37 protein-coding genes (1 of these 37 running past the window's edge) are annotated in these 57,671 nt (G+C 65.0%); 19 read left to right on the top strand and 18 right to left on the bottom strand.

Annotated elements, in window-relative coordinates; genetic code table 11:
- The 7 genes from G3446_RS11260 to G3446_RS11230 form a co-directional block, all read left to right on the top strand.
- Nucleotides 1-479 carry the 3' portion of a sensor histidine kinase gene (locus tag G3446_RS11260; RefSeq protein WP_342450099.1) on the top strand. It extends 1,027 nt beyond the left edge of the window, so only the last 479 of its 1,506 coding nucleotides appear in the window; its start codon lies off the left edge, out of view; the stop codon is at nt 477-479.
- Nucleotides 454-915, top strand: coding sequence for a response regulator (locus tag G3446_RS11255; RefSeq protein ID WP_164452927.1), 462 nt, complete (start codon nt 454-456; stop codon nt 913-915). Before G3446_RS11260 ends, G3446_RS11255 begins: the two co-directional genes overlap by 26 nt.
- On the top strand, nt 912-5,624 hold the full coding sequence (locus G3446_RS11250) for a PAS domain S-box protein (protein WP_164452926.1): 4,713 nt from the start codon (nt 912-914) through the stop codon (nt 5,622-5,624). Before G3446_RS11255 ends, G3446_RS11250 begins: the two co-directional genes overlap by 4 nt.
- A gap of 221 nt (nt 5,625-5,845) precedes the next feature.
- Entirely contained in the window at nt 5,846-8,020 is a 2,175-nt protein-coding gene (locus G3446_RS11245; protein WP_164452939.1) for a malate synthase G, read from the top strand.
- 245 nt (nt 8,021-8,265) lie between these two features.
- Nucleotides 8,266-8,607, top strand: a complete 342-nt coding sequence (locus G3446_RS11240; protein WP_164452925.1) for a TusE/DsrC/DsvC family sulfur relay protein — start codon at nt 8,266-8,268, stop codon at nt 8,605-8,607.
- Nucleotides 8,608-8,977: 370 nt separating this feature from the next.
- Nucleotides 8,978-10,285: an aminotransferase class V-fold PLP-dependent enzyme gene (locus G3446_RS11235; protein ID WP_209262355.1), complete on the top strand. Its 1,308-nt coding sequence runs from the start codon at nt 8,978-8,980 to the stop codon at nt 10,283-10,285.
- Between the two features lie 474 nt (nt 10,286-10,759).
- Nucleotides 10,760-11,017: an FmdB family zinc ribbon protein gene (locus tag G3446_RS11230; protein WP_164452923.1), complete on the top strand. Its 258-nt coding sequence runs from the start codon at nt 10,760-10,762 to the stop codon at nt 11,015-11,017.
- Nucleotides 11,018-11,124: 107 nt separating this feature from the next.
- Here G3446_RS11230 and G3446_RS11225 read toward each other — a convergent pair whose 3' ends face one another.
- From G3446_RS11225 to G3446_RS11215, 3 genes are all read right to left on the bottom strand, one after another.
- Nucleotides 11,125-12,198: an AI-2E family transporter gene (locus G3446_RS11225; protein ID WP_164452922.1), complete on the bottom strand. Its 1,074-nt coding sequence runs from the start codon at nt 12,196-12,198 to the stop codon at nt 11,125-11,127.
- A 9-nt stretch (nt 12,199-12,207) separates the two neighbouring features.
- Nucleotides 12,208-12,594 carry a hypothetical protein gene (locus tag G3446_RS11220; protein ID WP_342450098.1) on the bottom strand — a complete coding sequence of 129 codons (387 nt, stop codon included), beginning with the start codon at nt 12,592-12,594 and terminating at the stop codon, nt 12,208-12,210.
- 365 nt (nt 12,595-12,959) lie between these two features.
- Complete coding sequence (locus G3446_RS11215) at nt 12,960-13,871, bottom strand: selenium metabolism-associated LysR family transcriptional regulator (protein WP_164452921.1); 912 nt, start codon at nt 13,869-13,871, stop codon at nt 12,960-12,962.
- A 680-nt stretch (nt 13,872-14,551) separates the two neighbouring features.
- Between G3446_RS11215 and G3446_RS11210 the strand changes: the two genes are divergently transcribed.
- The 3 genes from G3446_RS11210 to G3446_RS11200 all read left to right on the top strand — a co-directional run bounded on the left by G3446_RS11210 (nt 14,552) and on the right by G3446_RS11200 (nt 21,023).
- Nucleotides 14,552-15,844, top strand: coding sequence for an OmpP1/FadL family transporter (locus G3446_RS11210; protein WP_164452920.1), 1,293 nt, complete (start codon nt 14,552-14,554; stop codon nt 15,842-15,844).
- 498 nt (nt 15,845-16,342) lie between these two features.
- Nucleotides 16,343-17,575: an EAL and HDOD domain-containing protein gene (locus tag G3446_RS11205; protein ID WP_164452919.1), complete on the top strand. Its 1,233-nt coding sequence runs from the start codon at nt 16,343-16,345 to the stop codon at nt 17,573-17,575.
- A gap of 655 nt (nt 17,576-18,230) precedes the next feature.
- A complete protein-coding gene (locus G3446_RS11200; protein WP_342450097.1) occupies nt 18,231-21,023 on the top strand; it encodes an EAL domain-containing protein in 2,793 nt (930 codons plus the stop codon).
- Between the two features lie 19 nt (nt 21,024-21,042).
- Here the strand turns inward: G3446_RS11200 and G3446_RS11195 are convergent, their stop codons facing one another.
- Nucleotides 21,043-22,428: a mechanosensitive ion channel family protein gene (locus G3446_RS11195; protein WP_342450096.1), complete on the bottom strand. Its 1,386-nt coding sequence runs from the start codon at nt 22,426-22,428 to the stop codon at nt 21,043-21,045.
- A 223-nt stretch (nt 22,429-22,651) separates the two neighbouring features.
- Nucleotides 22,652-23,080, bottom strand: a complete 429-nt coding sequence (gene fliW / locus G3446_RS11190) for a flagellar assembly protein FliW (protein WP_164452917.1) — start codon at nt 23,078-23,080, stop codon at nt 22,652-22,654.
- A 265-nt stretch (nt 23,081-23,345) separates the two neighbouring features.
- On the opposite strand from fliW, the gene G3446_RS11185 reads away from it, so the two are divergent.
- The gene (locus G3446_RS11185) at nt 23,346-25,100 is read left to right on the top strand and encodes an alpha-amylase family protein (protein WP_164452916.1); all 1,755 of its coding nucleotides are present in this window, start codon (nt 23,346-23,348) and stop codon (nt 25,098-25,100) included.
- 92 nt (nt 25,101-25,192) lie between these two features.
- Complete coding sequence (locus G3446_RS11180) at nt 25,193-25,999, top strand: HAD-IIB family hydrolase (protein ID WP_164452915.1); 807 nt, start codon at nt 25,193-25,195, stop codon at nt 25,997-25,999.
- A gap of 263 nt (nt 26,000-26,262) precedes the next feature.
- On the opposite strand, the gene G3446_RS11175 is transcribed toward G3446_RS11180, so the two are convergent.
- The gene (locus G3446_RS11175; protein WP_167757079.1) at nt 26,263-27,006 is read right to left on the bottom strand and encodes a (Fe-S)-binding protein; all 744 of its coding nucleotides are present in this window, start codon (nt 27,004-27,006) and stop codon (nt 26,263-26,265) included.
- 263 nt (nt 27,007-27,269) lie between these two features.
- On the opposite strand from G3446_RS11175, the gene G3446_RS11170 reads away from it, so the two are divergent.
- Complete coding sequence (locus G3446_RS11170) at nt 27,270-27,686, top strand: DUF302 domain-containing protein (protein WP_164452913.1); 417 nt, start codon at nt 27,270-27,272, stop codon at nt 27,684-27,686.
- Between the two features lie 190 nt (nt 27,687-27,876).
- Nucleotides 27,877-31,050, top strand: a complete 3,174-nt coding sequence (locus G3446_RS11165) for a DEAD/DEAH box helicase (RefSeq protein WP_164452912.1) — start codon at nt 27,877-27,879, stop codon at nt 31,048-31,050.
- Nucleotides 31,051-31,236: 186 nt separating this feature from the next.
- Here G3446_RS11165 and G3446_RS11160 read toward each other — a convergent pair whose 3' ends face one another.
- From G3446_RS11160 to G3446_RS11115, 10 genes are all read right to left on the bottom strand, one after another.
- Entirely contained in the window at nt 31,237-31,851 is a 615-nt protein-coding gene (locus tag G3446_RS11160; protein ID WP_164452911.1) for a TOL_0243 family YfiR-like periplasmic protein, read from the bottom strand.
- Between the two features lie 23 nt (nt 31,852-31,874).
- On the bottom strand, nt 31,875-33,848 hold the full coding sequence (locus G3446_RS11155; RefSeq protein ID WP_164452910.1) for a TonB-dependent receptor plug domain-containing protein: 1,974 nt from the start codon (nt 33,846-33,848) through the stop codon (nt 31,875-31,877).
- Between the two features lie 86 nt (nt 33,849-33,934).
- Nucleotides 33,935-36,244 (bottom strand): ATP-binding protein, encoded by a 2,310-nt coding sequence (locus tag G3446_RS11150; RefSeq protein WP_164452909.1) that lies wholly within the window; start codon nt 36,242-36,244, stop codon nt 33,935-33,937.
- Nucleotides 36,245-36,431: 187 nt separating this feature from the next.
- On the bottom strand, nt 36,432-38,591 hold the full coding sequence (locus G3446_RS11145) for a putative bifunctional diguanylate cyclase/phosphodiesterase (protein WP_164452908.1): 2,160 nt from the start codon (nt 38,589-38,591) through the stop codon (nt 36,432-36,434).
- A 10-nt stretch (nt 38,592-38,601) separates the two neighbouring features.
- Nucleotides 38,602-40,959 carry an ATP-binding protein gene (locus G3446_RS11140; protein WP_164452907.1) on the bottom strand — a complete coding sequence of 786 codons (2,358 nt, stop codon included), beginning with the start codon at nt 40,957-40,959 and terminating at the stop codon, nt 38,602-38,604.
- Between the two features lie 6 nt (nt 40,960-40,965).
- The gene (locus G3446_RS11135) at nt 40,966-41,541 is read right to left on the bottom strand and encodes a YfiR family protein (RefSeq protein WP_164452906.1); all 576 of its coding nucleotides are present in this window, start codon (nt 41,539-41,541) and stop codon (nt 40,966-40,968) included.
- A 2-nt stretch (nt 41,542-41,543) separates the two neighbouring features.
- Nucleotides 41,544-43,613: a TOL_0244 family TonB-dependent receptor gene (locus G3446_RS11130; RefSeq protein ID WP_164452905.1), complete on the bottom strand. Its 2,070-nt coding sequence runs from the start codon at nt 43,611-43,613 to the stop codon at nt 41,544-41,546.
- A 613-nt stretch (nt 43,614-44,226) separates the two neighbouring features.
- Entirely contained in the window at nt 44,227-44,661 is a 435-nt protein-coding gene (locus G3446_RS11125; protein WP_164452904.1) for a response regulator, read from the bottom strand.
- A gap of 3 nt (nt 44,662-44,664) precedes the next feature.
- Nucleotides 44,665-44,913 (bottom strand): ATP-binding protein, encoded by a 249-nt coding sequence (locus tag G3446_RS11120; protein ID WP_164452903.1) that lies wholly within the window; start codon nt 44,911-44,913, stop codon nt 44,665-44,667.
- A gap of 326 nt (nt 44,914-45,239) precedes the next feature.
- Entirely contained in the window at nt 45,240-48,080 is a 2,841-nt protein-coding gene (locus tag G3446_RS11115; RefSeq protein ID WP_164452902.1) for a valine--tRNA ligase, read from the bottom strand.
- A 140-nt stretch (nt 48,081-48,220) separates the two neighbouring features.
- Between G3446_RS11115 and G3446_RS11110 the strand changes: the two genes are divergently transcribed.
- Entirely contained in the window at nt 48,221-48,406 is a 186-nt protein-coding gene (locus tag G3446_RS11110; RefSeq protein WP_164452901.1) for a hypothetical protein, read from the top strand.
- 302 nt (nt 48,407-48,708) lie between these two features.
- Entirely contained in the window at nt 48,709-48,960 is a 252-nt protein-coding gene (locus G3446_RS29135; RefSeq protein ID WP_425338391.1) for a response regulator, read from the top strand.
- Here G3446_RS29135 and G3446_RS11100 read toward each other — a convergent pair.
- Nucleotides 48,882-51,320: a winged helix-turn-helix domain-containing protein gene (locus G3446_RS11100; protein ID WP_164452899.1), complete on the bottom strand. Its 2,439-nt coding sequence runs from the start codon at nt 51,318-51,320 to the stop codon at nt 48,882-48,884. The genes G3446_RS29135 and G3446_RS11100 overlap by 79 nt on opposite strands.
- 216 nt (nt 51,321-51,536) lie before the next feature.
- On the opposite strand from G3446_RS11100, the gene G3446_RS11095 reads away from it, so the two are divergent.
- From G3446_RS11095 to ppdK, 3 genes are all read left to right on the top strand, one after another.
- Nucleotides 51,537-52,463 (top strand): HDOD domain-containing protein, encoded by a 927-nt coding sequence (locus G3446_RS11095; RefSeq protein ID WP_164452898.1) that lies wholly within the window; start codon nt 51,537-51,539, stop codon nt 52,461-52,463.
- The gene (locus tag G3446_RS11090) at nt 52,460-53,548 is read left to right on the top strand and encodes a GGDEF domain-containing protein (protein WP_164452897.1); all 1,089 of its coding nucleotides are present in this window, start codon (nt 52,460-52,462) and stop codon (nt 53,546-53,548) included. Before G3446_RS11095 ends, G3446_RS11090 begins: the two co-directional genes overlap by 4 nt.
- An 813-nt stretch (nt 53,549-54,361) precedes the next feature.
- Nucleotides 54,362-57,133, top strand: a complete 2,772-nt coding sequence (gene ppdK, locus G3446_RS11085) for a pyruvate, phosphate dikinase (RefSeq protein ID WP_164452896.1) — start codon at nt 54,362-54,364, stop codon at nt 57,131-57,133.
- 241 nt (nt 57,134-57,374) lie between these two features.
- Here the strand turns inward: ppdK and G3446_RS29130 are convergent, their stop codons facing one another.
- Nucleotides 57,375-57,449 (bottom strand): BrnA antitoxin family protein, encoded by a 75-nt coding sequence (locus G3446_RS29130; RefSeq protein WP_425338390.1) that lies wholly within the window; start codon nt 57,447-57,449, stop codon nt 57,375-57,377.
- Nucleotides 57,450-57,671: the final 222 nt, after the last annotated feature.

Below are 57,671 nucleotides of genomic sequence, written 5' to 3'. Positions count from 1 at the left end.
GGCTGGTCGATGAGGTTTGGGCGACGCTCTCCGAGGAGCGGTCCGGTCGATCGGTACGCTTCATCTGCGGGGACCTGGGAAGGGCGGCCTGCGACCCCCGGGCGATCCGCCAAGTCTGGCAGAACCTTCTTGCCAACGCCGTCAAGTTCACCTGGGGGCGCGACCCAGCCGTCATCGAGGTCAGCGCCGAGCGGCTCCCCGGCGCTATTCGCTATTGCGTCACGGACAATGGCGCGGGGTTCGACCCCGCCTATAGCAGCAAGCTCTTCGGGCTCTTCTTGCGTCTGCACAGCGTCGACGAGTTCGAGGGGACCGGGGTCGGTCTCGCCATCGTCAAGCGCTTCGTCGAGAAGCATCACGGGCATGTCGAGGCAACTGGAGCGGTCGGCGAGGGCGCCGCCTTCAGCTTCACCCTGCCGACCGTCCCAACCGATCGCTCACAGGAGCAGCAGTATGGTCAGTCAAGACTTCATGGTTGACATCCTCCTGGTCGAGGACAACGCCAACGACGCGGAGCTGGCGATGCGCGCCCTGCGTAAGAACAACCTGGCTAATCGGCTGGAATGGGTCAAGGATGGTGCCGCCGCGCTCGACTTTCTCTTTCACCGCGGCAGCTACGCGCAGTGGCCGAAGCAGCTGCCCCGCGTGGTGCTGCTCGACCTGCGCTTGCCCAAGGTCGACGGCATCGAGGTGCTGACCGCGATTCGGGGCGATCCGACGACACGCGAGCTGCCCGTCGTGGTCCTGACCTCCTCGCGCGAGGAGCAAGACCTGGTCGCGACCTACCAGCTCGGGGTCAACAGCTTCGTCGCCAAGCCCGTTGCCTTCGACGAGTTCGCGCGTACCGTCGCGAGCCTCGGCATGTACTGGGTGCTCGTCAACCGGGTGCCGCCCGAGATTCGGCAGGAGCGATGAGCGAGCCGCTGCGCATCCTGCTTCTGGAAGACAGCCCGGTCGACGCCGAGCTGACCGAGCGCGCCCTGCGCAAGGCCGGATTGCGCTTCGAATCGCGGCGGGTGCTGGGGCGTGATACCTTCCTCGCCGCCCTGGATGCCTTCGCGCCGGATATCGTCCTTGCGGACTACAGGCTACCCCAGTTCGACGGTCGCCAGGCGCTGGACTTGGCGCATGAGCGTCAGCCCCTGCTGCCGTTCATCTTCGTCACGGGCGCGCTGGGTGAGGAGGCCGCCGTCGAGCTGCTTCGCGCGGGGGCCCACGACTACATCCTGAAGGACCGGCTGACTCGCCTGCCGACGGCCATCGGCCAGGCGCTGGCGGTGCGACGGCAGCAAGCGGAGCTGCAGTCGACTCAAGCCGCGCTGCGCGACAGCGAGGCACGCTACCGCGCCCTGGTCGAGAGCACGCTGGATTGGATCTGGGAAGTGGATGCCGAGACGCGCTACACCTACGCCAGCCCGGTCTGTCAGCAGCTCCTCGGCTACAGCCCGGACGAGCTGGTCGGGCGAACGCCCTTCGACCTCATGGCGCCAGACGAGGCCGAGCGCGTAAGCCAGGCCTTCCGTGCGATTGTCAACGCGCGGCGCGCCTTTTCCATGCTCGAGAATACCTGTCTGCACAAGGACGGGCATGCGGTGGTCTTGGAAACATCTGGTACGCCGCTCTTGGCGAGCGACGGGAGTTTTCAGGGCTACCGAGGGATCGACCGCGATATCACCGCGCGCAAGCGCGATGAGGCGGCGCTGCGCCTACAGACCAGGCGCGCGAGCGCCCTGCTGGAGCTGCCACGGGCGGCGGAGCGCATGACCGAGGCCGAGCTGATGCAGTTCGGCCTGGAGCTGGCCGAGGAGCTGACCGAGAGCGCCATCTCCTTCATCCATTTCGTGCACGAGGATCAGCAGGAGATCGAGCTGGTGACCTGGTCCGGCCGCACACTGGAGGAGTACTGCGAAGTGGCGTTCGACCGTCACTATCCCATCGGCCAGGCCGGAATCTGGGCGGATGCCTTGCGCGCCCGCGCTCCAGTGGTGTTCAACGACTATGTCTCCGCGCCCAACAAGAAGGGCCTTCCGGAGGGACATTCCCGCCTGGAGCGGCTGATCAGCCTGCCGGTGATCGAGGGCGATCTGGTGCGCATGATGGCGGGCGTGGGCAACAAGCCGAGTCCCTACAGCGACACGGATGTCGAGACCCTGCAGCTGATCGCCAACGAGATCTGGCGCATCGTGTGGCAGCGCCGCGCGGAACGGGAGCTGCGCGCGAGCGAGGTGCGCTACCACGCCTTGTTCGAGAGCATGCGCAGCGGTGTCTGTATCTTCCAAGCCTCGGATGATGGACAGGATTTCTTGATTCGGGATGCCAATCTCGCCGTCGAGCGCATCGAGGGCATCCGTCGAGCCGACATCAGGGGCCGCAGGCTGACCGAGGCCTTCTCGGGTGTCGAGAAGATGGGATTCCTGGGCGCGCTCAAACGGGTCTGGGAGACGGGGACGCCCGAGCACCTTGCGCCCGGCTACTACCAGGATGCGCAGCGCTCGGGCTGGCGCGAGAGCTTCGTCTATCGCCTCTCGGACGGCGATCTGGTCGCGGTCTACGACGATGTCAGCGAGCGCATCGAGCTCGAGCGGGCGCTCGAGGAGAGCCGCGAGCGACTGTCGCTGGCGTTGGACGCGGCCGAGGTCGGCATGTGGGATTGGCGTATCCCGACCGGCCAGCTCGAGGTCAATGCGCGCTGGGCGCAGATGCTTGGGTATGAGCTGGAGGAGCTGGAGCCAATCACCGTCGACACCTGGAAGCATCTCTGCCATGCGGACGATCTCGTCGAGGCGCTTCATGCGCTGGAGCGCCACTTCGCCGGCGAGCTGGATGTCTATGAGGCCGAGGCCCGCCTCAAGCACAAGGACGGCCACCTTTGCTGGGTGCTCGATCGCGGGCGCGTGGTCGAGTGGGATGCCGACGGGAATCCGCTGCGCATGGCGGGGACCCAGCTCGATATCTCGGCGCGAAAACGCTCCGAGGAGCGTCTGATGCAGCTGTCCCTGGCGGTGGAGCAGACGCCCACCAGCATCGTCATCACTGATGCCGAGGGGCGTATCCAGTACGTCAATCCCGCGTTCTCCCAAGCGTCCGGCTACAGTCCCGAGGAGGCGATCGGCGAGAATCCGCGCATCTTGAGCTCCGGCAATACGCCCCCGGAGGTGCACCGCGAGCTTTGGGATACCCTGGCCCGCGGTGATGTCTGGCGCGGCGAGTTCATCAACAAGCGCAAGGACGGTGTCGAATACGTCGAGCAAGCCGTGATCTCGCCGGTGCGTCAGCCGGGCGGCGAGGTGACGCACTACCTCGCGGTCAAGGAGGACATCACGGAGCAGAAGCGCGTCGAGGAGGAGCTGGAGCACTATCGCCTGAACCTGGAGGAGCTGGTCGAGACCCGCACCGCCGAGCTGCGGCTGGCGGAGGAGCGCAGCCGTCTCATCCTGGAGTCCAGCGCGGATGGGCTCTTTGGCGAAGACACCCAGGGGCGGGCCACCTTCATCAATCCAGCCGCCTGCGCCATGCTGGGCCTCAAGCCCGAGGAGGTTCTGGGGCGCGCGATGCATGAGCTGATTCACCACAGTCGCGCCGACGGCACGGCCTTGGAGAAGTCGCTCTGTCCCCTGCATGGGGCGCTGAGCGAGCACAAGGTCATTCGCCAGGTCGAGGATGTCTTCTGGCGCGCGGACGGGCGCTCCTTCCCGGTGACCTATTCCTCCCACCCCATGTACAAGGATGGAGAGGCCATCGGCTCGGTGGTCAGCTTCATCGATATCTCGGTGCAGAAGCAGACGGAGGCGGCGCGCGAGGCCGCGCTGGCGGAGGCGGAGCGTCTCGCGCGGCTGAAGAGCGAGTTCTTGGCCAACATGAGTCACGAGATTCGCACGCCATTGAACGCAGTCTTGGGCTTCGCGCAGGTCGGGGAGCGGCACAGCGACGCAGGCAAGGCCAGGGACTACTTCAAGCGTATCTTCGACTCCGGTCAGCTGCTGCTGGGGATCGTCAACGACATCCTGGATTTCTCCAAGATCGATGCCGGGAAGCTGGTCGTCGCCGAAGCAACTGTGGATCTGCGTGCCCTGATCGAGCGCATGAGCGACATGATCGCCACGCGCATCGAGGACAAGGGGCTGAGATTCGTTCTGCGGGAGGGGCGCGAGCTGCCCGCGACCTTCCGCGGCGACGATCTCAGGCTGGCGCAGATCCTCGGAAACCTCCTCTCCAACGCCATCAAGTTCACCGAGCGCGGACAGATCTCGCTCGGCATCGAGCGCCAGGCCGATCGGCTTTGCTTCTGCGTCGAAGACACAGGTATCGGCATGACGCCGGAGCAGCTCGACAATCTCTACCACCCCTTCGAGCAGGCGGATGGCTCCATTACCCGCCGCTTCGGCGGCACTGGGCTCGGGCTTGCGATCAGTAAGCGGCTCGTCGAGATGATGGGCGGGGATATTCGTGCCCGAAGCCAGCCAGACAAAGGCACGCGGTTCGATGTGCGTATGCCGCTGAGGGCGCCGCGCGGTCAGCTCGGGGCCCACCGCACCACGCCGCGTGCGCCTGCGCTGGCCGCCGTGGGGCGTGCGCGCCTGCACGGGCTCGTCATCCTCGTTGCCGAGGACAATCCCGCGAATCGGCTGGTCCTCGAGGAGCTGCTCAACGGCGAGGGTTGCTGGCTGGTGCAGGTCGAGAACGGGTTTGAGGCGGTCGAGCGGGTTCGCCAAGACGGCGCGGCTGCCTTCGACCTCGTCTTGATGGATATCCAGATGCCGGTGATGGATGGCTTGGAGGCGACCGGCCGCATCCGTGAGCTGGCTCCCGAGCTGCCCATCGTCGGCCTGACCGCCCATGCACTGCAGTCGGAGCGGGCGCAGTGCCTGAACGCGGGCATGGTCGATCACATCGCCAAGCCGGTCGATCTCGATGCACTCATCCAGACAATCCTGCGCCACGTCGCTCGGGGCAGCCATGAGGTGGGCGCGGCCCCGGGCGCGCAGCCGCGCTTGCCCGAGGTGACTCCTCTGCCGCTGGAAGAGGGGGTGGACTCTTGGATCGATTGGCGGGCGCTGGAGGTGCGCTACGCGCGTAACCCGGCCTTCGTGCCTCGGCTTCTGGGCTCTATTTTGGACTCCAATGCCGACCAGTCCGCCTGCTTGAGGGCGGCCGTCGAGAGTGGTGACATGGATCAGCTGATCTTCGTCGCTCACCGCCTGAAGGGGACGGCGGGGACGCTGTTCGCCGAAGGCTTGGCGCTGCTGGCTGCGCGCGCGGAATCCGACGCACGCGAGCGCGGTGCCGAGGCGTTACGCTCGGGCCGGCATCTGGCCGATGCGCTGGACCTTGCCCTGCGCGAGATTCGCGAGTCCCCTTGGCTGCGCGTGCAGCCGCCCTTGGCGAGCCCGTCGGGCGATGCCCTGTCGAGCGCGGGCTCGCTGCCGGAGTCCGTCGACCAGCTCAGGGTCCTACTTGAGATGGACGACACTCAGGCCAATGCTCTCTATGAGCGCGATCAGGCGCTCTTGATCCAGGCCTTCGGCGAGGAGGCGCGCCGGCTTGGTCTCCAAATCCAACAGTTCGACTATCAGGCCGCGCTGAAGACGCTCAGCGGCATGCTGGCGCAGGTTGATCGGGCATGAGGGCAGCGTGGCTGCGGCCTCGAAGGCGATCGGGGGCAGCTGGTGACCTGCATGGCCTGCTCAATGATCTGCTGATGCAATTTTGAGCTTTAGGCAAATCAATCCATTTGATGTTGCACCTGCGAAAGCACGGCCTGATCCTATCCAGTCTTTGCTAGACCCATCCTACCAATAAGCCTTTGCGGGGCCCTCGTCCATCGGGGGAAACGGAGGTCGAGATGATGACTGAATACCTGGATGTCGGTGGCCTCAAGGTCGCCAAGCCGCTGTACGACCTTGTGAAGCAAGAGATCCTGCCGGGGCTCGGGCTCGATCCGGATGCCGTTTGGGGCGCCTTCGGCGAGATCGTCCGTGAGCTGGGGCCGCGCAATCGGGAGCTTCTGGCCAAGCGCGACGCGCTGCAGCGCCAGCTCGACGACTGGCATCGCGCGCATGCTGGGCAGCCGCTCGATCTCGGCGCCTATCGCGCCTTCCTGACCGAGATCGGCTATCTGGTGCCCGAGGGGCCTTCATTCTCTATCAGTACGGCCAATGTGGACCCGGAGATCGCCGAGATCGCCGGGCCGCAGCTGGTAGTGCCTGTGAGCAATGCCCGCTATGCGCTCAATGCCGCCAACGCACGCTGGGGCAGCCTCTACGACGCCCTTTACGGGACCGACGCCATTCCCGAGGACGGCGGGCTGGAGCGGGGCAGCGAGCTGAGCCCGGCGCGGGCCGCCGCGGTGATCGCGCGGGCGGCGGCTTTCTTGGACGAGGTGGTGCCGCTCAATCGCGGCTCGCACGGGGACGCCTGTGGCTACAAGCTGGAGAGCGGCAAGCTGGTCGTCCTGCTGCCGGACAACAGCGAGACCATGCTCAAGGATACCGGGCAATTCGTCGGTTATCGTGGCAATGCCGATCAGATCACCGCCGTCTTGCTCGACAACAATGGTCTGCACATCGAGCTGGTGATCGACCGTGAGCACCCGGTCGGCAAGCAGAGTGCGGCCGGCATCGCCGACATCCTGATGGAGTCCGCCGTCACCAGCATCCAGGACTGCGAGGATTCCGTCGCCGCGGTGGACACAGAGGACAAGGTCGGCGTCTACCGCAACTGGCTCGGCCTCATGACAGGGGATCTGACCGCGAGCTTCACCAAGGGCGGGCGCATGGTGGAGCGCGCACTTGCCGAGGACCGCAGCTACAGCCGCATCGGCGTTGGCTCGCTCACGCTGCCTGGGCGCTCGCTGATGCTGGTGCGCAATGTCGGTCATCTGATGACGACGGATGCCGTGCTCGACGCGGAGGGCAACGAGGTGCCCGAGGGCATGCTCGACGGCATGGTGACGGTGCTCTGCGCCTTGCACGACGTCCACCCGGAGCATGGCCGCAAGCGCAACTCGCGCTCGGGCAGCGTCTACATCGTCAAGCCGAAGATGCACGGCCCTGAGGAGGTCCAGCTGGCGGTGGATCTCTTTGGGCGGATCGAGGGCGCGCTGGGCCTGGCGCCCAACACGCTCAAGATCGGCATCATGGACGAGGAGCGCCGCACCACGCTCAACCTCAAGGAGTGCATCCGGGTGGCGCGCGAGCGCGTCATCTTCATCAACACAGGCTTCCTGGACCGCACTGGCGATGAGATCCACAGCTGCATGGAAGCTGGGGCCGTGCTGCGCAAAGGGGACATGAAAAAGGCCCCCTGGCTGCTCGCCTACGAGGACTGGAACGTGGATACGGGGCTGGCCTGCGGTCTGCGCGGCTATGCCCAGATCGGCAAGGGGATGTGGACCATGCCGGACGAGATGGCGGCGATGCTCGCGACCAAGGCCGCGCACCCGAAGGCGGGGGCCAACTGCGCCTGGGTGCCGTCGCCCACAGCCGCGACCCTGCACGCGATGCACTATCACCAGGTCAAGGTGGCGGATGTCCAGGCCGAGCTCGCCAAGGGCGAGCCGCGCGCGACCCTGGAAAATTTGCTGCAGATCCCGCTCGACCCGGAGTGCGCCTGGACGCCCGAGGAGATCCAGGAAGAGCTGGACAACAACTGCCAGGGTATCTTGGGCTACGTGGTCCGCTGGATCGACCAGGGCGTCGGCTGCTCCAAGGTGCCGGACATCGCCAACCTGGGGCTCATGGAGGACCGCGCCACACTGCGCATCTCCAGTCAGCACGTTGCCAACTGGCTCCGCCATGGCATTGTCTCGGAAGAGCAGGTGATGGAGGCCCTGCGCCGCATGGCCGAGGTGGTGGACGAGCAGAATGCAGGTGATCCGCTCTACCGCGCCATGGCGCCCGGCTACGACGGCGTGGCCTTCCTGGCGGCCTGCGACCTCGTCTTCAAAGGCTGCGAGGTGCCGAACGGCTATACGGAGCCGACGCTCCACGCCATGCGCAAGCGTTTCAAGTCTGCGCACTAGCCTCTCGCTCCTCCCCTGCCGATTCGGCCGCCATCGAGCGCGGATACGCTCGATGGCGGCTGCCCGGTCTCATCGCTCCTTGCATCCCTGGGATTTCCGGTCATGCTTGAACATGCGTGATTGAGAATTGTCAATCCATCGGGCGCGTGCCTCATGCGCCGCGCTCAATAACAGGACTCGCTGCCAGCGGAAAGGCGCTAACCACCAAGCTGACCTGATCCACCGAAAGGTGGTGGAGGAAGATCATGTCGACCACCCAGATTGCAGGCCGAGACCTGCAGATCAACAAGCAAGGGCTCCTCGCCGACTTCGACGCCTGGGCGCCGGAGATCGCCCAGGCCATGGCGGAAGAGGAGGGGCTCGATCTCTCCGATTGCCACTGGAGGGTGATCCACTTCCTGCGCGACTACTACGCGACCCATGAGATGCCGCCGTCGCCCAAGGTCATCGTCAAGTCGATCGGCGCCGAGCTCTCCGAGCACCTGCCCTGCACGCGCAAGCACTTGGAGTCGCTCTTCCCCGATGGTGGCTGCAAGCAGGCATGCCGGCTGGCGGGCCTGCCAAGGTACTACTGTCACTCCTGCTGAAAACCTCCCATCCGCACATCGAGTGCGAGCCGACCGGCTCGCATCGGTGTGCGCCCTCCAAGAAAGAGCTGGAGGCTCTTCGCAGGTCCAAGGATCGCCTCGGCTCCCAGCGTCGACAGCGACTGGCCCATGAGTGTTTTCTGATTGATCTTCGTCAATTCTCTGGGCAGTTCGCTTCTGGGCTTGGGCGCAAAGACCGGAATTGCGACCTGGGTCTCTGATCCACGCTACGTTGTACGCTTCGCTTGCTACTCCCAAAACAGGAATGGATCTCATGGCAGTGAAGTCAAATACACGAAACGCACAGCATTCGAACTCAGCGCTCGACCGTCGGTCGTTTCTCAAGCTCGCCGGTGCGACGGCCGTCGGCGTGGCCACACTCACCGGGCCAATGGCGGCGATCGCCGGGGGGCAGGGACGCTCGACCCTGAACATCCAGCCGGGCTGGAGCGACGACAAGGTCTTCAAAGAAGTCCGCAAGCTCTTTCTGCTCGATCGGCACGCCACCTACATGAACATCGGCACCACGGGCTCTATGCCCAAGCCGGTGCTCGACAGCTACGATACCTACAATCGCATCGTCGCGACCTCTCCCTGGGACATGCAGGGCGAGTGGGGCGCATGGCCCTATACTGGCGATCTCGTCGCGCGGATCGCCCCCCAGTTCGGCTGCAATGCGTCCGAGCTGGTGATGACCCGCAATACGACCGACGGCATGGTCAGCGTGCTGCACGGCTTGGACCTCCGTGAGGGAGATCACGTCATTGCGACCCACCATGAGCATGTGGCGGCGACCTCACCGCTTTGGGTGCTCGCGGATCGCTTGGGCGTTCAGGTCGAGTACGTCAGCATCCCGGTCTTCCCGGGCTCCGAGGACGACTATCTGGCCGCGATCGAGGCGGCGATTCGCCCCGAGACGCGTCTTATCGTGATGTCGCACGTGACCTACAAGACGGGAGCTGTCCTGCCGGTCGCACGAATCTGCGATGATGTCGCGGTGCCGAATGGGATTCCGACACTGATCGACGGTGCCCATGGCTCCGGCATGCTCAGCTTGGATCTTCATGCCATCGACTGCGATTTCTATGCAGCCTCCGGTCACAAGTGGCAATGCGGTCCGGGCGGGACTGGGCTGTTGTACGTGAGGGACGGCGCCGCGCGCCGCGCCGAATTCTGGCCGGAGCGCAAGCCGATGTGGGCCGTCAACTCGTCGCTAGCGCACTATGTCGATCGCTTCGGATGGCAGACGGCTTTGCAGTACAAGGGCAACGACAACTACCCGGCGCTTCGCGCCCTGGCCGATGTCTGCGATCTCTGGGGCAGCATCGGACGCGATCGGATCGAGAGCTGGGACAAGGACCTCAGCCAGCTGACTCGCGACTTGATCCGCGAGCAGCTTCCGGACGCGGTCCTCTATACGCCGGACATTCGTGAGCTCACCGGGGGCATCACGGCCTTCAATCCCTTCACGGACCAAGCCGACCTGTCGACGCTGACGCAGTTCCGTGACCGGCTGCGCGAGGAGTACGGCTATATCGTCCGAACCACGGATTTCGAGCTGACCTCTGGCGGCGAAGCCGTTCACGCGCTGCGTATCTCGACGCACCTCTTCCATGACCAGGGCGACGTCGAGGGCCTTGTCGACGCGATGCGCGATCTGTTCGAGCGCATGGTCTAGGCGCGGCTGCGCAGGGGAGCCAATTGCCGATCCAAGGTGGCATTTGGCTCCCCTTGTCCGGCCTGCTAAGGAGCTGTCCATGTCTCGTTTCCCGATTTGGGTCTCTGGTGACGCAGCTCCAGCTGCGTCACCCGCGAGACGAAGCTCCGCTTCGCGAGTCTGAGGGTAAGCCCTGCTTTTCGGCCTGGTGCAGGGGCCGGAAGTGCTCGGCGTCGTGAAGCAGAGCTTCGTCGCCGAGGTCACGAAGCAGGAGCTTCGTGACCAGAGCAGCGGGAGGCAGTTGACGGACACTTCCTAGGTGATCGCCCGACGCAGACGCGATGGGTCGCGGAGATCCCGCCGCGTCCTCGCGAGCACTATCGGGCACTGCGCCTCAGGATGAATAACCGCGGGTCTCGGTGGGCTTTGCCTCGGCTTCGCGCTTGCCTATAATCGCGCGCATTAGCGTTTATCGATATTCGACGGAGAGACAAGATGCCAACCTATGATTATCGGTGCGAGGCCAATGGGCAGGTCATCGAGGTGAGTCACCGCATGAGCGAGACGCTCAGCAATTGGGGCGAGCTTTGCGAGCGGGCGCGGCTGGAGCTGGGCGACACCCCGGCCGATGCCCCGGTGCATCGCTTGGCGACTGGCGGCAATGTGGTCACCAGCTCCAGCCTGGGGAGCGGCACCGCGCCGGCATGCCCGACGGGGAGCTGCTGCTCGGGCGGGATGTGCGGTCTCAACTGAGGCGGCTCTCGAATAACGCGGCTCGTGATTCGAGCCGCCCAAGAGCGCCCTGCCGGAGAGCCTTCCGGCAGGGCGTTTTTCCTGCGGAAGGCGCTATTGCCGCCCGATCATGCCGCGCCTGTCGATTCCGTCTGAATGCTTCGTCTTGGCCAGGCGGTCAGGGTCGCCTGGACCAGCGTGGCCAGTGGGATCGCGAAGAAGACGCCCCAGAAGCCCCAGAGACCGCCGAAAACTAGGATGGCGACGATGATGGCCACGGGGTGGAGGTTGACCACTTCCGAGAAGAGCAGCGGGACGAGCACATTGCCGTCGAGGGCCTGGATGATGCCGTAGGCCACGGTCAGCCAGGCGAACTGCGAGGACCAGCCCCATTGGAACCAGGCGACCAGCAGCAGGGGCACGGTGACGACGGCGGCGCCGATGTAGGGGATGATCACCGAGAGCCCGACCAGCAGCGAGAGCAGCATGGAGTATTTGAGCCCGAAGGCATAGAAGGTCACATAGCTCACCGCCCAGACGATGAGGATCTCCCAGGCCTTGCCGCGCACATAGTTCGAGATCTGCCGGTCGACGTCTTTCCATACGTCGCCGGCGATGCCGTGATGCCTGGGCAGGTGCTGGCGGAACCAGCCGAGGATGAGCCCCTTGTCCTTCATGAAGAAGAAGACGAGGATCGGCATTAGGATGAGGTAGACCATGATGGTGATCACGCCGACGACGCTCGCGAGCGACCAGGACAGGACCTGTTGACCGAAATTGACCACCTCGGCCCGCAGCGAGGCGATCACCTCGTCGACCTGGCCCTGGGTGACGATCTCCGGATAGCGCTCGGGCAGGTCCATGAGCACCCGCGTCCCTTCCGACACCATGTTCGGCAGCTGCTGTACCAGGTCGGTGATCTGGCGTGACAGCAGCGGCATGACCACCACCAGCACCGTGACCACGAATGCCAGGAAGAGGGCGTAGACCAGAACGACGCTGGCGAGGCGCGGCAGGTTGCGCTCCTCCAGCTGGCCGACCAGGCCCTCGAGCAGATAGGCGATGACGATGCTCGCCAGCACGGGCGCAAGCATGTCTCCCATGGTGAGGACGACCGCGAAGCCGGCGAGCAGCAGCGCGGCGAGAAAGACGATCTGCGGGTCCGAGAGATTGCGCTGGAACCAGCTTGCGAAGATGTTCATGGGACGGGACTAGCCTTCCGGGCTGTGTTTGCGACGGTATTCCGAATAGTGATGGGCAAAGAGTGCCTCGAGCTCGTCGATGACCTCGGGCGCGCCGCGGCCTTGGAGGACGTGCGCCGACATGAGCGCCGAGGTCTCATTGAGCAGCGCGTCGCGCTCCAGCATGGCGTAGGTCTGCGACAGCCGCTTGATGGCTCCCACGACCGTCTCTTTCTCGGGCCGCGGCATGAGCCTCGGCTCCTCGATGATTTCAGGTGTGCCTAGCGACTCAGGTGCGTCGCGCTGCGCCAGGAAATCGGCCAATGTGAGCAACGTCTGACGGTCGCCCGCGGAGAGCTTGCGAAAGCGTTTGATCAATCGCCGTTCGTCGGCGGATTCGGTTGGTCGGCTCAACACGCTGGAAGACTCGGCTTCGGAGGCAGTACGACTCGGATGCATGGGGGTGGCGCCGACGACCTCGGTCATGGCGGCAGCCCGTGGAAGCGCGATGATACCTGGAGATGTGTCGACAGTCTTCGCGGAAGGTCCACGTCTAGACCACTGAGCACTTCAGACCAGTCGGCACTTCGGACCAGTCGGTATTTCAGACCAGTGCGTAGCGAGGCGCGAGATCCTGGTCGCTGCCCTGGGCTGCGCTGCGCCTAGCGGGGCGTCCAGCCTCGTTCGGGGGCCGGGATGAGTGATTCGACAAGAAAGGCCGTCGGGCGTTTCCTCTCGACCGGTAAGTCGCGCGGGCAGGCTGGCAGCCGTTCGGCGGTCCTCTAGGTGGCGTGCTCGCTCTGGCGATGGCAATACTCGCGCGCGAACTCCAGCAGCTCTTCCATGACGCGGAGCCGAAACTTCTGCTTCTGGTGGACGAAGGAGAAGGGGCGCTCCAGCGGCGGGCTGAGCTGCAGTGCTACGAGCGTGCCCAGTCTGAGCTCCTTCTGGATGGTGGCTCGAGAGACCACGGACACACCCATGCCCGCCTCGACGGCCCCCTTGATGGCCTCTGGGCTGCCTAGCTCCATCGCGACTTTCAGCGCGGTGTTGCAGCTGGGCTGGATCTGGAGGTAGTCGCTGATGACCTCGCGCGTGCCAGAGCCTTCTTCCCGGCAGATGAAGGGGTATTCCAGCAAGCGCTTGACCTCGACCTCCTCGAGTGCGGCGAGGGGATGGTCGGGCGGCACGATGGCCACGAGCTGATCCTGCTTGCAGACCTCGACGACGAGATTCTTGTTCGCGACCGGCGCCTCCACGATCCCGAGGTCGATGGCGTTGCTCTCGACCATGGAGACGATGCCTTCGGAGTTGGCCACCTTGAGGTGAATCGTGACGTCGGGGTAGCGCTCTTTGAAATCCCCAAGCAGGGTCGGGAGCATGTACTCGGCGATGGTGGTGCTGGCGCCGATGGTGAGGGCGCCGCTGATCTCGCCAGTGATCTCCCGAACCGCGTTCTCCATTTCGGCATAGAGCTCGAAAATGCGCTCGGACGACGCATAGACAACGCGTCCCGCCTCGGTCAGGCTGATGCGGTTGTGCGTCCGATCGAAGAGGCGTGTGTTGAAGTGCTCTTCGAGCTGTCGCACCTGAAAGGTCACCGCGGGCTGCGTCATGTGCAGCGTTTCCGCGGCCTTGGTGAAGCTCAGGAGTCGGGCAACGGTATGAAACACCTGAAGTCTGCGATCCGCCATCCAGATGTCACTCTATTAGATGTCTATGGCTACGAAGTGTATGGCTAGATAGAAATTCCTTATATCACAGACCCATCAGCCGTACCTAGCGTGACGGCTAGCGAGCTAGCCCCCGATCGGGCCGCTCAGATACGGGGTCCGTGTCTGTGACTTTTCGCATACATGACAAAATGTCGCAACAAAGTATGGAAACGGAGCGGGCCATGTCATAGAGTTCTCCGCGGCTTATCGAGACCCGAGCGCCTTGAGATGACGGCGATTTCCGAAGTGAAAGGCTCTTTGAGGAATCGACGGGCTAGGCTCCGGCTCGATGTTGCCCCGCAGCCGTTGGAAAGTGGACGCACTGCATGAGTCTAGGCCTTGGTCATCAGTTGGGCCGGCAGGGTGGACGAGCGAGAGCGAAGTCCACCGAATCCCGCGCCGGCGCAGGTGGACCGCGCTGCGCTTGTCCACCCTTCGGGAGACAGCTGGCCGAAACCATGATCGACGCCTGAGTCTAGGTCGCCATCGCAGCATGAAATGCCGTCCGACTGGGTGATTCTCAAGTCAGCGCTCCGGCTCCCGTACGTCGTCCTCCTCTTGAAACGGTTTGCCTTCGAATGAGGCATGGGCGCAATCGAGCTGGATGGCTCGAAGGCCAAGCATGTCCGTTTACAGAGTCGATGTTAAGGAATCACCACATGATGAATCAGAGGGTCGCCCGCTCAATTGCGCTGCTGATCGCAGCCGGCGCCGTCGGGGCTCAAAACGCCGCCTTGGGTGCAGGCTTCATGCTGCCCGAGGCTTCCGTCGCTGGCCTTGGCACCGCGAACGCCTTGGTCGCGAACCCAGAGGAAGTCGGCGCGTTCGCCTACAACCCGGCTGCCATGGGGTTCCACGATGAATCCAGCATCGCGGTTGGCACGGTACTCATCAGTCCGAGCTTCTCCGTCGAGACCGCGTCAGGTAGCCACGATAGCCAGGGGGCGGATTGGGTCGCCTTGCCTGCCCTCCAGGCGGCGCTCAAGCTCAATGATGCTTGGCGCCTGGGCTTTGCCGTCAATACGCCTTTCGGTCTGGAGACCCGCTGGGAGGACGGGGCCTTCCCGGCCGTCAGTGGTACCAGGACCCTGCCGGTTCCGGCTCCGCTCGATCCCGAGGTCCCGCTCGGTCATCCCACGGCGAGCCAGCTCGAGGTGGTGGACTTCAGTCCGACAGGCACCTATCGCGTCAACGACAACCTGAGCCTTTCCGCGGGCCTGGACATCTACTGGACCAAGACCGCGAAGCTCGCCTCGACAGCCGGCTCTCTGAAGGGCGACGGCATGGGACTGGGCTTCAACCTTGGGGCGCTCTATCGCGAGGGGCCTTGGAGCCTGGGCGCCTCCTATCGCTCGAGTGCGACCGTCGATGTCAGCGGCGACTATGTGCCCTTGAGCCAGACGCTGGTCTATCTCGGGCGCTTGGCGCCCGCGCAGAAGGCCGAGGTCGACTTCGATCTGCCTTGGCGGTTGCAGGTCGGTGCGCGCTATGCGGTGAATGGTCAGCTCGCGGTCGAGGTGGATATCACGCGCACCGGCTGGAGCAGCTTCAATGACCTCAAGGTCACCGGCAAGGGCACGGGCGAGGTGATCTTCGCCGATCAGAACGATTGGGACGATTCCAATGCCTATCGGCTCGGCGTCACCTATCAGGTGCAGCCGCAGACCCAGCTGCGCTTCGGCTACACCTACGACGAGACCGCGCAGGGTGACGATCACTTCAGCGCGCGCGTCCCCGACAACGACCGCCATCTCTTCAGCATCGGTCTGGCGCAGTCTCTCGGTCAGGGCTACAGCCTCGAGGCCGCCTACATGTATGTCACGGCCGACGACCGCAATTACCGCAGCAGCACTACCTACACCGGAGCCGATCTGAACGGGACGACGGCGCTCGACGGCGACTACTCCTTCGATGCCCATCTGGTGGGTCTGCAGATCGTCAAGACCTTCTGAGGCCGCGGCCTCTGTCGTGCTCAGTTCCATCCTGGGCTGCAGCAAGGGGTGACGCTGGGAGTGTTGACCTCTCGGTCAGCAGATTCCGGCCCGGAGGCCGACACTCCCAGCACTGATGTCGCCCGAATCCATGATGGGATCCCAGCTTGGAGCACAGAGGTGCTGGTGCAGGGATGCGCTCGCCCCCTCCCTGGCCGAGCATTCGCCTGCGCTGACGCCGAGCGCCTGCCTCGGCCCGTGGCGCTCGATCGCGCCGCTGCGCCATGCGCTTGCGGGTCGTATCCGGCCAATCTCGATTACATTCCAGCTCCCCGTCCCCACGCTCGACGGTCCCTGCTGCGCCGGGGCGCTCGCGCTGGCGCTGCCGGAGGCTCCCGCCCTCAGTGCGCGGAATCTGAGCGCGACGTCACGCATTGCGCCCTCGATCTGGCCGACCATAATGGGGTCTTGACCGCTCGCGCAGAGAGCCCGCGATCCCCGCCTGGCTTGTGACCCTATATGACAGATGCATTTCTCGGCGTTCAGCCCATCTTCGATCGTGAGCGGCAGGTCGTCGCCTACGAGCTCCTGTTCCGAAATGCGGATGGCGGTCTTGCGGGGAGCGGATTGGATGGCGACACGGCGAGCTCGCAAGTCATCGTCAACGCCTTCGCGGATATCGGTGTCGAGCGACTGGGGCGCGACAAGAAGCTCTTCATCAACCTGACCGAGGGCCTGCTGTCCAGCGGGCTGATCGAGATGCTGCCGCCAAAGCGGGTCGTGCTCGAGATCCTCGAGACGGTGAAGGTCACGCCCGAGCTCGTGGCCGCTGTAAAGGAGCTTGTCGGCGCGGGGTTCGAGATGGCCCTGGACGACTTCGTCTACGGCGCCGACTGGGATCCCTTGATCGCCCTCAGCGGCATCATCAAGCTGGACGTGCTCGGTGACGACGAGGAGGTCATTCGGGCCAAGATCGAGGCGATTCCTGGGGTGCGACGCCCCCGCCTGCTCGCCGAGAAGGTCGAGACCAACATCCAGTTCGTGCAATGTCTGAACATGGGCTTCGATCTCTTCCAGGGCTACTATCTGGCGCGGCCGCGCGTCATCTCCGGCAAGCGTCCTCCGGAGAATCGGCTGCAGGCGCTCAAGGTGCTCGCACGCCTGCAGGATGACGACATCAGTCTGCAGGAGGTCGAGCTGCTCATCAGTCAGGACGTCACCCTCAGCTACCGGCTGCTGAGGTTTCTCGGCAGCGCGGCCGTTTCGCAGGGGCGACCGATCCACAATCTGATGCAGGCCATCTCCCTGGTCGGTCTGCGCACCATCCGGCAATGGGCGGCGCTCATTGTGCTGGGCAGCATCGGTTCCGAGAGCCAGTACAGCTTCACCCGCTCGCTGACCTTTGCGCGCTTCTGCCAGATGGTCGGCGAGCGCCATCTACCCAAGCTCAAGGACGCGCTCTTCACCGTTGGCCTCTTCGCCAATCTGGACGAAATCCTCGGCGTTCCGCTTGCCGAGGCGCTGGAGCACCTTCCGCTCGACGCTTCGCTGAAAGAGGCCCTGCTGCGCCATGCGGGTACGCTGGGGCAGGTGCTGGCAGGTGCTGCGCAGATCGAGTCCGTCGATCAGGTCAGCGTCGACTTGCCGGCGGGCCTCGATTCTCGGGACCTGTCCAGCTATTTTCTCGAGGCCTTCGCTTGGGCCCAGGAGATCCAGGCCGAGCTGGCGGGCTCCTCTGGCGTGAGGCTCTGACGGAGCCTCATCCATCCTGCAGTGGGCTGGACGTCTCTGGGTAGATTCCGGGACCCTGAGCCAGCGCAAAGTCTTGCCCGGTATTCTCCTCTAGGAATGGGGTGTATAGTCACGTTCCGTGGTCTTCTTGCCTGGTGCGAGCCGATGAGCCGATGAGGCGCATGCGGCGGCTAAGAAGGGTTGGCGCTGGTTTGCCGTGTTGAGTCGCCTCGTCGCCCGGATCGCTCTGGAGCTCCAGGATCTCATGACGTTTGCGATCATGGTCGAGGCGATGGGGGCAAGCCTGGCCAGCTTTTTCGCAAGAAGGGGGGCACCTAGGCTTTCACACTTTTTGTAAATTTGTGCGCCTGAGTTTCTCGATCGGGTCCTCAGCTTGTTGAGAGAGCGTTTTGCGAGGGATGCGAAATGGATCGAGCGGAGCATGGATGGGTGCGTCGTGGCTGCAAAGGTCCGCGTACTCTCGTTAGGCCATCTGCGACCGGCCAGCCCGGGATGCGTGACGGCGAGCGCTGGGGGACGTGGCGATGAGCGACGCCGATCTACCCGCCGGCGCAGTGCTCGAGGGCGAAGGGCAGCCCGGCCGCGGCCGCTCGATGAGGCGTCGTGATCCCATCGATCGTCTCGGCCGAATGATGCGGCTCACCGGGGCCGCTGGGTGGGCGCTGGATCTCCGCACGGATTGGCTCGAGACCGATGGGCGCTGGCGCGAGCCCATGATCTCGAGGGCTGCGCGCCTCGGCTCCAAGACTGGATCGGCTGCGTGCATGCGCAAGACCGGTCTTTATTGCGTGCTGAAATTGCAGTGGCGCGCGACCGAGCAGGGCCGATCTCGCTGCGCTATCGCGCGGTCGTGGCTCCTGACGGCGAGGCGCGGTCGATCGAGGCGCGCGCCGAGACCTGCCGCGACGACGCGGGGCGCCCGATCGGTCTCGTCGGTGTTGCGATCGACGTCACCGACCAGGCTTCGGCCGAGGCGGCGCTGCGGGAGTCCCGGGCTCAGCTGCGGCTGGCCCTGCGGCTGTCGCAGACGGGCGTCTGGGATTGGGACCCGCACACTGGCAGGGTGCGCTGGCTCGAGGGCGTGGACGCCCTGTGGGGGCTGCCCGAAGGCATGTTTCAAGGCACCTACGAGGACCTGGGCTCGCGGATCCATCCCGACGACCTCATCGCCTGGAAGGAAAATGTAACCGCCTGTGTCGAGCAGGGCACCGAGCATCACTTGGAATTTCGCGTGCGCTGGCCGGACGGCTCGATTCACTGGCTGGGCGCCTATGGTAACGCCGTGCGCGATGCGCATGGCCGGGCGACGCGGGTGGCAGGTGTCGTGCGCGACATCACCAGGCTCAAGCTCGCGGAGGATGAGCAGTCCAGGTTTTTCCGCCTCTCCCCGAACCTCTTCCTGATCGCGGATGGCGATGGCCGTATCCGAAGGGCCAATGCCGCCTGGGGCGACTTGCTCGGTTACGACGGCGAGACGCTCATCGGACGCTCCGTGCTGGATTGCGTCGATAGGGCGGATGTCGGCGCCATGGCTCGTGTGCTACGCAGCCTGGGTCGGGCGTCCGAGCATGTCCGGCTCGAGTGTCGCATGCGCTGCAAGGGCGGCGAGGCTCGGATCCTGGCTTGGTCGATCGCCGCTCAGCCCGAGGCTCGACTCATCTATGCCGTCGGCCAGGATCTGACCGAGCAGCGCGCGAAGGATGCCAAGCTCACGCAGGCCGGGACCCGATATCGCGAGCTGGTGGAGCACATGTCCGACGGCGTCGCCGTCTATCGGGCCATCGACCAAGGCCGCGACTTCGTCGTCGCGCAGCTCAATCCGGCGGGTGAGCAGATCACCGGGGTGTCGGCTCGGGAGGCCTTGGGCCGGCCGCTCTTGGATGCCTTTCCAGGGCTGGCGGCGACTGGCTTGAAGGATGTGCTCCAGCGCGTCTATCGCAGCGGCGAGGCGGAGCAAGTGCCCATGCTGCGCTATGCCGACGAGCGGCGCGATCAATGGATCGAGGGCCGTGTCTACAAGCTGCCGAGCGGCGACGTCGTCGGGGTCTTCTCGGATGTCACGCGGCGCAGGCTGACCGAGCAGACGCTGGAAGATGCGCTCAAGCGCTTGGAGTCGCTCGCCTACTATGATCAGCTCACCGGTCTGCCAAATCGCCGCTTGCTGCTCGATCGGCTGCAGCAGGCGATGCAGGTCGCCGATCGCGAGCACAGCCAAGTCGCGGTCTGCTACCTGGATCTGGACGACTTCAAGCCGATCAACGATGAGCTTGGGCACGAGGCGGGAGACGGCTTGCTGCGCATCGTCGCCGAGCGGCTCAGGGCAAGCGTGCGCCCCGGCGATACGGTGGCGCGCTGGGGCGGCGACGAGTTCGCGCTCGTACTTGCCGATGTCGGCAGGCCAGGAGTCTGCGCCCAGACGCTCGACCGTATCCTGCGCGGCCTCGCCGCCAGCAACCTCATAGAGGGTCAGCCCAGGCGCATCTCGGCGAGCATCGGCGTCACGCTCTATCCCAAGGATGCGGCGGATGCCGACGGCTTGCTGCGCCATGCCGATCATGCCTTGTATCTCGCCAAGCAGGGCGGCCGCAACAACTACCAGTTCTTCGACGCCCGAGAGGACCGGCTCGCGGCGGCGAATCGCGCCATGCTGGAGGCGATCGGCAGGGCCATCTCCAGCGACGAGCTGCGGCTCCTCTACCAGCCCATCGTCAACATGCGGAGCGGGCGGATGGATGGCGTCGAGGTGCTCGTCCGGTGGCAGCATCCCGAGCGCGGGCTCTTGCTGCCCGTCGATTTCATGCCTTCCATCGAAGGGATCGAGCTGTCGCGCCGATTGGACCTCTGGGTTCTGGATCACGCCTTGGCGCAGCAGACCGCATGGCTCGAGGCTGGGCTGCAGCTCAAGCTGCGGGTCAATGTGTCGACGCATTCGCTGCGGACGTCCGGCTTCCTTCAAGAGATCGCTTGTCTGCTCGATCGCTATCCAGAGGCCAGGCCGCGAGGGCTGGCGCTCGAGATCGCGGAGTCGGCGGCGCTGGCGCAGATCGATGACATTGCCTCAGTGATCGGCCAGGCCGAGCTGCTGGGCATCTCATTCGCGCTCGACGATTTCGGAACCGGATTCTGCTCGCTCAATCTATTCCGCCGGCTCCACGCGCCTGTGCTCAAGATCGACCGCAGCTTCGTCGATCAGATGCTGAGCGACGCCGAGGATGCGCACGTGGTCGAGGGCGTCATCGGCCTCGCTAGGGCCTTCCGTCGCGAGGTCATCGCCGAGGGCGTCGAGACCCTGGCGCAGGGGCAGCGCTTGCTGGACATGGGGTGCGAGCTGGCGCAGGGCTACGGCATCGCTCCGCCGATGGCGGCCGCCGAGGTCTCCAGCTGGATCCAAGCCTATCGCGTGCCGGGCGAATGGCACGACTGCGGCGATGCGCGGACGGCATGCTGAGCGGGCCTGAAGCCGCTCCTCAAGGTTGACGCTTGTCGCCTTGGCGCTCTCCACGGCCAGGGCGGCTCACCAATCCTTCGATCCGTTGACGGATGTCGCGAACACTCAAGCGCCGCACGTTGCGACGACTGGCCGCCACAACGGCTTCGGCGGCGTCGAGGCGCTGCTTCACGATCTGCGCAAGATGCTCGGCAAGCTCGGGGCGCGCGCTCACGATGGTGCGCACGCACTCGATGTCCGTGCGGATGAGACTGACGTCGCTCTTGGCGGAGAGCTCCAGGACGGAGGGGTCCTTCGTCAGCATCGCAGTGATGCCGAAGGAATCGCCCGGCGTCAGGGTCTCCGTGACCTTGCGCTCGCCGTTGTGCAGCGTGACCGACGCCTCCACTAGGCCGCCGGCAATGATGTAGAAGGCGTCACTGGCCTCGCCCTCGGCCAGGATGCGGTGGCCGGTGTCGAAGTGGCAGTAGCGGCTGCTGGCGACGACTTGATCCAGCTCTTCCTCGGTCAGCAGGCCGCCGAGATCGAGACTCTTGAGCGCCAGGTGAATGCTAGGGGGCTCTCCACTGGTGACGTGGGCGCGGCGCGTGCGCAGCTCATGGACCTCGGGCGCGGACTCGATCCCCGCATTCTGCAGACTCTTGTGGATTTCCCGAAAGAGCTCCTCGCGGGCCCGGAACATGGTTTGGTAGTTCCTGAGATGGACCCAGACCATGTATGAGTAGGGAATGGTGGTGGCGTCGGCCAACCGGGCAACAGGGTAGGGGAACTTGAGCACACTCTCGCAGCGCAGTGCGGCCTCGAGCAAGAGTGCGCTGGCGAATCTCGGCTCGACTTCGGCGGGGAGCTTGACGAAATACCAGGGTGCGTAGAGGTGCTTGTCGTCGTGGAGGTTCTTGATCGCCTGTCCCGCCATCAGGGAGTTGGGAACGACCAAAGTCGCGTTGTCCCAGCCGCGCAGGTGGGTCGCGCGCCAGTTGATGTCGATCACCTGCCCGACGGTGGCGTCCTCGAGCTCGACCCAGTCGCCGAGCCGGAAGGGGCGCTCTATGCCGAGCGCGATTCCGGAGAAGAGATCGCCGAGGGTCTTCTGCAGCGCGAAGCCGAGCACGCCGGCGGCGACGCCCGTCGAGACCCAGAGGCCGGTGAAGGAGTAGCCGCGCTGCCAGAGAAAGACCACGAGACCTAGGAAGATGGTCGCGACATAGATGAGGCCGACCACGATCTTCGGGATGCGCTCCGACACATCTTCGTTGGCGCGGTCGAGCAGCAGGACTTCGATGACCCGCGCCAAGGCCCAGCCGGCGGCCAAATGCGCGAAGAGGAGCGTGGCCGAGCGCAGTGGCTGCTGCGCCTCGGTCAGCCCGAGGACATCGCCGGCTAGCTGGAGCAGGGCACCCGCCACTAGGACGGCGCCTGGCAGAAGAAGGAGATCGATCAGCGCGACGAGGCCAGGGAGGCGTTTCGCCAGCGGTCTGTCCTTGAGGAGCCAGGCACTGAGAGGCCAGCCGACGAAGACGGCGAGGGCGCCGAGAAAGACGTGCCAGTTGTCCTGAACGAGGCCGTCGAAGAGATCGGTAATGGGCCTGTGCTCCTGGCTTGGGTCGGCGCCGCGGGCGGTCGGGGACCTAGTTCGAGATGCTCATCGCCAGCTTGGGGCTCGGGATGGGCTTCTGCATGCCGATGCGCTTCTCGACGTTGATCAGGATGGGGGCGGCGATGTTGGCATGGAGGCTCGGCTTGCCTTCTTGGTCGGGCTCTTCATCTTTCCAAAGCATGAGCAGGACGACGATCTCCTCCGGTGTCTCGGCCTGGAGCAGGGTCTCTTCCTCGTCCGTCAGCTCCAGCACATAGTTGAGCGAGTAGAACCTCGGATCGACGAGTGTGAAGCGGATCTCGCGATCTTCGCAGGACTCCATCCAGTACACGCGTCCGGACTCTGTGTCCGAATAGAGCACGCGATAGCGGTTCAGATCCTCGAATCCGGGGATGCCGCGCGGAAAGACGACTTCTTTCAAAGGGTCTGAGTCGGAAAGGAGATTGTTCTTTTCTGTCATTATCCTTTGCTCCATCGCCAGGGTGAAAGATGGCGCCGCAGGGTTGCGTCAGCGGGTCAGGGCGCTCGGATGACGGCATGCCGCGGCTCGCGATACACCAGGGGCAGTATAGGAGGCCGCTCGCGCCTCGGCTGTCAAGGCCTCCATTGTGGAGTAAATCGTACTAAAGTCGTAGCCTGTGGTAGAAAAGTCGTGCCGTCCATCTGTCGCGCTTCAAACCAGGCCGAGACTGTGCATAATGAGCGCCAAACAGGGGAGACACATCATGCGCACAGGAACGAAAGAACCCCAGCAGTCGCTCCCGAATGGTGTGATGCTGAACGCCTACCCCGACAGTATCGGCCGCCGTTTGTCCGATACGGTCGCTCTGCTTCGCAGGCCCGAGCTCGAGAAGGCCTTCGCGTTTTTCTACATCCTCCCGACCTTCTTCAACAGCGACCTGGATCGCGGTTTTTCGGTGATCGACTACGATCACAATCCGGAGCTCGTCTCGCCCGAGGACCTCGAGGAGCTGAATCGACTCGAGATCATGTTCAAGTTCGATCTCGTGCTCAACCACCTCTCCGTCCGCTCGCCGCAGTTCCAGGACCTCCTGCAGCACGGCGACGCCTCCGAATACCGCGATTTCTTCATCGACTGGAACGCCTTCTGGGCCGAGCACGGCGAGCCGACCGAGGACGGGCATCTGATGCCCAAGCCGGAATATCTCGAGAAGCTGTTCATGCGCAAGCCGGGCGCACCCATCCTCAAGGTGCGCTTCCCGGACGGCTCGGAACGGCCCTATTGGAACACCTTCTATCAGGAGATCCGCTATGGTGAGATCTCGCCCGCCGACTTGGGTGAGATCGAGGGGCTGACCGAGTCCGATGCCGCGCTGCTCGCCGATATGGTCAACGCGCGGCTTCGCCAGAAGCCGGATCTCAGCGGCATGGATCTCAACGGCTATGCGAGCCTGAAGGACAAGATCGTCTCCATCGTCGAGCAAAAGCGCGACTACCTGGGCCAGATGGACCTCAACGCGCGCTCCGAGAAGGTTTGGCACTTCTATGACGAAACACTGCGCAAGCTGCGCGACTATGGCGCCAAGATCATTCGGCTCGATGCCTTCGCCTATCTGCACAAGGAGCCGGGGGAGGTCAACTTCTTCAACCGCCCCGGGACCTGGGATTACCTCGAGCGCCTGCGGGGGCTTGCCGAGAAGCACGATCTGATCGTCTTCCCCGAGATCCATGCCGAGTATGGCAGCGGCCTGCACGAGGAAGTGGCCAGCAAGGGCTTCCCGATCTACGATTTCTTCTTTCCCGGGCTGGTCATCGACGCGCTCGAGCGGGGCGCGAGCGACCACCTGCTGAGCTGGATCGGTGAGATCCAGGCGAAAGGGATGCAGACCATCAACATGCTTGGCTGTCATGACGGCATCCCGGTGCTGGATCTGAGCGGCAAGCAGACCAAGGGCAAGGCGCGTCCCGGATTGCTCGACGAGGCCGATATCGAGGCGGTCATGAGCCGCATCATCGCGCGCGGCGGCCGCGTCAAGAGTCTTTACGGCCCAGACGGCAAGAAGATCTCCTACTACCAGGTCAACGCCACCTTCTTCAGCGCCCTGGGCGAGGACGAGCGCAAGCTCCTGCTCGCACGCGCCATCCAGCTCTTCATGCCGGGGATTCCCCAGGTGTGGTACCTGGATCTCTTCGCCGGCAAGAACGACTACGTGGCGGCGGATCGCGGCGGCCCCGCGGGGCACAAGGAGATCAACCGGACCAATCTGTCGCTGGAGCAGGTCGAGGAGGGGCTGCAAAAGCCCGTGGTTCAAGACCAGCTCAAGCTGATTCGTTTGCGCAACACCTCTCCGGCCTTCCAAGGTAAGCTCGAGGTCATTCCGAGCGAGCCACATCTGCTGCATCTCAGCTGGAGCCACGGCGATCACTGCGCTGTCCTGCGCGCCGATCTGCGCGCACACAGCTTTAGCGTCGAGCACTTCGGCCCGTCCGGTCTACTAGACCGCTTCGTCTTCGACTGACAGTATTCGGCGCGAGCCCATCTTTCCCCCCGGAGCGTCCCCGCAGCCATCGTCGGTGATGGCTGCGGGGGCATTCTCATCGGAGAACCGCCATGAAGATCCTAGCGACCGATCTGGACCGTACCCTTTTGCCCAATGGCCGTTGGGAGCGCGATCCGGAAGCCATCGAGCGCTTCAACACACTCACCCGCGAGCACGGCGTCACCGTGGTCTATGTCACCGGGCGCAATCTGGCCCTGACGGAGAAGGCCATCGACGAGTTTGGCGTGCGGCGTCCCGACTATCTGATCGGGGATGTCGGGACCTCCATCCGGCGGCTCGAGAACGGCGACTGGACTTTCGACGAGGGCTGGGTCGCGCACGTCAAGCACGCCAGTCCGCGCTGGGATGCCCAGGCCGTTCGCACCGCCGTTGCGGACATTCCTGGCTTGCGCCAGCAGGAGGCCGAGCACCTGAATCCCTTCAAGCAAAGCTACTATGTGGATCACGCGCGCAAGGACGAGATCCTGAAGCGGGTGCACGAGTGTGTCGAAGGCCGCTTCGACGAGGTCATCATCTACAGCTTCGATTCCCAGGACGGCAAGGGGCTGCTGGATTTCCTGCCGCAGAGCGCGACCAAGCAAACCGCGTTGGAGTATGTCGCCGAGGAGCTGGGTACGCCCAAGGCGCAGGTCGTCTTCTGCGGTGACAGCGGCAACGACATCTTTCCGCTCACGGCGGGCTTCTCCGGTGTCCTGGTCCGCAACGCCGACGATCAGCTCGTCGAGAAGGTGCGCGAGGCCATGGCCGAGAATCCCGACCTCAAGGTCTACTTCGCCAAGGGCGATTTCATGGGTCTGAGCGGCTACTACACCAGCGGCGTCATCGAGGGCGCCTATCACTACGGCCTCTTCAACTGAATTCGGCCGGTGCGGCGAGGATCGAGCCGATAGGCGCGCGACCCTCGCTCGCGTCTGAGCGGCAGAGCGCACGCCTGCCGTCGCCAACAATTGCTCGTCGCCTTCCGTCTCCTGGCGGCTGAAATGCCTTCGTCGCCCAAGTCTCTCTTATCCCTCGTGCTCTTTGCGCCTTTGTGCCTTTGCGGTTCAAGTGACGGATTCTAGGTTGAAGGGCAAGAACGGGTTTAAGAACGAGCCAGGCTCGGCCGATGCGCATCCGTCGCTCAGGAGGGGGCTTGGCAGCGCTTCCACAGAAGCTCCGCGATATGCATCGTCTTTAGGGCAACGCCCGCCTTTTCCGCGGTTCCACCGATATTCATGAGGCAGCCGCAGTCTTGACTGACGAGGACGTCTGCCTCGGTCGCGGCTAGAGAAGACGCCTTGTCAGCGGCCATGGCAGCCGAGATCTCCGGCTCCTTGATCGCGAAGGTTCCGCCGAATCCGCAGCATTCCTCGGCATGGTCCGGCTCGACGACCTTGACGTTCGCGAGGCGGCCCAGCAGTGCGGCCGCGGCGCCCGCGACGTCCAGCTCGCGCCGAGCCGAGCAGGAATGGTGCAAGGCCACTCGTAGCGGCTGTCCCTTGTCCGCCAGCTCGATCCGCAGGACCCGTGCGAGGAAGTCGCACAGCTCCACTACGCGATCCGCCATAGCATTTGCGCGCTCCGCATCCGCCGTGCCCTCGAACAGCCGCGGGTAGTGGTTGCGCATCATGCCTGCGCAGGATGCGGAGGGGACGACGACCGGCTCGCTGCCCTGCAGCGCTGCGATCTGTTGTCGGGCGACGCGTCTTGCCTCATCACGATAGCCTGAGTGGTAGGCGGGCTGGCCGCAGCAGGTTTGACCTTGCGGGAAGCGCACCTGAACGCCGGCCTGCTGGATCAGGCGAATGGCCGCGAGTCCAGCTTCAGGGCTGCCGAGATCGACAAGGCAGGTGCCGAAGAAGAGAACATGCTCTGGCTTGCTCATGGCTTGGGCTGGCTCGGTCTGAAAGTGGCTTGCACTCAATTTGACGTGCATTCGATCCGCCGCACAAGCCGAAACGGTATCGACGACCTTCCCTCGGTTGACAATTGCCCTGTCACGTCAGTGCCCGCGGGTGATAGCGTTCTCCCATCAGGGCGCTGCGGTATTCCGTCCGATGACTCGGGCACGCCTGCTGCCGGCCGAATGGCCCCGCGATTGACGGAGTGAGCAGGTCCCCGAATCCCATCCAAACTGAGGTGTAAGCAATGAAGAGAAATGAGGATCTTTACGCGGTCGAGAGCGCCAAGAGCGTTCAGCAGTTCGTCAGCGACTTCAAGGAGATCGTGGAAGCAAGCGCGTTCGTCGTGAACAACGCCGATACCATGGACATGAAGACGACCTTCAGGGCGCATGGCGGGCAGGTGGCCGACGATTTCGATCTGCACATGATGCAGATCTGCAAGCCGACCAAGGCCGACAAGAGTCTGACCTTCAATCCTGAGCGGTCGATCTTGATGCCGAAGTTCGTGATGGTCTTCTCCAAGGATGGCAAGACCCAGGTGCGCTATATGAGCTATGGCGCCGATGACATCGCGGAGATGGTCCCCGACGATGCCGAGTTCCCTGCATCCCTGGCCCAGACGTTCGCCAAGATCCGCTCCATGATCGACGAGGCGCGGTGACCTCCTTGCCCTGAGCTCTCCTTTGGCTCGGGCGTCTGCCCGCCGCGATGCTTGGCGATTGGATGCCTGAGTGGATAGGGAGCGGCGTGGATGACACTGTCGCCGCTGTCGTTAGAATAGGCCTGCGCTGCCCCGGGCCCATCTCCGGTCGCCGCGCGCGCTCAACCGACAACGGCGATCAGGAGTCACCATGAGCCAGGCTTCCCCCGAAGAGGGCGCGGCGCGTCCTCGGCACCCAAACGGCTTGGATCCCTTCTTGCTCGATACCGAGGCGCTCGAGCGCCTCGCCCAGCCGTCGGTGGTTCGCGCCGCGCTCAGGTACAGCAACGAGCACCGCGTGACCGGCCTCGATCCTGAGGGCGCAGGGCTTTGGGCGGAGGTCGAGGACGAGGACTCGGGCGATAAGCTCCAAGTCGAGATCGCGCTCGACGAGACAGGCGCGATCCTAGCGGGCTGCGACTGCCGAGCCCCGGACGATTCTGGCGCCGAGCTGTGCGTTCACGCCCTGGCGGCCCTCTTCGCCTATGCCAAGGGACAGGGCGATGCCCAGCAGCTTGCGGATGCGGCTCAGACGGCCATCGAGGAGCGCATCGCCAAGGCGCGCGCCGAGGTTCGGGTCGAGCCGCTGTCGCCAGAGGCCGAGGAGAGTGGCTTCGGCCTCTGGAGCGCCCGCTCGCTGCAATCCACCACCCACTTTCCCGTCAGCTACCGCGTTCATATCCGCTCCCTGGCGCGGCGGGCGAACTATTGCACCTGTCCGGATTTCGCCACCAACGAGCTTGGCACCTGCAAGCACATCGAGGCCGTGGCGCATCGGATCCGCAAGCGCAAGGACTATGCGAGGATCAAGGGAAGTGGCGCCCCCACGGCCTACGTCTACCTCGATTGGGAATGCGATGATGCCCCCAGGATTCGGCTGCACCTTGGCGCCGAGCCCACGGCCGTTGACCTGAGCCCCCTCCTCCAGCAGCACTTCGACGCCGAGGGCCGGTTTCGGCTCAGGATCCCGGACGACTTCCTACGCTTTGCCGATCAGACCCGGGATCGCGATGACCTCCTGATCGGCGACGACGCGCTGGGCTTTGCGCGGCGGTTGGCGGAGGACGCGGCCCGCGCGATCCGTGCCGAGGAGATCGGCAGCCAGATTCGCGCCGGCGGCGGTCGTCTGCCAGGAATCGCGGCGCGTCTCTATCCCTATCAAGTGGAAGGCGTCGCCTTTCTCGCCGGACGCGGGCGCGCCCTGCTCGCGGACGACATGGGTCTCGGCAAGACCCTCCAGGCCATTGCCGCCGCCTACTGGCTGCACACTCACGATGGCGTCGAGCGCGTGCTCATCGTCTGTCCTGCCTCGCTCAAACAGCAATGGGCGCGTGAGATCGCCAAGTTCACGGCCACCCAGGCCCATGTCATTCAAGGGCCCTTGGATGCCCGCGCGGTTCAGTACCGTCAGGGGCGCGGTTTCTATGTCGTGAACTACGAGCTGCTGATGCGCGACCACAGCGTCATCAATGCGGAGCTCTGTCCGGATCTCTTGATCCTGGACGAGGCGCAGCGCATCAAGAACTGGCGGACCAAGATCGCCAGCGCGGTCAAGCGGATCCAGTCGCGCTACGCCTTCGTGCTGACCGGCACGCCGCTCGAGAACCGATTGGAGGACCTCTACAGTCTGATGCAGGTCGTCGACGCCCGCGTGCTCGGTCCGCTCTGGCGCTACATGGTCGACTTCCACATCACGGACGAGCGCGGCAAGGTCCTGGGCTATCGCAATCTCTCCGAGCTGCGTCGCAGGCTCGCGACCGCCATGCTCAGGCGCGACCGCTCCCTGGTGCGCGATCAGCTGCCGGAGCGCATCGTCCAGCGCGTCGACGTGCCCATGACCGAGGTCCAGCAAGGCATCCATGACGATGCCCTGCAGGCCGCGACCATGCTGGCGCAGATCATGAAGCGCCGTCCCCTGACGCCGAGCGAGCAGAATCGCATGATGGCCGCCCTACAGCGCGCCCGCATGGCGTGCAACGCGGCGGGCCTGGTCGACAAGGAGACCGAGGGCGCACCCAAGCTGGATGAGCTGGAAAGCATCCTCGACGAGCTCTGCCGCATGGCCGGGCTCAAGGCCGTGGTCTTCTCCCAGTGGGAGCGCATGACCGAGCTGGTCGAGCAGCGCGTCCGCCGCATGGGGCTCGGCAGCGTCCGGCTCCACGGCGGCGTGCCCACGCATAAGCGCGGCGCGCTGATGGACCGCTTCCGCGAGGATGATGCCATCCAGGTGTTCATCTCCACGGATGCCGGCGGCACCGGGCTGAACCTGCAGAACGCCGCGGTTCTCATCAATCTGGACATCCCCTGGAATCCGGCCGTGCTGGATCAGCGCATCGCCCGCGTGCATCGTCTCGGGCAGCGCCAGAAGGTCCAGGCAGTGCTGCTGGTCGCCGCGGCCTCTTATGAGGAGCGCGTGCTCGAGCTGGTTCAGGGCAAGCGCCATCTCTTCGACAATGTGGTCGATCCCGACGCGACCGAGGATGTTGTCAGCGTCTCCAAACGCTTGGCCGAGGTCTTGGCAGACGACCTGGCCGAGGCGAAGCCAGCGCCGGAGGGGGCCGGGGCGGAGCCAGCCGGGACGCCGACCGAGACGTCCCATCCCGGCGCGGCGGCCGCGGCCTTGGTATCGGCCAGCCCGGAAATCAGCCCGTCGGCGCAGCGCGGCAGCGCGTCGGATGAGATGGTCCGGAACTGCATCCTCGAGCTGCAGCGGCTCTTCGGGACGCGCATCGCGCGCGTCTTGCTCCAGAAACGCGGCGATGCGGTTGGGCCGAGTCGTGGTCTGCTCGTGGTCCTCGATCGGGTGGACGCGGAGGATGACGCGGCGATCGAGGGGCTGCTCGAGCGAGTGCCCGTTGCTCTGATCGACCGCCGCACTCTCGCCAGTCTGGGTCGTCTCGGCACCGCATCGCCCGTCGCCGAGGCCGAGCCGGTCTTCGAGACCCGGACGGCGCCGAGTGAGCCGCCCGCCGAGCATCCCCTGATGCGCCGCGCCAGAGAGGGGCTGGAGGCGGCGACATTGCTGGCGCGCCAGGCCTGTCCAGGTCCTTCCGCCGAGCTGCTGCTGAGCGCGCTGCTCGCGGCTGCGGCCTTCCGCGCGGGACGTGAAGCGCCGCCAGCGCCCCAACAGCTCGGCGTATGGCTTTATGCGGAGGCGCTGCCGGGCGGCGCCTTGACGCAGGACGACGCGGCCCTGCTGATGCGCGCCGTGGCGCTTGCCCAGGGCGGCGATGCCTTGCCCCAGGAGCTTCTGGACTCGCTGGTCGAGGATGCGTCGTCGTTCCTGGCGATGTCCGCACGGGCCGAGCCAGGCCCTCTGGCGTGACTCGGCTGACCGGCGGCCGGGGCCGCGGTCATGGGAGCTGAATTCGATGGCGGGGAAGCGGCGGCGCGCCGTATCGTCTTGCTGCCGTCCAGATTGGAGCTTGATTGGAATGAGCCAGGTCGCGCAGGCGGCTTTCGCGCATGAACTTCTTGAAAACACTGATACTTCCATGAGACGCAGGCGCGCTCAAGGCTCCACTAGGGTGGCAATCCGCAGCAATTTCGAGCTGATGCGGATACCTGCGGCTGCCACCGCAGAGCGGTTGACGAAGGGTCGCAATCGGCCGCTCTTGCGCACGAGCGCCATTGCGCCACCTTCATACAAGAAGGTTTCGGCGTCGCTGACCGTCAGGACGGGGCGCCCCTTCGCTTGTCTCAGCACGCGCTTCGCCAACGCCTGGTAGCCGTGATCGACGTAGAGGAGATGGCAGCGCGACCAGCGCTGAGGGTTCTCATCGGTCAGCAGCTCGAACGGACGCCCGTCGACCCTTTCCCCGTCCAGCACCTGACGCAGATTGGCCTGCAGCGCACGATTGGCGAGCACGCAGTAGCGCACTGGGCTGGTGGAAGACTCGAAAGCGCGGTCGGGCCAGTCGACAAAGGCGGCGAAGTTGTAGAGGTAGACCGCCCGCACATCAAGCTCCGCGTAGCTCTCCGCGCGCGCAGTGAAAGAGGCTCCCAGTGCGAATCCAACGCCCAGGCCGAGCAGCACGGCGAGCCGGTGCAATGGGCGTAGGGAACAAGATCGGCCTTGCCGATTCACCTGAGCCATTCCCTGGAGGCGGCGCGCAAAGAGCTTCATCGTCGCGGTGCGTCAAGCGCCGCTCAGTACTGCAGCTCGAGCCGCACCATGACCTCGCGAGCGATCTCGTGAGGCGTTCCACTCAGCGTCCCCTGACCGTACTCCACATGTGTCGGATCGAGCAGATTGCGACCGACCAAGGCGAGGGTTACCTGTGGGCGCAGGCGCCAAGCCAGACGGGCGTCCAGCGCCAGGTAGGCATCGAGGTCGAAATCCGGTAGCTGATCGACGAAACGCGCGTAGACATCCAGCGCCAAGCGTTGGGAGAGGTCCACGCCCGCCCTTAGCCCAGCCTGCTGCTGCGGATAGCGCCCGGCAAGCGCCGAGGCATCCACGTCGGTTGAGCGCGCGTCCGGCTGCAGCTGCATGCGCAGAATCGAATACCATGCCTGGAGCTTCCAAGACGCCGTTGGCCGCCAGTCGACCACCACATCCGCGCCGTATGTCTGCCCTTTCAGAAGGTTATCGGGTGTCGCCGAGACGACCCAGCGTGGGTAGGGCGTCGTGGATAGCGCGATCGCCGACAGCTCCAACGTGCGCAGCTCGTCGTAGTCGTTGTAGAACAGCGCCACGTCGAGGCCGAGATGCGCGCTGGGCCGCCAGCGGTAGCCCGCTTCATAGGCGATCAGGGTCTCACTCTCCATGGCACTGGTCCCGGTCGTTCGATAGACGACCGGCAGCCCGTAGGCCGAGCTCTCGCCGCTCAGCTCGGCGCTCTCGCCGACCAAGTCGAGCTCGCCGCGCGATGGTGTCCGGACCGCCCGCGAGATCGCTCCCCACAGAGTCGTGCTTGGTTGTGGTGTCCAGCGCAGCCGGACACTTGGCTGGATCTCCCAGCCGGTAAAGTCGTTGTGCTCGATCTTGGCGCCCAGCGTGAGATACCAACGCGCGTCCAGCAGCGTGATCTCGTCCTGCACGAAGGTGCTGAACAGATCGAAGACCCGGTTGGCCGGGTCCGCGCCGTTGAGCGCACTGCCCTGAATGCGGCTGCGATACCAACGATAGCCAAGGCCCCAGTTGAGATCATGGCGATCCCAGGGCACGAAACGATGCCGGTACTCGGTGTCGATGGTGTCCAGGTCCTCGCTGATGAGCTCGCTGCCGGCACCGGTCTCGAGGCGGCCGCGCTCGTAGGACAGGCGCAGACTATCGGTGGCCCCGGAGGGGCGCACGTGATCCCACTGCAGCATGACATCGCCGCCGTCGAGCGTCGGATCGTCGCTGTCCGTCGACTGCAGATCGCCTTGAGCGCTGAGGCTGTCGACGGGCGTGAGGTCCCAGTCGCCCCGGAAACCGGCGCGGCTGCGCGTGAGGTCATCGTCTCCGTCCTGGCTTCCAATCGCAGGCTCGGGCAGGCTCTCATGGTACTTCGCCCAAATCCGCATCGCGCCACGCTCGCCAGCCGAGGTGCCATAGCGCACGGCGCCGCCGTGCTGGCGATCACCCCAAGTCCCGGAGACCAGTCCGCCCTGAGTCTCCGAGGCGCGCTTGGTGATGATGTTGACGACCCCATTGACAGCATTGGAGCCCCATGACGAGGCGCCAGGTCCACGGATGACCTCGATGCGCTCGATGTCTTCGAGCAGGGTATCGAAGGCCTCCCAAAAGACCCCGGAGAACAATGGCGTGTAGACGCTGCGCCCGTCGATCATGACCAGGAGCTTGTTGGCGAAGCGGCCGTTGAAGCCACGCGTGCCGATGGCCCACTCCGCGGTGTCGATGCGCGCCACGGCGAATCCCGGCACGAGGCGCAACAACTCGGGAATGCTGGTGTAGCCGCTGCGCCGGATGTCTTCTGCCGTCAGCACATAGACCGCGGCAGCGCTGTCGGCCAAGCGCTCGGGGCGGCGTGAAACGATCGAGACTTCCAGATCCGCGAGCTCTTCAAGGCTCAGGCGTTTGAGTGTGGTGAGGCTGTCGGCCGCGACGGTCAGGCTCAAGAGCGCACCGCAGGCAGCAAGGACAGCATGCCTGCCATGATGAAATGAAATTCGCATAGAGTTGGCATCCTGAATGGGCTTAGGCCAGTCCGGCCGACGGCCGGCGGAACAGGCTTGAGCCAAGGCATGCGAGGCGCTGTCACTCATGTCGCGCATTCCCGCCGCAAGGCCTCCGCCACACGCTCATAGTCAGTCTCGAGCTGGCGAACCCGCGCCTCCCCATCCGGGATGCGGCCTTCGGCGGCAAGGCGCTCGAGCTCGGCGCATTGTCGGGAAAAAGACAGTGCACCGAGGTTCGCGGCGCCGGACTTGATGCGATGCGCGGCCTCTCGCAGCTGTTGGAGGTCGCCGTCCTCCCAAGCCGTGCGGACGCGCTTCAGCATCGGTCGCGTATCGCCCAGAAAGGCCTCGCTCAAGCGCTCGAAGAGCCCCGTCTGTCCCGCCGGCTGCATTGCGCGGATCTCCGCGATCACCCGCGAATCGAGGAGCGACTGGCGATCAACGACTTGCCCTGGGGGCACTGGGCGCTGGCCAGTCGTTGGCTTTGGGGCCGCAAGGAACCTGTCCAGAGTCTGCTTGAGCTGCCGCAAGCTGAAGGGCTTGCTCAGATAGGCGTCCATCCCCGCCTGAGCGCACTTTTCCGCGACCTCTTCCTGGACATCGGCGGTGACCGCTACGATCGGCGTCTGGCGGGAGGCGGGCTGGGCAGCGCGAATGCATCGAGCCGCGTCGAAGCCGTCCATCTCCGGCATGTGGCAATCCATCAGGATGAGGTCGAAGGACTCCGCGAGCGCTCGCTCGCAGGCCTCGCGGCCATTGCCGACCAGGGTCGCGCGACAGCCCAGGCAGGCGAGCATCTCTTCGACCAGCTGCCGATTGATCGGGTTGTCCTCGGCGACCAAGAGGTGACCCGCGAATCCCTCCGGCGCCGAGTCGACACCTCTGGTTTCGACCATCTTCGCGGGCGCCGGATCGCGCTGCAGCGAGACATCGAAAGAGAACGTCGACCCGCGCGCCGGTGTGCTCTCGACGCGAATCTCGCCGCCCATCAAACGGACCAGCTTGCGCGCGATGGGTAGCCCAAGGCCGGAGCCGCCAAAGCGCCGCGAGGTCGAGCTATCGGCCTGGCTGAACTGCTCGAAGATGCCGACCAGGGCGTCTTGAGCGATGCCGATCCCAGTATCTTCGACCCTTCCCTGCAAGCAGATCCGATCGTCTTCCTGCGGGTGCGCGCTGAGCCGGATGCTGACCCCTCCCGCTTCGGTGAATTTCACCGCGTTGCCGCCCAAGTTGAGCAGCACTTGGCGCAGACGGTTGGCGTCTCCGATCAGCGCGCAGGGCGTGCTCGGCTCGAGGTGGGCTTCGAGCCGGATGCCCTTGCTGTGCGCCGAAGCCTGCAGGATGACCAGCGCATCGCCGAGGACTTGACGCAGATCGAAGGGCGAATGCTCCAGCTCCAGCCGCCCGGCCTCGATGCGCGAAAAGTCTAGGATGTCATTGATCAGGGCGAGCAGATTCAGCACCGAGCGATGTGCCGAGTCGGCCAGACGCCGCTGGGCGCTGCTCAATGGCGTCTTGAGCAGCAGCTCAGTCATGCCAAGCACGCCGCTGATCGGCGTGCGGATCTCATGGCTCATTACCGCCAGGAAGCTCGACTTGGCGGCACTTGCCGACTCGGCGGCCTCCTTGGCGATCTGCAGGTCCGCCATCACCTGAGTCAGTGATTCATCGTGCTTCTGGATCTGCGCGAGCATGCCATTGAAGCCTTGCGTCAAGGTGCCAAGCTCGTCCTCTCCGAGGACGGGGGCACGCAGCCCGGCATCGCCGGTTCGCGAGACCTCGTCCATGGTGCGCATCAGCGAGACCAGCGGTCGGGAAAGGATTTGCTGGAGCCTCGAGGCGAGCAGGTAGGCCGCCAGCAGTCCGATGGCAAGCACCGCGACGGCAATCACAGCCCGTCGCTGTATGCCGGCTCGCAGCGGTGCCAAGTCGAAGCGCAGATCGATGAAGCCGACCATGCGTTGGCCAACTTGGATCGGCTGGCGAACCACCAAATGGCGCGCGTGGAAGCGCACGTCCGGTTGCTCCATCGCGGCCGTGGATGACCTGCGTGTCGCTTCCTCAAAGGACGCCGGATCGGCACCCGTTTTGGCGTAGGTCGCGCGCACGCCATCGGCAGCTGAGATCGAAGCGGCCAGGACATCTGGATGGGCGCTCAGCGCAGCCAGGATCTCGCGGGCAGTCTCGTTGTCATCGAACAGCACGGCAGCGGAGGCATTGAGCGCCAAGACCCGAGTCAGGGCAAGGGCCGAGGCAGTCATGCCCGCGCGCTGCGCACGATGCTCGGCGGCGCCATAGGCGAGGGTGGCAAGGATCAGCACCAGGCCGCTGACGCCAACGACCATGGCGATCATCTTTAGGCGGATCGGGAGTCTTCGAATGAGTTGGCTCATCGCACGTCATCTCGGTTGGCGCGCCCCGCTGCACGCCCATTCTGGCGCCCTTCTCCGAAGACCAGAGCAGGCGTCGTGGAGCCCTTGCGCTGCAGACGCGTCGGCAATGGAGCATTCAAGCCGGCCAAGGCAGGTTGCGCGCTTGCACGCCCATGGCACACATCATTAGGGCCGCCTCCACGCCTCATCATGCTCGCGGCGATCCCAGGGCCAGCTCGAAGGTCTCTCGCACCCGCGCCAGCACGGCGGGCACATCGCGCGCTGGAACGGCCTTGCTGAACAAGAATCCCTGCGCCTCGTCACAGCAATGCCGACTCAAGAAGCGCAGCTGCGCGGGACTCTCGACCCCCTCGGCGGTCACGTGCAATGACATGGTCATCGCCATTCCCATCACAGCCTGGGCGATGGCCGCATTATCACGGTCATGGTCGATGTTCTCGATGAAACGGCGGTCGATCTTGAGCCGATCGATCGGAAAGCGCTTGAGATACGCTAGGCTCGAATAGCCGGTTCCGAAGTCGTCGATGGCGATCTGCACGCCGATGCCGCGGAGCGCCTCGAGCGCGCGGATGGAGGCCTCGGCCTGACTCATGAGGACGCTCTCGGTCAGCTCCAGCTCCAGCGCGTCCGGCTCGATGCCCGTGTCGTCGAGAACGTTTCGGACTTGGCCCGGGAACCCGGGCTGGACGAACTGTTTGGCCGAGACATTGACCGCGATGCGCGCGACGGGCGTGCCACCGAGCCGCCACGCCGCGAGCTGCTCGCAGGCGTGGCGCAGCACCCAATGGCCGAGCGGCATGATGAGCCCGGTCTCTTCGGCGATCGGAATGACCTCGCCGGGCGGGATTTCCCCGAGCGTTGCATGTCGCCAGCGCAGTAGTGCCTCCAGCCCCTTGACGGCACCGGTCCGCAGGTCGATTTGGGGCTGAAAGTGCACCGCGAGCGTCTCCTCCTCGATTGCTTGGCGCAGGGCCTGCTCGACCTGCATGCGCCGGCGGGCCGCCCGGTCGAGGGCCGTGTCGTAGAAACTGTAGGCGTTCTTGCCCCCGCGCTTGACCTGGTACATCGCCATGTCGCTGTTGCGCAGCAGGTCATCCGCACAGAGACCGTCACGCGGGAAAAGCGTGATGCCAATGCTTGGCGTGACGGCCACTTGATGGCCATCCAAGGAGAAGTGACGGCTCAGCGCCGCCGTGATGCGCTCGGCGACGCGGGCCGCGTCTTCGCCTGCGCGGATCTCCGGCAGCAGCAGCGCGAACTCATCCCCACCGAGCCGGGCGAGCTGATGGCGCGCATCGGCGCCGGGGATCGCGCTCACCAGGTCGCTCGCGCGCAGGCAGCCCAGCAGACGCTCGGCGACCTCGCGCAGCAGGCAATCGCCGTAGTGGTGGCCGAGGGAGTCATTGACCTGCTTGAAGTTGTCGAGGTCGAGAAACAGCAAGGCGCCCAAGCGCCCGTAGCGTTGGGACAGCTCCAGCGTCTGCTCGAGGTGGCTGAGGAAATAGACGCGGTTGGGCAGCTTCGTGAGGCTATCGTAGTAAGCGAGGCGGTGAATATGCGCCTCAGCCTCATGCATCCGCGAAATGTCTTGAACAGCGCCGTAGAGTCGGCTCTTGGATCCCCCCGATGTGCCGTAGGGCGCGACGAACTGGCGCAGGTGCCGCTCTGCGCCGTCCATGCCGACGACGGCGTGGCTCAGCTCCGCGCCCTCACGCTGGGCCTGAACGCGGAGCAGCCAGCTGCTGAGGCGGCCGCGCTCACGCGTGGGGATCCGCTCGAGCAAGGGCGCGGGTGTTCGGCGCGCATCCGCGGGATCCGCGCCGATGATCTCGAGTGCTTGCGCTGACCAGGTCCAGACGTCGTTATCGATGTCCCACTCCCAGTGTCCAATGCGCGCCAGGCCTTGTGCGGTCGCCAGCCGATGTTGGCTCTCCGCCAAGGCCTCGGTGAGCGCGCCCGCGCGGACCATGTAGCGGATGCGGTGAATCAGCAAGGTGAAGGTGATTGGCTTGGCGACGAAATCGGTGGCGCCGACCTCGTAGGCACGCAGGATCGACGCCTCGTCATTGAGTCCCGTCATCATCAGCACCGGCAGATGCGCCCCGCCTGGCAGGGCGCGGATCCGGCGGCAAGCTGAGAAGCCATCGAGCACCGGCATGAGGACGTCGAGCAGCACGAGATCTGGCAGCGGCGCTTCGGCGATGATGTCGAGCGCCGCTTGGCCGTCGTCGGCTTCGCGTACCGCCATGCCCGCCTGTCTCAGTGCGGCAACGAGCAAGAAGCGCGAGGGTCGATCGTCGTCCACCACCAGCACCTGGATGTCCGAGGTTATCTCTCTCTCGCTCATGTCGATGGACTCAGCTCGTTGGCGCGAGCGTGTCGAAGGCGCTGAGGACGGCTTCGAGCTCGCTTTCGGCGCGGTTCAGGAGGTCCGGCACCTGCTCGAGGCGCTGCTCGCGGGCGAGCCCCTCGATCGCGGCGCTGGTCGTGGCCAGTGCATGCGCGCCAAGGCTCGCACTGCTCGATTTGAGCGTGTGCGCGGCCGTGCGCACGGACTCGCCTTGCCGGGTCCGCAGACCCTCGCGCAACTGCGCCAGCAAGGCCGGTGCGCTCTCGCGGTAGAGCGCGATCACGCTCGCCAAGGGGTCAGGCGCCCCCGGCTGGGCAAGATCGCGGATCGCCTTGAGGACCGCCGGGTCGAGCACACTGGCGGGTGGCGACGGTGGGTCTGTTCGAGGTGTCTCCTTGCTGGCGGTATCTGGGGCAGCACGCCTTAGCCAAGGCGTGATCGCCGCCTCGAGCTGGGTCTGCTTGAATGGTTTGCTGAGATAGGCGTCCATGCCCGCCGCGGCGCATTGACTGCGCACCCCTTTCTGGACATTGGCGGTGAGCGCGATGATCGGGATGTGGTGTCGATCTGGACGTTCGGACTCACGCCGACGGATCTCGCGTGCGGCAGCGAAACCGTCCATCACCGGCATATGGCAGTCCATCAGGATGAGCTCGCAGCAAGCGCCGTCGACGACCTGGAGCGCCTCTGCGCCGTTGCTCGCGCTGGTGACCTCCAATCCCATCCCCTCGAGCATGAGCGTGGCTACCTCCTTGTTGACCGGATTGTCCTCGACCAGCAGGACATGTCCCGCCCAAGCCTCCGTGGTAGCAACCTCCTCGCTGCTGTGCGTCTCGTGGTGGTGGATGGCGGTCCTCGAGAGCAAGCCCGTAGTCGCGGGGTCCATGCCGGTCGGGCGCTGGAGCCGCACCTCGACGATGAAACAGGCACCCGCGCCGAGCTCGCTGTGCAGATGGATATCGCCGTTCATCATGCGCGCGAGCCGGCGGCAGATCGCGAGTCCCAGACCCGTACCGCCATGGGCGCGGGTGACCGAGCCATCGGCTTGCGCGAAAGCGTCAAAGATGTGGCGCTGCATCTCCGGCGCAATGCCCGGGCCTGTGTCGCAGACCGAAAGCCACAGGCCCCATTCGGCAGGCGTCTGTGGCTGCACATCCAGCTCGACGACGATCTCCCCATCGGCGGTGAACTTGACCGCATTGCCGATGAGGTTGATCAGGATTTGGCACAGGCGCACCGGATCGCCGTTCACGCGCGGCGGCAGCTGAGCGGGCAGGCGACTGGAGAGCACCAGTCCCTTGCGGCTGGCGCTTTCGGCGAAGAGCTGCACGGCATCGTCGATGAGGGCCCGTAGGTCGAAGTCCTGTGGATCCAGCGTCAGCTTCCCAGCCTCGATCTTGGAGAAGTCGAGGATGTCGTTGATGATCGCGAGCAAGGCGTTCCCGGAGCGCTCGATGGTCGCAGCGAGACGCTGCTGGCTAGGATCGAGCCGGCTCTTGAGCAGCAGCTCGGCCATGCCGAGCACGCCGTTCATGGGCGTGCGGATCTCGTGGCTCATTGTGGCGAGGAAGTCGCTCTTGGCCCTGCTCGCGGCCTCGGCACGATCGCGCTCGCAGGCAAGCGCGGTGATGGTGTGCTCGAGCTCGGCGGTCCGCTCCGCGACCTGGCGCTCGAGATCGTCCTTGGCCGCTTCCAGTGCGCGATCACGCGCTTGAATCTGCTCGAGCATCCCGTTGAAGCCCTGGACCAGCGCCCCGAGCTCATCATCGCGGTTGTCCGCGACGCGGATGTCGTAGTCACGATCGCGCGAGATGGCCTCCATGGCGGCGGTGAGTGTCAGGATCGGCTTGGAGATCAGACGCTGGAGCCAATGGGCCAGGAGGAGTGCAGCAGCAACGGCAGCCGTGAACACGGCGGCGATGATCGCCAGGGAGCGGCTCAGGGTCGCACGGAATTGCTCCATGCCGTCAGTCAGACGAACCTCGCCGATGCGCTCCCCATCGACCAGGACCGGCTTGACCACTGTCATGGTCTCACCATCGCGGGGTGCGCCCGTCCGCTCGCGGAGGCTGGCGAGAACATTGCCTTCCTCGTCATAGACGGCCGCGGCGCGCAGCTGAGCCCGGTTTTCGAGGCCTTCGAGGAGTCGCCGTGCCGTTTCGGCGTCACCGAACACCACAGCGGCACTCACGTTGTAGGCGAGCACCTCGGCGAGCGCGTCGATCTCGCTCATTGCCGTGCGCTCCAGGTTGCTTCGCTGGTTGAGCATCAGCGCGACGCTGGATAGGCTCAGCACCGTCGCAGCAACAAGCATCATCAACAACATGAGCTTGTAGCGGATGGAGAGGCGGTTGAGTGCGCCCATCGCCTGTTACTCCCGAATCACGCGCGTGGCCAGCTGCAGCAGCTGCGAGCTGATATAGAGTCCGCTTGCCTGCGCGCGTGCCAGATTGATCTCGAAGCGCAGTCGCCTCTCCTGAGCGACGAAGCCGATTATCCCGCCGTTCGCGGCGAAGCCTGGGATGCGCGACACGGTCAAGACGCCCTCTCCCGCGAGACTGCGCAGTACGGGCGCGAGGTAGGGTTCCTCCGAAGCGGCGACATAGACGATATGGCAGGCGCGCAACGATTCGCCCCGAGCACGTTCGATGACGCGGAGCCGGTGTCCCCGAGCCCGTTTGCCGTCGATCGACGCGATCGCGGGACCGATCGATGCGCGCCCGTAGACGCAGACCAGGAGCGAGTCGCTTCTCGACCTCAGCCGGTCGGCGGGCCAGTCGACGAACTTGCTGAAATTGTAGAGATACGCGACTTCGACCTCCGACTCGTCCGCCCCGAAGCAGCGCACGTCCGCGATGAGCAAGAGGGCCAGCAGCAAGGACGGGAGAAGCCGCGGGACCGATGGCCCCGCCGTTTGCGTCGGGCTGACCGTGCGCAGAGGGGGCATGTCTAGAAGGCGATCCGCAGCGAGGCATAGACCCCGCGCTCGACCTCCAGCGGCAACGCGCCGAAGGCGTCGGCATAGCCCTCCTGATGCGACGCATGGAGCAGGTTCTGCCCCACCAGGGCCAGCTCCACATGCGGCTGCGGGCGCCAGGCGAGACGCAGGTCGAGCTCCCAATAGCCAGGGATGCGCTCGAGGGCGTAGGGGCCAGTATTCAGGACCGGATAGCTCTGGTCCACGTAGCGCAGCCAGAGGTCGAGGTCGATGTCCGCGCGCGGATTCATGAGTGAGCGCAGCGAGAGGGTCTGGCGCGGATCCGAGACTGAGCCGGTCGCCAGACCGTCGTCCACCTTGGCGATGCCGGCATCCAGCGTCAGCTCGAGATAGCTATAGGCGAGGGCCAGCCGCCACCAGGACAGCGCCTGCAGCTCGGCAGCGAGCTCCAGTCCGTAGCTCTGCCCATTGCCTGCATTGACGAAAGGCAAGTCGAGGAGCAGGTAGCCGTCCGCTGTAGCCTCGATTGCGGATGGATCGATGAGATTGGCACGGAGATCGTCGTAGTCGTTGTAGAAGAGGGCGAGATCCAGACTCAGCCGGCTTGATGCGGCGGTGCGCAAGCCAAGCTCGTAGGCCGTCATGGTCTCGGATTCGAAAGCGCTGTTGCCCGCGGTTTGGTAAAGGAGGACCTGAGGATAGGGCGCGGCGGCGCCCGTGCTCGTGGCCCGTCCCCAGACCTTCGCACTGGTCTCGCCGCGCGAGGGACTGCGTACCGCATGGGAGACCGCCCCCCAGGCCGTGGTCCGCTCGCTGGCCTTCCAGAGCAGACGCAGATTGGGCTGTATCTCCCAGCCGGTGTAGGCGTTGTGCTCGAACTTGGAGCCCAGGGTCAGACCCAGCTGATCGGGAATGAGCGCGATCTCGTCCTGGATGAAGCCGCTCCAGAGGTTGCGGCTGTCTCTGGTCGGCTGCATCTCGATGACGTCTGTCGCACCAATCTTGTCCTCGATACGACGATAGCCGAGTCCCCATACCACATCCTGTCTGGCAGCGAGCTGCGTACGCTGCTGGAAGTCCAGGTCGAGGGTATCGTGGCGTTGCCTGACATAGTATTCCGTGCGCTCGGAATGGTCGTAGTAGAGCCGCAGCGTCATGTCCGATGTCACCGAGAGCGCGCGCTGCCAGCGTCCCAGCAGATTCCAGCCCTCGGCATCGACATGGTCATCGACGGCACGGACTAGGCTCGCCGGCGAGAACGGATCGGCCACCTCGACCTGCTGACGCAGATTGCTTCGGTAGACATCGCCTTGAAGCGTCATCCGGTCGCCGGATGCCAAGGTCGAGTCGACGCGAAAACCGCCCTGGCCGAGATCCCAGGCATCCTTACCATCGTCGCCGTCGATGGTGACCAGGTCGTCGCGATCATTGTACTTGGCATAGACGCGCCCGGAGGTCTTCGGCGCGATCTCGCCGCCATAGCGCAAGCTGACGAGCGCGCGCTCTTCGCTGCCGACACCTGCGATCAGCAAACCGCCCTGGGTCTCGGCCGCCGACTTGGTAATGATGTTGATGACGCCGTTGACCGCGTTGGCACCCCAAAGCGTCGCCCCCGGCCCGCGAATGACTTCGATGCGGTCGAGATCGGCGAGCATGACGTCCTGGTATTCCCAGTAGACGCCGGAGAAGCTTGGCGTGTAGACCGTTCGGCCATCGATCAGGACCAGCAGCTTATTGGAGAAGCGCCCCCCAAAACCGCGTGCCCCGATGGACCACTTGTTGGCGTCGAGGCGCTTGACGCTGATGCCGGGGACCATCCGCAGCGCCTCCGGGATCGAGGTAGCGCCGCTGCGGCGAATGTCCGATTCGCTGAGCACGAAGATCGCCGCGGCCGCCTCACTGAGCGGCTGCGCCTTCTTGCCGACTGAGGTCACTTCAAGGCTCGCGAGCTCCTCGAGGCTCAGATCGGTGAGGTCATTGGCCAGCGCTGCCCAGCTCACTGAAAGCGCGAGCACCAGCCCTGGCAAGATCGGGAGAAAGACGCTGCGCCTCCGCGCCTTCAAGCTGCAACTAACAGTCATTGTTCTTCTTCTCGCTCGTCTTACGCTTTCAAGACAGTGTCGCGGGGCCTATGCGCCAAGACTCTGCACGCGCGGCGGCAATACTGCACATGTCGCCGGCCGTTGGCGTAGAAAGGCATTCCTTGCAGCCCCTGTGCACCCTCCGATGGCGGCGGGCCGAAACCACTCCTGCCGCCGAAGTGATGCGTCAAGTATGCGCATGAATGCGGCTCGGCGCTTGGATCTATGGCAGCTTTGTGACCAGACGCGCAGTCAGCTTTGGGTTGGAATCTGCCAGGAATGGGATTCAGCTGTTGAACGAAGAGGGGTAGCGTCTCGGATACGCTGGCGTAGCGCCTCGACCGAGCCAGACGTTGGCAGCGGAAGCACGAAGTCGCCCAGATTTCGACAGCTCCGGGGCGGAGGCGTCCAGGTTGGGATAGGTGGCTCAGGCAAGGCCAAGCATGACCCAGTCGCTGCTCCGAGCATTTCGAGCCAAGCGCAACAAGGGCGCAAGGTGGTGCTTGTGAGGCTGGAGAGGGTCCGGTTGCTGCCGGCACTGGGGGGATACCGCCAGAGTAAGGCCAACTAGCTGGAGTAGCGACCCATGCGGACTTTCCCGCAGGATACCGGGTCAGATTCCTGGTTTCGTTCCCTCGCTTGTCTTGATCTCTAGGATTTGCAGGGCCGATTCCAGGGCAAAGGCGTCGACACAGCGCATGAAGCGAGCGAAGTCGTCTCCGAGGATGTCCTTCAGCAGTGCGGCGTGCCTATTGCGGGCTGACAGCGCTGCCCTGTCGCAAGCTGCAAGCGGCGCGGTGACCTGGCTTAGGACCCCCTCTCTTGCTTCGACTTCAGGCTGCACGTCGACAGCATTGGCAGACGCCTCTGAGGAGGCGGGTGCCGGCGGCGTTGCCGATCGCTCTGCGGCCGGCTCAGGTGTCGGTTGCATGAGCCAGCGCAGCAGGGTTGCTTCGAGCTCCTGCGGCCTCGCCGGTTTCGGGACATTGTCGTTCATTCCTGCCGCGAGGCAGGCTTGACGATCCTTGGTTAAGACATTGGCTGTCATCGCCTAGATCGGCTGATTACGCGCGTGCGGCATGGTACGGATAACGCGTGCGGCCTCCAGTCCGGCCATTCGGGGCATCCCGATGTCCAGCAGGATGAGCGGATATTCGCCAACGCGCACCTGCTCGACGGCCTCCCCGCCCATCAAGCGGGCCAATCGACGTGTAATGGCGAGCCCCAGGCCTGTGCCGCCGTATTGGCGTGTGGTGGACTGGTCCCCTTGTTCGAACGCAGAGAACAGTCGCGGCAGCACCTGCTCACGGTCAGACCTTCTCCGTCACGCTTCGAATCTGTCTCAGTGTGGCGGACGGAGCTGGTGGCTTGGTGAGAAAGCCTTAAAGCTCTCACGCAATGACTTACTGGCTTGGTGCCCGCTGAACTGCCGGATTCGGGCGCAGCGATCTCTTGTTGGAATTGACGGTGGGTAGCGGGCCGATCCAGGACTGGTGTGCTGCCGCTGGACGCGGACTGCGCACTGGGTCGGACAGGATCTCGTCCGCTTGTGCTTGGGCTGCGATCCAGCCACCCTCCTGCCGAGGGTGGCTGGGCTTCAGTGGAAGCGACCTTCAGTGGAAGCGATTACAGCGCCGCGATCTTCGCCCGCTGGGTCTGAAGATTCTCGATCGCTGCGGCATGCTGGGACAGCTTGTCGCGCTCTTTCTGGACGACCGCCTCGGGTGCCTTGTCGACGAAGCTCGGGTTCGTCAGCTTCTTCTCGGTGCGGGCGATGTCGTCGGTCAGGCGCGTGATCTCTTTGTCCAGGCGCTTGAGCTCGGCGTCCTTGTCGATCAGGCCGGCCATCGGAATCAGCAGCTTCATGGCGCCGACCAGGGCGATGGCCGACTCGGGCGCCTCGGATTCGTCCGCGAGCACCGTGATCGACTCTGTGCGGGCGAGGAAGTCGAGGTAGGGGCGGGCGGTCTCGAGCCAGACCTTGTCCTGATCCGAGGCGTTGGCGACCAGCACGGGCAGCGGCTTGCCGGGCGGGATGTTCATCTCGCCCTTGATGCGGCGGATGCCGAGGATGCACTGCTTGACCCAGTCGATCTCGGCGACGGCCTGCGGATCCTCGGACGCTGCGTCGGCGACCGGGAAGGGCGCCAGCATGATGGTGTCGCCCTCGACGCCCGCGAGCGTCCGGACCTTCTGCCAGATCTCCTCGGTGATGAAGGGCATGATGGGGTGGGCGAGGCGCAGCAGGGCCTCGAGCGTGCGGACCAGGGTCTGACGGGTGCCGCGCTTGGCGGCGTCCGAGGCCTTGTCGCCGGCGAGGACGGGCTTGGACAGCTCCAGGTACCAGTCGCAGAGCTCGTTCCAGGTGAATTCGTAGATGGCCTGGGCGGCGAGGTCGAAGCGGTAGCCCTCGATGGCCTCGGTGACGGTGGCCGTGGTGCTGTCCAACCTCGAGCGGATCCAGCGGTCGGCGGCGCTCGGCTCGACGGGGTCGGAGCCGGTGCCGCAATCCTGGCCCTCGGTGCTCATGAGCACATAGCGCGAGGCATTCCACAGCTTGTTGCAGAAGTTGCGGTAGCCTTCGGTCCGGCTGAGGTCGAACTTGATGTCGCGGCCCGTGGAGGCCAGCGCGGCGAAGGTGAAGCGCAGGGCGTCGGTGCCGAAGCCGGGGATGCCGTCTGGAAAGTCCTTGCGGGTCGCCTTGGCGATCTTCTCCGCGAGGTGCGGCTGCATCATGCCCTTGGTGCGCTTCTCGACCAGGGGCTCCAGCTCGATCCCGTCGATGAGATCGATGGGGTCAAGCACGTTGCCCTTGGACTTGGACATCTTGTCGCCGTGGGCGTCGCGCACCAGGCCGTGGATGTAGACCTCGCGGAAGGGCACGTCGCCCATGAACTTGAGGCCCATCATGATCATGCGGGCGACCCAGAAGAAGATGATGTCGAAGCCGGTGACCAGGACAGAGGTCGGGTAGAAGGTCTTGAGGCGGTCGGTCTCCTCCGGCCAGCCCAGGGTACTGAAGGGCCAGAGTGCAGAGCTGAACCAAGTGTCCAGCACGTCCGGATCCTGGAACAGCAAGACTGCGGGGCCAAAGCCATGCTTGTCGCGCACCTCCTGCTCGGAGCGTCCGACGTAGACGTTGCCCTCGCTGTCGTACCAGGCCGGGATGCGGTGTCCCCACCAGATCTGGCGGCTGATGCACCAGTCCTGGATGTTGCGCATCCACTCGAAGTAGGTGTTCTTCCAGTTGTCCGGGACGAAGCGGATGTCGCCCTTTTCGACCGCCGCGATGGCCGGGTCGGCGAGCGGCTGGACGCGAACGTACCATTGATCGGTCAGATAGGGCTCGATGACGGCGCCGGAACGGTCGCCGCGCGGCTGCTGGAGCCTGTGGTCCTTGATGTTGGCGAGCAGACCGAGCTTTTCGAGGTCGGCGACGATGCGCTTGCGGGCCTCGTAGCGGTCCAGGCCGATGTATGCGGCTGGGATGAGCTGACCCTCTTCCGGCTCGTTGTCGCGAATGGCGGCATCCGGCGTGAAGATGTTGATGAGCCCGCCGTGCGGCTGATCGGCGATGCCTGTCTCGTCGCGGTGACGCTGCCAGACCTGGTTGTCGTTGAAGTCGTGCGCGGGCGTGATCTTGACGCAGCCGGTGCCGAATTCGGGGTCGGCGTGCTCGTCGGCGATGATCGGAACCCGCCGGCCGGTCAGCGGCAGCTCGACGAATTCGCCGATGAGGTGCTTGTAGCGGGCGTCTTCCGGGTTCACGGCGACCGCGCAGTCGCCTAGCATGGTCTCGGGGCGAGTGGTGGAGACCACCATGTAGACCTGCTCCTTGGCGCCCGCCGGCTGGACGACGGGATAGCGCATGTCCCACATGTGGCCGCCCTCTTCCTCGGAGAGCACCTCCAGGTCGGAGACGGCGGTGTGGAGGACCGGATCCCAGTTCACCAGGCGCTTGCCGCGGTAGATCAAGCCTTCCTCAAAGAGTCGGACGAAGACCTCGCGCACCGCGTCCGAGAGCCCCTCGTCCATGGTGAAGCGCTCGTGCTCCCAGTCGAGCGATGAGCCCATGCGCCGGAGCTGGCGGGTGATGGTGTCGCCGGACTCGGCCTTCCATTCCCAGATGCGCTCCAGGAACTTGTCGCGGCCGTAGTCGTGACGCGTCTTGCCCTCGGCGTCGATCAGACGCTCCACGACCATCTGGGTCGCGATGCCGGCATGGTCGGAGCCTGCCTGCCAGAGTGTGCGCTCGCCCTTCATCCGGTGATAGCGGATGAGCGCGTCCATGATGGTGTCCTGGAAGGCATGACCCATGTGTAGGCTGCCCGTCACGTTGGGCGGCGGGATCATGATGCAGTAGGCACCCGCCTCACCCTGCTCCGAGGGGACGAAGTAGCCGCGCTCTTCCCAAGTTTGGTACCAGGTCTTCTCCAGGGTCTGAGGATCGTAGTTCTTGTCCAGCATGGTGCTCAGGCTCGTGGTCGGGGCGGATGCCAAACCCGGCAGTATAACGCATGCGTTGGGGCGCGAGCCTGGCAAACGTCAAGGCAGGTTTGGCACCGCCGCGCGCGAGCGATGCTGGGATCCGGGCCGTTTTTAGTGGGATGGAATTGGCTTGCACCGGACACGGAATCGGGTTTCGATCCCGGCTGGCGGTCAATGTCGCGCTGGGCGCCCTCATGACCCTGGTGCTGTGGCCCATGACCGCGCCTTACTGGCAGCTGCTTCTGTGGTATCCGGGCCTGCTACTGGTGACCGGGCTGCGAGCGGCTCCTCCATTGGCGGGCTGATCTGGGGCGGCTTCGGATGGCTGCTCGCGCCGGGCGGCCTCGGTCGTCCTTTGGTCCAACCGCGCAGTCGGTGGGAGCGGCGCCCCGCCGCGACTGGCGCCTGATCGCGCCGGGGGCGGCGCTCTCAAGCAAGGCCTGCCTGACGACGCGTCTCGAAGCACCTTTGGTACGAAGATTCTCGGAAATCGCCCAAAACCTTGGTGATAGCGATGCTGGCTCGTCTGGGCTGCGCGGTGGACGTCGCGGCCAATGGTATCTAGGCCGTGGAGGCATTCGATCGGGGGCGTTTCGACCTGGTGCCAATGGATGGCGAGATGCCTCTGATGGACGGTATTGCTGCGACCCGACGCATTCGCGAGCACGAGTGCGCGCGCGGTCTCGTCAAGACGCCCATCGTCGTCGCGACTGCGCACGCCTTGCCGCAAGACAGGGCAAGCTCTCTGCGCGCTGGCCTCGACGGTGACTTGGTCTCGCCCTATTCCTTGGGGGAGCTAGAGGGTGTCCTCATGCGCTGGCTCTCCCCGGAGGCCGCCGAGGAGACTGGCAGGCGCTGAGGTCCGGGTCGGTCACTGCGTTCGCCAGCGGGCGGGCGGTCTGCCGTGGCGGTCTCTCGGCGCGCGAGGTCCATCTCGATCGCCTTCCAGTCCTGGTCGATGCTGTCCTGAATCCGCGTCTGGATTGCTTGATATGCCTTTGACCCGCGGAGCGGCTCGAGGACCGGGTCGGCTGCGAGCATCCTGACGTTCCGGAAGCCGCGATCGACCGCGGCGCGAAGTTGCGCCAATGCCTGCGCCGAGTCGCCGCGGAGGAGGGCGAGCCGCGCCTGGACGTAGCTCAAGGCGAGGCTGTCCCAGCCGCGTCGGCGCGCTGTCGCGAAGTCCGTCTCGCAGCGCGTCAGCCATGGTCGCGCGGCCTCTGTGGCGCCGAGCTGGGTCTGGACGTCTACGAGCGAGGTGCAGACGAAGAGGTCGTAGTCCGTGCGCTCGATCGGATGGACGCGGCCTTCGAGGCTCTTCGTGAGGCGTGCCCGCGCCTCTTCGAGCTTTCCCGCGAAGGCGTCCGCCAAGCCAAGGCGGGCGTTGGCGAGGCGCCACTCGATCTCCTGCACGCGCGGAGATGCGGTGAGTCTGGACTCGTAGCGCTCGGCTAGAGCATCGCTCGGAAGGCTGCCGATCATGAGGCTCATGCGATCCAGGTAGAGCTGGAGTGCGCGGCCGGGCGTGGCCTGGTCCGGACTGGCCGGCAGCAGCTCGCGCACCGCCTGATCCTGCCCCAGGTAGGCGAGCGCCAGTGCCATGCTGCCCTTCGAGAGGTCGTCCCCGGGGTCGATCGACAGGGCGGCCTCGGCCCAGTGGTAGGCCGCGACCAAGTCGCCGGACTCGAGTGCAATGCCAGAGAGCACCCGGTAGGCCTGGGGCGCGTTGCGAATGGTTTGGACCAGCTCCTCCAACAGCTTGCGCCCGTCTTGAGGGCGGCCGGACCAGCTCAGGGCATTGGCGAGGTTCACCCTTGTCGAGACCATGAGCGGCTCGAGCGCTTGGGCCTGACGAAAGGCGTGGAGGGCGTCGCGCAAGCGTCCCTGTTGACGCTCTGCCAGGCCTAGCCACATCCAGCCTTCGCTGTAGCTGGGATCCTCGGCGATCGCGCGTCCGAGGTATTCCTCCGCCAGTCCGTAGCTGCCCTTGAGGTAGTGGGAGAGGCCGATGGCTCCCAGCAGCTCCGGGTCCTCTGGCGCGGCGCGCAAGGCCTGCTCGAGCAGCGGCTCGGACTGCTCGAGCGCCTCGCGAAAATCCAAGTCGCCGTAGAAGGACAGCAGGAGCAGGGTGGCGGCCAGCTCGCGCTTCGCGCCGACTAAGCCGGGATCGAGCTGCATGGCGTGCTCGAAGGCATCGCGCGCCAGCCGCAGCGCTGGCGCAGACCGCGTTCGCCGATGCGCTTGGCCGAGGAGGAAATAGCCGTAGGCGGCCTTTGCGCCGCCGGCTCTGGCCTGCTCCTCGGGCCGCGGTCCGCCTTTCAGGCTGGCCTGCAAGGCATCGGCGATCCGCTGCGCGACCTCGGTCTGGAGCCCGAAGATATCGCCGTCGCGGCGCTCGAAGACTTGGCTCCATCGCTGGCTTTCGGTGGACAGGTCCGTGATCGTCGCTGAGATCCGCAAGAGATCCCCAGCGCGTCTGAGGCTGCCCGTGACCGCTACGTCCGCGCTCAGCCGCCGACCGACCTCGGTGAGGCCCAGCCTGCTGTCGGCCGCCAGCCGTGCCGAGACGGGGCCTAGAACCTGCAGCCGATGGCCCCCGCCGAGCAGGTGGGCGAGCTCGATGGAAAAGCCCTCGGCGATGAAGTGGTCCGATGTCTTGTCGGAAAGGCTGGTGAAGGGCAGCACGACCAGCCGGGGGTGAGCCGTCTGCGCCGCGTCTTCCGGTGCCTGCGTCAGGAGGCGCCAGAGGCCGAGCGCGAGCATCACGGCTAGGAGGGCCACGGCAAGCGGCCAGCGGTGCTTCAGGTCGAGGCGGCTCCCCGTCCATGGCGGGGAGCGGCTGGGTGGTGCCGAAGGCTGGGGATCCCTGGACTCTTGGCTGTCTCCTCCGGGCCGGACGACGTCCACGAGCAGCCGATAGCCACGCTTGGGCAGGGTCTCGATATAGCGCTTTTGCGCGCTGTCGTCTCCTAGTGCCTTGCGGAGCTTGGCGATGGCCTGATAGAGCGAATGATCGCCAACCACTGTCCCGCTCCAGACGCGGGACAGGATCTCCTCCGTGCTCACGACCTCGCCGGGCCGCTCTGCCAGGAAGACCAGCAGGTCGGCATGGCGCGGCTCGAGGCGCCTTTCCTCACCGTCCCGGCGCAGCAAGCTTCTGGCCGGGACCAGCTCCCAGTCGCCGATGCGCAGTGTCTGATCGCCTGGGCTGGGTGTCATGCGTGCAGAGGCGCTTGGCCCGCGCCGCGATGCTGTCTGACGTCGCTCAAAGCGTGCACGTCGCTCAGTGTGACTGCGGCTCGTCGAACCACCATCGGACACTCCTCCAGCGGCCTTCAGCAAAGCATTAGAAAACCCTCAGGCTCCCCTCAGGCGATCGGCTGGCTGGCTTGGTACTCCTCATGAGGAGATTTCAGGGAGCCAGGATACACAGCGATGAGCATACAGAAGAAGAACGGCGGCGCCAGCCCTCCATTGGCCCTGGTTGGGGATATTGCGGCCAGGGCGCGGATCCAGCGGCTTTCGTCACTGCCACCCTTGCCGAGGCGATCGCAAGAGCTGCTGCGATTGCTGACCGACCCGGAGCTCAACATCCTCGAGCTGGTTGCGCTGATCGAGCAGACCCCGGCACTGGCGGGGCGCATCCTGGGCGTTGCGACCTCGCCTTTCTTCAGGAGCCCGGTGCCGGTCCGCGGCATCTCGGACGCCATCATACGGCTGCTCGGCCTGAATCTGGTGCGCGACCTCTCCTTGTCGCTGATCCTGAGTCAGCCCTTCGATGCTCGGCGCTGCCCGGGCTTCGACCCAATGCGCTATTGGAAGCATGCCATGATGACGGCGACCTTCGCGCACGCCCTTGCGCCGAGCGTGCAGGCCGCGGATGCGCCAAGCCCATCGGAGGCCTATCTCGGCGGACTCCTTCATAGCCTCGGGCTCTTGGCGCTGGTGCATGTCGCGCCAGACGCCATGGGTCTGGTCTTCCGCGAGCTGGCCGCAGGGTCCAAGCGACGCCTCTCCGAGGTCGAGCGGACGCTGGCTGGAATGGATCACGTCGAGGCCGGGGTCGAGCTCGCGCGGGTCTGGCGTTTGCCTGCCGCTGTCGGCGCCGTCATGGCGCACCATCGAGACGCAAGCTATCGAGGCGACCACTGGCTGGTGGTGGCGACGATCACGCTCGCAGACAGGGTGAGCAAGGACTGTCTCGACGATGCGCCTCCCGTGGACTGGGGGCGCGAGCATTGGCCTCTGCGAGAGGCCCTGGGCATTCGCCCTGTCGTCTGGGGCCAGATCCTCGAGCGTTGGCGGGCGCGATCCCAGGACATCGCCGACTTGGCTGCCATTCTCGCGGGGACGCCGTCATGATGGGGTCGGGAGGGAGCACCGAGCGCGTCGAGCCGGGCGCCCTCTTCCTCGTCGATGCGCTCGCCACGATGCGGACGCTGGTCACGCTACTCGGGCAAGACCAGGAGGCCGTTGTGCTCTTGGGCGTCGTCCACACACTGATGGAGCACCAGGAGATCGACGGCTGCGCCATTCATCTCGACCGCTCCGTCTTCGACGGCAGGGGGGCGGTTCACCCAGACCTGCATGCCGCCGAGGGAATGCCGTCGCTGCTCGTCGAGCTCGCCGGCAGGCTTTCCGAGGACGTCATCCGCACGGAAATCAGCCGGCATGAGCCGGACCTCTCTCGTCGGACCGACGCGCTGGCCGGAAGCCTGATGATCCTGCCGATCCGAGCGCGGTCGGTCGTCGTCGGAACCGTCTCCGCATGGGGGCGCGAGCCCCTTTGTTTCGAGGTTTGGCACCAGAACCTCCTCAAGCTCGCCTGCGACCTGCTCGGGCTGCGTTTTCTCCCGCGGCTCGATCATGATCGCCCTCGGCTTGCCGAGGGGGCGGGAGGCCGGCAGGGCCCCTTCCCTCGGTCCGGGCAGGCCGGACTTCAGCCCAGTGTCGATCTTCAGGATGACCTGGGTAGTCGGGCCGAGCTTGTGGATCCGGTCGATTTCGGATTCAGAGTGGATCGAGCGATTCGTGGCGCAAAGCGGCGTGAGAGCCTGCTCTGTCTGTTCTACATCCATATCGATAGGGAGCGAATCATTCGGCAGCTCCCTTCCGATTGGATGTCCGAGCGGGTGGTCGAGATCCTCATAGATCGCCTGCGACGATTCTTTGCCCCCGAGCTGGGGCTTGCGCGCCTGACCGATGAGGATTTCGCCGTCCTCGCCGATGTCGCTGCTGCGGACCGAGCCTCGACACTTGGCGAGTCCCTGCTCAAGAGCATCGAAGCTCTGAAGATTTCGCTCGCGGGGCAACGCTTGGAGATCGGACTCAGTGTTGGGGTCGCCGTGTCTGCGTCTGGCTGGCTGTCTAGCGAAGTCGCCTTGGAAGAGGCTCGGGCAGCATGCGCGGTGGCGCGGCGCCAGGGTGGTGGGGTGATCGCTCCTTAGGGGCGCGGCCTGCGCGGAAGCGCCCTGGATCGCATAGACCCAAGGGACACCCTGGTCTGGGGCTGTGTGTCTGACAGCGAGCGAATGGTGCGCGTCCCTTGTCAGCGGCTTCCTCTCGTCCACCAAGCCCCTGACGCCTGGCTCGCCCCGCCCATCCTCGATCCGGCTTGTGCCTGAGTGGAGCGACATCTGGAGGCCGCCGATGTCAGTCTGACCGTCCGGGCCGGCTGATCGTCCGGGTTGGCAAGGCTTGCGAGTCCATCGGATTGCCAATCGTGACAGACGCGATTGCTATTTCCTCGGCGCATCCTTCACTCGCCGGCTTGGGCCACATGGCCATTACGCGGACCCCCCGTGATCCAAAGCCGCGCATTTTTCAGGGTTGACCAAAACAGTCTGACCCGTTGCCCCTCCCGCTCGCTCCCTGAGATCCCCAGTCTCCCTGCTCGCCTTGCCTCGGTGCGTGTCTGTGTCTCTCGAATCCGAGGGGCCTGGAAGAAAGTGATTATTGGTCAGTGGTTTGCGGTCAGTGCTCGTGTCTGGGACAGGGCTCCCGCAGAGTTGGGTATGCGGGCGGATGGCTCGCTCCCGATCGTTCAGCTGCGCATCGGACTGGCGGGCGAAGGGCGAATTTTTGGGCTCTGGCCCGATCGGAAGCTAATCTCGATCATGAAAAGACGAATATTCACTATTTGAAGGCTAGCTCTTGTCCCGAGGTCTGCCACAATAAGCGCCGTGAACCGCTCCTCTGCCAGGGCTTCGCACAGCCTGGATCTCAATCAACCCAACCTGCGAGAGAGGCCGATCCAACCGATGGACACCACAACCAAGTATGTTTTCGCTTTCGAGGAAGGAGATGGAAAGAACAAAAAACTGCTCGGGGGGAAGGGTGCCAATCTCTGTGAGATGACCCAGATCGGGCTGAATGTCCCGCCCGGCTTCGTGATCTCGACCGAGGCCTGCTTGCAGTATCTCGCGGACGCCAAGCGGACCCTTCCGCCTGGCTTGATCGATGACGTGCATGCCCAGATGCGGGCGCTGGAGGAAAAGACCGGCAAGGGATTTGGCGATGCCACGAATCCTCTACTGGTATCGGTGCGCTCCGGCTCGGCCATGTCCATGCCCGGCATGATGGACACCATTCTCAACCTCGGCTTGAACGCGGATACCCTGCAAGGCGTCATCGATGCCACCGACGATCCGCGCTTTGGCTATGACGCCTATCGCCGTTTCATTCAGCTCTTCGGCAAGGTTGCCTTGGGTGTCCCGGACGAGGCCTTCGACAAGGAGTTCGAGGAGATCAAGGAGGCGGCACACGCGAAGCAGGACGTCGACCTGTCCGCCAATGACCTGCGCGAGACCAGCGAGCGCTTCCTCAAGGTCGTCGAGGAGGCCACCGGCAGCCCCTTCCCGTCGGACCCCTATCAGCAGCTCGAGATCGCCATCAAGGCGGTCTTCAACAGTTGGATGGGACGGCGCGCGGTCGATTACCGCAAGCAGTTCCACATCACGCCCGAGATGGCCGATGGTACGGCGGTCAATGTTTGCACCATGGTCTTCGGCAACCGCGGCGACGATTCCGCCACAGGTGTCGCCTTCACCCGCAATCCGGCCTCGGGCGAGAACAAGCTCTATGGCGAGTACCTGATCAATGCCCAGGGCGAAGATGTCGTCGCCGGCATTCGCACGCCCAAGCCGATCGACCGGCTCAAGACCGAGATGCCCGATCTGGCCAGTCAGCTCGACGAGCTGCGCGACAAGCTGGAGAGCCACTACCGCGAGGTGCAGGACTTCGAGTTCACCATCGAGCGCGGCCAGCTCTACTGCCTGCAGACGCGCAACGGCAAGATGAACACCATCGCCATGGTGCGCTCCTCGGTCGAGATGGAGAAGGAAGCGCTCATCAGCAAGGAAGAGGCGCTGCTGCGTATCCAGCCCGAATCCCTCGAGCAGATGCTCTTCCCGCGGCTCGACCCGACCGTCAAGGCGGAAGGCGTGGCGCAGGGGCTTCCGGCCTCGCCGGGCGCGGCCTCGGGCATCGCGGTCTTCGACGCCGACCGCGCCGAGCAGCTCGGCAGGGAGCAGGGGCACAAGGTCATCCTCGTCCGCGAGGAGACCAAGCCCGAGGACATCCACGGCTTCTTCGCCTCCGAGGGCATTCTGACCTCACGTGGCGGCAAGACCTCCCACGCCGCAGTGGTCGCGCGCGGCATGGGTAAGCCCTGTGTCGCCGGCGCCGAGGGGATCAGCGTCGACGTGAACCGCCGCGAGGCCCGGGTCGGCATCACCAGCTTCAAGGAGGGCGATGTCATCACCCTTGATGGCACCTCGGGCAAGGTCTATCTGGGGGCGATCCCGACGGTCGAGCCGGATTTCACGCCCGAGCTGAATACCCTGCTGACCTGGTCCGACGAGATGGCGCGGCTCAAGGTCATGGCAAACGCCGATACCCCGGACGATGCGCGTCGCGCGCGCCGCTACGGTGCTGTGGGCATCGGTCTGGCGCGCACGGAGCGCATGTTCAATGACGTCGAGCGGCTGCCCATCGTCATCGAGATGATCGTGGCCGAGACGCCCGAGCAGCGCCAGGCGGCGCTCGACAAGCTACTGCCGCTGCAGCGGACCGACTTCCGCGACCTCTTCGAGGTGATGTCGCCCAATCCGGTGACCATTCGTCTCCTCGATCCGCCGATTCACGAGTTCCTGCCCGACGAGCACGTGCTCGAGCGCGAGCTCTCGGAGCTGCGTGTCCTGGCCCAGAGCGCGCGCGGCGTGACTGTCCTCGCCGGGGCCATGGGGCTTCTGCATGCGTCCGAGAGCCTGAGGCATGAGGTCGACACCGCGCGGCGCATGGTCGATCCGGCGGTCGTCGAGGAGGCCATCTCCAAGAAGGAGGCGATGCTCCGCAAGGTGCGGGCGCTCTACGAGACCAACCCCATGCTCGGCCACCGCGGCGTGCGGCTGGGCATGACCTTCCCAGAGATCTATCAGATGCAGGTCCGGGCGATCCTGGAGGCGGCGGCCGAATGCGCCAAGGCGGGGATCGAGGTGCATCCTCAGATCAAGGTGCCTCAGGTCTGCACGGCGCAGGAGCTGCGCAAGGTCAAGCAATTCGTCGACAGCATCCACGCCGAGGTCGTCGAGCGCTACGGCAAGCCGGTCTCGTTCAAGTTCGGCACCATGATCGAGGTCGTCCGCGCCTGTATGCGAGCGGAATCCCTGGCGGAGGAGGCCGAGTTCTTCTCCTTCGGCACCAATGACCTCACGCAGGCGACCTTCTCCTTCTCGCGTGAGGACGCCGAGAACAAGTTCCTGCCGCTCTACAACCAGGCGAACATCCTGCAAGACAACCCCTTCGAGGTCTTGGACGTCAAGGGTGTCGGCAAGCTCATGGGCCTCGCCGTGGATTGGGGGCGCTCGGTGAAGCCAGATCTCCACGTGGGCATCTGCGGCGAGCACGGTGGACATCCCGCGTCCATCGAGTTCTGCCACCAAGCCGGCTTGGACTATGTGAGCTGCTCCGGACCACGCGTGCCCATCGCGCGCCTGGCTGCCGCGCATGCGGCGCTGAAGGCGGCGCGCTAAGCCTGCCTGCCCTCGGCGCGCCGCGCTTCGCGGCGCGCCGAGGCTTTCGTCGTTTGGGGGCTGAGCGGCTGTCTTTGCTCGACGTCGACGAGGCCAGCCGCATCTTCGGCGAGCTAGACCGCGTCCAGCTCGAGAAACGTATTTAGTAGGTGCGGCTTCAGCCGCATCACATCAGCGTATTTGCTGTTGCGGCTGAAGCCGCACCTACAGCGAAAACAACGCACCCCGGTCTAGACGGGGCTTACAGGCGTGTCTCGACATACTCGCGGACGATCTCGCTGATACGGGTCTGCCAACCTGGCCCCGTTGCCTTCATCCCAAAAAGAGCAGTTGAACCGGAAAGGGCACAAAGAGCGCAAAGGATTTCGGCACCTTGTCTGCGAAGCGATGCTTACCCAGAGGGTGAAGCGACGCAGCAATGCAAGCCTCTGTTTTTCTTCGTGTCCTTCGCGCCTTTGGTGTGCCAGGAGAAACCTGGCCAGTCTAGCAGCCTGCGAGGTGGCTGCCATGTGAACTGCTGATGAGACATGTAGCTGCG

The sequence above is a fragment of the Thiorhodococcus minor genome (assembly GCF_010820565.1).
GTDB lineage: Bacteria > Pseudomonadota > Gammaproteobacteria > Chromatiales > Chromatiaceae > Thiorhodococcus > Thiorhodococcus minor.
Note: the sequence above shows the minus strand (reverse complement) of the source record. Positions and strands in the feature narration are given on the sequence as shown.

What these genes read in the sequence shown, in the direction of transcription:
- G3446_RS11255 (WP_164452927.1), top strand. Translation starts at nt 454, where the DNA reads ATGGTCAGTCAAGACTTCATGGTTGACATCCTCCTGGTCGAGGACAAC.
- G3446_RS11250 (WP_164452926.1), top strand. Translation starts at nt 912, where the DNA reads ATGAGCGAGCCGCTGCGCATCCTGCTTCTGGAAGACAGCCCGGTCGAC.
- G3446_RS11245 (WP_164452939.1), top strand. Translation starts at nt 5,846, where the DNA reads ATGACTGAATACCTGGATGTCGGTGGCCTCAAGGTCGCCAAGCCGCTG.
- G3446_RS11240 (WP_164452925.1), top strand. Translation starts at nt 8,266, where the DNA reads ATGTCGACCACCCAGATTGCAGGCCGAGACCTGCAGATCAACAAGCAA.
- G3446_RS11230 (WP_164452923.1), top strand. Translation starts at nt 10,760, where the DNA reads ATGCCAACCTATGATTATCGGTGCGAGGCCAATGGGCAGGTCATCGAG.
- G3446_RS11225 (WP_164452922.1), bottom strand. Translation starts at nt 12,198, where the DNA reads ATGAACATCTTCGCAAGCTGGTTCCAGCGCAATCTCTCGGACCCGCAG.
- G3446_RS11215 (WP_164452921.1), bottom strand. Translation starts at nt 13,871, where the DNA reads ATGGCGGATCGCAGACTTCAGGTGTTTCATACCGTTGCCCGACTCCTG.
- G3446_RS11210 (WP_164452920.1), top strand. Translation starts at nt 14,552, where the DNA reads ATGATGAATCAGAGGGTCGCCCGCTCAATTGCGCTGCTGATCGCAGCC.
- G3446_RS11205 (WP_164452919.1), top strand. Translation starts at nt 16,343, where the DNA reads ATGACAGATGCATTTCTCGGCGTTCAGCCCATCTTCGATCGTGAGCGG.
- fliW (WP_164452917.1), bottom strand. Translation starts at nt 23,080, where the DNA reads ATGACAGAAAAGAACAATCTCCTTTCCGACTCAGACCCTTTGAAAGAA.
- G3446_RS11185 (WP_164452916.1), top strand. Translation starts at nt 23,346, where the DNA reads ATGCGCACAGGAACGAAAGAACCCCAGCAGTCGCTCCCGAATGGTGTG.
- G3446_RS11180 (WP_164452915.1), top strand. Translation starts at nt 25,193, where the DNA reads ATGAAGATCCTAGCGACCGATCTGGACCGTACCCTTTTGCCCAATGGC.
- G3446_RS11175 (WP_167757079.1), bottom strand. Translation starts at nt 27,006, where the DNA reads ATGAGCAAGCCAGAGCATGTTCTCTTCTTCGGCACCTGCCTTGTCGAT.
- G3446_RS11170 (WP_164452913.1), top strand. Translation starts at nt 27,270, where the DNA reads ATGAAGAGAAATGAGGATCTTTACGCGGTCGAGAGCGCCAAGAGCGTT.
- G3446_RS11165 (WP_164452912.1), top strand. Translation starts at nt 27,877, where the DNA reads ATGAGCCAGGCTTCCCCCGAAGAGGGCGCGGCGCGTCCTCGGCACCCA.
- G3446_RS11160 (WP_164452911.1), bottom strand. Translation starts at nt 31,851, where the DNA reads ATGAAGCTCTTTGCGCGCCGCCTCCAGGGAATGGCTCAGGTGAATCGG.
- G3446_RS11155 (WP_164452910.1), bottom strand. Translation starts at nt 33,848, where the DNA reads ATGCGAATTTCATTTCATCATGGCAGGCATGCTGTCCTTGCTGCCTGC.
- G3446_RS11150 (WP_164452909.1), bottom strand. Translation starts at nt 36,244, where the DNA reads ATGAGCCAACTCATTCGAAGACTCCCGATCCGCCTAAAGATGATCGCC.
- G3446_RS11145 (WP_164452908.1), bottom strand. Translation starts at nt 38,591, where the DNA reads ATGAGCGAGAGAGAGATAACCTCGGACATCCAGGTGCTGGTGGTGGAC.
- G3446_RS11140 (WP_164452907.1), bottom strand. Translation starts at nt 40,959, where the DNA reads ATGGGCGCACTCAACCGCCTCTCCATCCGCTACAAGCTCATGTTGTTG.
- G3446_RS11135 (WP_164452906.1), bottom strand. Translation starts at nt 41,541, where the DNA reads ATGCCCCCTCTGCGCACGGTCAGCCCGACGCAAACGGCGGGGCCATCG.
- G3446_RS11130 (WP_164452905.1), bottom strand. Translation starts at nt 43,613, where the DNA reads ATGACTGTTAGTTGCAGCTTGAAGGCGCGGAGGCGCAGCGTCTTTCTC.
- G3446_RS11125 (WP_164452904.1), bottom strand. Translation starts at nt 44,661, where the DNA reads ATGACAGCCAATGTCTTAACCAAGGATCGTCAAGCCTGCCTCGCGGCA.
- G3446_RS11115 (WP_164452902.1), bottom strand. Translation starts at nt 48,080, where the DNA reads ATGCTGGACAAGAACTACGATCCTCAGACCCTGGAGAAGACCTGGTAC.
- G3446_RS11110 (WP_164452901.1), top strand. Translation starts at nt 48,221, where the DNA reads ATGGAATTGGCTTGCACCGGACACGGAATCGGGTTTCGATCCCGGCTG.
- G3446_RS29135 (WP_425338391.1), top strand. Translation starts at nt 48,709, where the DNA reads ATGGATGGCGAGATGCCTCTGATGGACGGTATTGCTGCGACCCGACGC.
- G3446_RS11100 (WP_164452899.1), bottom strand. Translation starts at nt 51,320, where the DNA reads ATGACACCCAGCCCAGGCGATCAGACACTGCGCATCGGCGACTGGGAG.
- G3446_RS11095 (WP_164452898.1), top strand. Translation starts at nt 51,537, where the DNA reads ATGAGCATACAGAAGAAGAACGGCGGCGCCAGCCCTCCATTGGCCCTG.
- G3446_RS11090 (WP_164452897.1), top strand. Translation starts at nt 52,460, where the DNA reads ATGATGGGGTCGGGAGGGAGCACCGAGCGCGTCGAGCCGGGCGCCCTC.
- ppdK (WP_164452896.1), top strand. Translation starts at nt 54,362, where the DNA reads ATGGACACCACAACCAAGTATGTTTTCGCTTTCGAGGAAGGAGATGGA.